The sequence below is a fragment of the Oscillospiraceae bacterium genome, assembly GCA_035380125.1.
GTDB lineage: Bacteria > Bacillota > Clostridia > Oscillospirales > JAKOTC01 > DAOPZJ01.
In genome coordinates this window covers 57,672-108,780 of sequence record DAOSWV010000011.1, presented here as the reverse complement: position 1 = coordinate 108,780, position 51,109 = coordinate 57,672, and the positions used below count along the sequence as shown (strand labels likewise).

Here is a 51,109-nt window from a genome sequence, read left to right as displayed (position 1 = left end):
AAAGCGCCCCGATGTTTTTCGACGGCGGCGGCGTGACCCTGACCGGCGGCGAACCCACGCAACAGTTTGAGGCGGTTAAAGAGTTGCTCACCCGCTTGAAATCAGAGGGCATTCACACGGCCATTGAAACCAACGGCACCCATCCGCGTCTGCCGGAACTGTTCCCTGTGATCGGCCAGCTGATGATTGACTTCAAGCACCCCGACGACGACATCCACCGAACCGTGACGGGTGTCGGCAATCAAATCATCAAAGAAAATATGAAAAAAGCGACCGCTCAAAAAAAGCGCATCGAACTCCGAATCCCGCTGATCGGCAGTTTCAATACCTCTGACGAGGCCTTACAAGGCATGATCGATTTTTTCAAGACATTGAATCCCGATTTTTTCACCGTCGAACTGCTGCGCTACCACGAATACGGAAAGCCCAAATGGCAGGCCTGCGGCATGGACTATACGATGGACGAAACCGCAAATATTGATTCCCAAACCCTGAACCGTTTCCGCGATGCATTTCAATCCTCCGGTTTTCGTGTTATCAGTACCTAATATTGTAGGGGCGGATATCATCCGCCCGCACCGGCATGATGCCGGTTTCATGTCACCGCCCGCATACATAAAAAGAACCCATGGATGATTGTCATTCTGAGCGAAGTCGAAGAATCTCGGACTGATAAAGGTTTAAATGACTACTCATGCACAAAGGAGCCGATTCTATGAACGCCGCCGTCTTGTCACCCGAAAAACTCACCCAAAAGGCAAAACTGCTTTTCAAAGAAGAACGCCATACCAACCGCCTCGACGGCTGGTTTTATATCAATGAAATCCGACGGGACTGCGACGCCAAATTCGACGGTCAGCCCGCCGAACTCAAAGCCGCGAACACGCTCAAGGCCATCGCCGAAAAATTGCCGATTTCCCTCAGCGAAAACGCCATTTTCGCCGGAACTCAGCGCGACGCCTTTGCGCGCAGTTATGCGCTGATCAATCCGACCTTCACAGTCGAGTCCTTTTCGGGCTACTGCGACCCGACCGCCGTGTTCAATGACATCGAACCCGAGGGCGATCTCACACAAAAGCGCATCGACGAATTGCGTGCCTACAATTCCGACAGCGCCTATGTCCAAGCGCTTGCTGAGACCTACCGACAGGTCACCGAATACACCGGCGAGGTCTGTTTCTTCGTCGAGCAGGTGACCGGCCATGTCATTCCCGACATGAGGGTGATTCTGGCGCAGGGCATTGAGGCCGTAACCAAACAAATCGATCAAAAGCTTTCCGTTGAAACCGACCCCGAGCGCAAAATCAACCTCACAGCGATGAAAATCTCATTGGAAGCGATACTAATATTGGCCGCCCGATATGCCCAACTCGCCCGAAAACAAGCCGAGACCGCAGACGATGTGCGTAAATCCGAACTTTTATTATTAGCCGAAACGCTTGAAAAAGTCCCCGCGAAGGGCGCGGTCCATTTATACGAAGCCATACAAAGTTTTATTCTGTTGTGGCAGGTGATGTGCATCGAGCAGTCCCCGAACCCGTTTGCTTTCTCGGTCGGCAACGCAGACCGGATTTTCGAACCCTACCGCAAAGTCGGCAATACAGATCGTGAGACCGCCGCCGCATTGTTCCGCCACTTATTGGTGTTTTTCAACATCGGCGACCGCAGCTGGGCCATCTCCCAAAACGTCCTGATCGGCGGCAAAGACACCGCGGGTAATGACCTGACCAACGACTGCACCTATGCGCTGCTCGACGCCTATTACGACATGAACCTTCCGCAGCCGATTCTCTCGGTCAAACTGCACCAAAACACGCCCGACGCACTCTATCAGGCACTCGGCAAGTTCTTTTTTACCCCCGGTTGCCTCACGCCTTCCCTGTTCAACGACGACGCTCTGTTCCCGATCCTTGCCTCCGCCGGCGTCGAACAAGCTGACCTTCCGGATTATTCGGTCGCGGGCTGTCAGGAGCCGCTCGTCATGGGCAAGGACAACGGCAACACCACCAACAGTTGGCTCAACCTCGGTAAAATCCTCGAACTGACCCTGCTCGACGGCACCTCCGCGATCTCCGGCAAACCCATCGGCCCCAAAACCGGAACCACCAATGCTTTGGAACGCCTAAAAAATATCCGAACACTCTTTTATCAAAACGTCGGATTTTACACCGCTGAGATGCGCAAAGCGGCCAATAACGCCACCAAAGCGCTGTCTTTATTACCGGTTCCGTTCATCAGCACCTTGATGGGCGGCATCGAGACCGGTTACGACATGCGCGACGTCGAACATCAAGGCACCAAATATAACGGCAGCGGCTGTTTGATCCACGGCCTGACCGTCGTCGCCGATTCCTTCATCGCCATCGACACCTTGCTGCGCGAACGCCCGCAGGACGCCGACCGCCTGATCGAAGCCCTGCGCACCGATTTTGAACATGACGAGGAACTCCGGCAGTACCTGACCGCCTGCCCGAAATTCGGCAATAACCTCGATCTGCCCGACCGAGAGGCCAAACAAGTCACCGAAACCGTCGCGGATATCGTCGCGTCCCAGAAAAACCTGTTGGGCAACCCGTTCCGCCCCGATTTCAGCACGCCTTCCACCCATCTGCTCTACGGCTACTGGGTCGGTGCGACGCCGGACGGACGCAAAGCCCGCGACATGCTCAACTACGGCACCGATCCGCTCTACGGCGACGCCCAGAACGGGCTCGGCTTTCGGATGCTCTCGGGATTTTGCCTGCCCTATTGCAAAATGTGCGGCGGTTATGCCTCTCACTTCGGCATCGACCCGAAATATTTCAAAGGCGAGACCTATGAGGATAAGGGAATTGAATTTAAAACCCGGGTCATCACGCCGCTGTTTTTCAACCCGAAAAACGCGGAACATTCCCCGTTTTATCTCTATGTCAACGTCACGACCGCCGAAATTCTGCGCAAAGTGCTTTCCAACCCGAAAAAATACGCCCCGAGCGGTGTCTACATCATGCGCATCCACGGCACTTTCGTCAATTTCCTCGACCTCTCCCCGGCCATCCAAAACGACATCATCACCCGCCTCGATCCGCAGTCGACTTCAATATAGGGGCAGTAGGGGCGGATATCATCCGCCCGCCGTCATGATGACGGTTTCATACGCGTTGTAAAATCTTCATTCCATTGGGCCTGATAGTGCATGCTTCCACGCTTGGTGCTTTCACAAGAACCGTCTTTGCGAGGAAAAGCGCGAGGTGAAGCCTCACGCTTTGACGAAGCAATCCAGAAATGAAGCCTTCAAATACGCATCGGTCCGGATTGTCGCGAGATTGAATCCCCTCATAATGTCGATTGACTTTTCGGGCACAGCTCTCTGCACTCACCCGCAAAACGCAATATAAAAGGAGCAGCAACATGAACGTCATCGGTCTGGATATCGGCACGACCTCCATTTGCGCCACGGTTGTTGACGCGAAAACAGGAAAGGTTTTTGAAGCGGTCAATGTCGCCAATGACTCGTTTCTGCCATCCCAACCTTGGGAAAAGATTCAGGATCCCGCCAAAATTTTATCCAAAGCGAAAACGCTGATCTCTCAACTCACCCAAAAATACGCGCTCATCGGCGCCATCGGCGTGACGGGTCAGATGCACGGCATCGTCTACCTCGGTCAAAACGGCAGCGCGGTCAGCCCGCTCTATATCTGGCAGGACGGCCGCGGCGATCTCCCTTATCAAAACGATCAGACCTACGCGCAAACTCTTTCTGCGTTTACCGGCTGTCACCTTGCGACCGGGTTCGGCGCGGTGACGCATTTTTATAACCTCAAAAACGGCCTCATCCCCAAAGAAGCCGTGACTTTCTGCACCATTCATGACTATGTCACCATGAAACTCTCAAACCGAAACCGCCCGCTGACCCACGCTTCCGACGCGGCAAGTTTCGGCCTGTTCGATCTGCAAAAATCCGTATTTGATCGGAAAGCCCTCGAAAAAGCGGGCATAGACCCCTCGTTTTTTCCTGCGGTCACGGGTCAATTCGATATTATCGGTAAAACCGAAAGCGGTATTCCCATCACGGTGGCCATCGGCGATAATCAAGCCAGTTTTCTCGGCTCGGTAAAAGACCCGCAGCAAAGCATTCTGGTCAACATCGGCACCGGCAGTCAGATTTCGCTGTTTTCCGACGGTTTCGTGCGGGAAAGATCGATGGAGACCCGTCCTCTTTTCGAAAATAATTTTTTATTGGTCGGGGCATCGCTCTGCGGCGGTCGTGCCTACGCGATTTTGGAACACTTTTTCCGTTCGGTCGTCGAAATGGCGGGCGTGTCTTCGGACCGCCTGTATCCCGCCATGGACAAGCTCTCCGAGGGCTTTGAAACCCTTGAAAATAAACTCCGCATCTCCACACAGTTCAGCGGCACCCGCGAAAACCCCGCTTTACGCGGCTCTGTTCAAAATCTCGGCATCGAAAATTTCACGCCGCAGCACTTTGTCGTCGGTGTTTTGGAGGGCATCGCCGACGAACTTTATCAGATGTACGCGCAATTAAAAATCCAAACCGATCAACACACCGTTTTAATCGGTTCGGGCAACGGCATCCGCAGCAGCGCGGTCATGCGAAAAATGTTCTCGCAAAAGTTCGGCCTGCCGATCCGTGTTCCGCTCTATAAAGAGGAAGCCGCCTACGGCGCGGCGCTGACCGCCATGACCGCCGCCGGATTTTATACCGATATCCATCAAGCCCAACAGATCATCCGATACGAAGAAGTCCTGTAGGGAACGGTCTTGACCGTTCCGAATGAAAAAGCAAAGCGGGAGGTCTTTCATGCGTAAATTTTCTGCGTTTGTTTTATTGGCTATTTCTGTGGGTATGATCGTTGCATGCGCAAATCCAACGAATAGCTCAAACAAAACCGGTCTGTATGACTATCAGGCGCTCTATACTTATCACAGCGATACTCCCACAATAGAAACCCTTGAATCCGTCGGACAATACTTGCAAGCGAAAGACATATTGGATTTAATAAGCGTACAGTTCGCTCAGGAACCGGACGACGCTCATGATGACTCCGTCATATTCAATTATGCCCTGCAGCTCACCCCGGGAAATCCGGAATATACGATAGACCATCAAGCCATCATGCAGGACGTGATTTTAATTTTTGTGCTGTTTCCGAATATCAACACGGTGGAAATCGACTTCACCCAAGCCGATTACAGCTTTGGCTGCCGCTACACAAAAGAAGAAGCCACCGAGGTTTTCGGCCAAGATATCGCCATTTTCGGCGAAAGCGAAAAGAATTTTACCGAATTGTTTCCGCCTTTACTGGAATCGGTTGATTATCATCCTGATGTGATGGATACCGTGAATTATTACCACGCCATGGGTTTGGATGAGCCCGGATAATGGTTATTTTAATGAATCTTATATTTTTATAACGCAATAATCTTCGTATGAACATCTTCTCATTCCAACTCGGCCAGCCATAACCCGTCGGTTCGATCCTGTTTTTGCGCGATATCCTCCGGCGGTCTCGAACAGGACGAGATGACCTATTTCCCGTTTGAGGAAAAGATCTCGCTCGCATAGCACAGTCCAAGATAAAACCTGCTGAAGAACGGGATGCCGAAAAAATGCGATCAAGTCCTGTAGGGAACGGTCTTGACCGTTCCGAATATACGATAAAATTCAAATCGATAGAAGGTGTATTATGTTTCAATGGATTCGCAATATCCGTGCGCGAAAACGCGCCGCAAAACTGGAACGGGAACAGGACGCCGAAAGGATGCGTCTCTGGCGCGAAGAGCAGCTGAAAAAATGCGACAAGGGCGAACATGATTGGGAATATCAATACGAGGTTCAGGGCGACGGCGATCCCAATGTCGAGGGGTATATCGAGATCACCCGTTCCACCTGCCGTATCTGCGGCGAATCGCGCGTAGACATTGAACCCTACGACCCCGAAGAACGGAACCCGTAAACCCTATAAACTTATAATCCTCGGAGAACGTCTTCCCACTTAAATGGTGCCGTTTGCGACGCCTTAGGGCTGCCCGAAGTACCGGGTGGTCTCTTTTATCGATCCAAGCACGATTTATTCTTTTCCATAAATGCCTCAATGGCATTGATTCTGTCCGCCCGTTTCCGCCCAATCTCAACCTGATATCGATCCTGCAAGGGTTCAACCCACAGTTCTATACCGTTCCACATGGCTTTCTCATATCGGTGCTGACCGCTCTCCAAGTTCATTTTCTCATCCGCCGCAATATCGACAATCGCCCCATCCACGCACAGGCGGCCGAAATACCGTACCAACCAAGTTCCGTGATTATCGACAAACGGCTCGACGACATTTTCGGGGAATAGAGTTTTCACCTTGAAAAAATCCTTCGTGTTTACGATGATATCCAAATCATGCGGTTTGATCTGCACCCCGCGCACGGCCTCGCTGACACTGCCGATGATATACCATTCGATGCCGTTCTCCGCAAACTTCTCGGCAAGAAGCAACAAAATGCTTTTCCAATCGAAATCCCCGTCAAACATCGACGGCCCCAACCGGGCGAAATTTCGTTTGATCGCTTCTTTTTCCTCCGCGTTATGGTACCACGCAGAATGAACCGTATCGATAATCGGGTAAATCTTTAAAAACCGGTCTCCGTTTTTCTTCCACCAAGCGTCTTTTAACCCCTCTTCCTGCTTTTCGTTCGCGCCCTCCGCGCAAAAAACAAATTCGGTTTCGGTCTCATAACAATAGCATTTCATAATATAATATCCCTTCGCAGTGAATTATCCATCATATTAACATAGAAAAGGAGCGTTTTCTTGACCGAAATTACACTATTTTATTCATAAAAACAAAAAAGCCCGCAATACTGCGGGTTTTTTGGAGCTGATAACCGGATTTGAACCGGTGACCTCGTCCTTACCAAGGACGCGCTCTACCGACTGAGCTATATCAGCATGTGGCGACTCGGAAGGGGGTCGAACCCTCGACCTCTAGCGTGACAGGCTAGCGTTCTAACCAACTGAACTACCGAGCCACATGGGTATCAAGGATACGGCATACCACTGTGTCGTAAAAGCGGCAGAGCCGCTGGCAGGGGCAGAAGGAATCGAACCCTCGGCACGCGGTTTTGGAGACCGCTGCTCTACCTGCTGAGCTATGCCCCTATGCCGATGTTTGCAGGAAGATGTTTTGCGTTTCAGCCGTAAAAACGACCATTTACAAAACGAACGCTTTCAAAGCGCCCCGTCATTATACACAATTTGCGCCCCGATGTCAACATTCCCTTGAACAATTTTTCATAATTGCCAAAAAAAATTCCATGCAGTATAATGTTTTTAATACATCAGGGAAGGTTGACGCATGTATAATACCGTTGAAAATATATTAATATCTTCCGGTGTCTCCAATTTCGGATTCTGCGCCGCCGAACCGGCGGTTTTCCGCAGCCCGCCCAAAACCCCGTTCGGCTTCACGCCCGCCTCGGTGATCACGGCGGCGTTTCCCTATCGGACACCCTCTTCCGGCAATGAAAATCTGTGCCTGTATGCCCGTGTACCGGATTATCACGAGGTGATCGGTGCACGCTTGAAAACCGCCTGCGACGCGCTTTTAGCCGCATACCCGAATCATCATTTTCTGCCATTTGTCGATTCGGCGGTCATTTCCGAAGTCGCGGCGGCATTGCGCTGCAACCTCGGTGTTCTCGGCAAAAACCGCCTGCTGATTACGCCGAAGTACGGTTCCTATGTCTTTATCGGTGCGATTTTGACCGATCTCAAACTCGATCCCTGCGAAAAACCCGTCTCTTTTTGTCCCGATTGTGGGCGCTGCATCGACGCCTGCCCGACGGGCGCATTGTCCGGAAAAGGCGACTGCCTGTCCCGCATCACCCAGAAAAAAGGCGAACTGGCAGAAGAAGAATCTGAACTCATCCTCAAAGGCGGTCTTGTCTGGGGCTGTGATGTCTGCCAAACTGTTTGCCCGCTCAACGACAACGCGGCGCTCACCGATCTGCCCGAATTTACAAGCGGCATAAAGGGCCGTATCGGCGCCGAAGATTTGGACGATCTGACCGGACGCGCTTACGGTTGGCGCGGCCGCGAAGTGCTATTACGCAACTTGAAAATTCTCGGGCAATATGATAAAATTTTACCATAAAGTTATGGAGTGATATTTTGACCGACAGAGAGATTGAAAATTTTATAAAGACCAGCCCGAAGGGGCATTTTTGCCAAAGCGAAAAGTGGGCCGCCGTCAAGCATGACTGGACCCGCAAAACCGTTGCTGTCACCGGCGAAGACGGCCAAATCAAGGGTGCGATCTCATTTTTGCTGCGCAAGACCCCCGTGCTGCCTTTTCATTTGATGTACGCCCCGCGCGGCCCGGTCTGCGACCCCGACGACGCCGAGACCCTCAAGGCGTTAATCGAAAAATCCAAGGAACTGGCCAAAAAGTGCCACGGATATATCATCAAAATCGACCCCGACGTGCCGGTGCAAAATTCCGGTTTTATCAAAACCCTCGAAGACGCGGGATTTTCGCGTGTCGCCGGCAAGAATTTCGACGCCGTCCAGCCCAATTTCGTCTTCCGGCTCGACATCAAGGGCAAAACCGAAGACGAGATTTTCGCCGCTTTTGCCGCCAAGACCCGTTATAATATCCGTGTCGCCGAGAAAAACGGCGTTACCGTGCGCGTCGGCGGCCTGCCCGACCTCACCGAGTTTGCGCGCATCATGAAAATCACCGGCGAGCGCGACGGTTTTCCCACACGCCCCAAAAGCTACTTTGAGGGCTTACTGACCGCGATGGGTGAAAACGCCCGCTTATATGTCGCCGAGCTCGACGGCAAGATGATCGCGGCGACCATCCCGATCCAATACGGCAATAAAACTTGGTACCTCTACGGCGCGTCGGATAACGAATACCGCAACGCCATGCCGAATTATCTGCTCCAGTGGGAGATGATCCGCTGGGCGATCCAGAGCGGCTGTGAGATTTACGATTTTCGCGGCGTCTCGGGCGATCTGACCCCCGAAAATCCCCTCTACGGACTCTACCGCTTCAAAAAGGGCTTCGGCGGCGAACTGACCGAGTTCTGCGGTGAATTCAACCTCGTCACCAACCCCGCCGTCGAAAAGCTGGTCAACAACGGCCTCGAATTTCTGAAAAAAATTCGGCGATAACACACGTAGGGGCGCACCTATGTGTGCGCCCGTTTCACGCGGACAACCATCCCCTGCATGACATTCAATGCCGTTTTATATGAACCACGGGCGCACACGCAGGTGCGCCCCTACACAATTTCACTTCTCCCACACGGAGCGCCGAGGTCGTCGCTCCCTACCGAAAGGAAACGTTATGGCCATCATCACAGCCAAAGCTTCCGCACTGGCACAAAATTTCGAAAAATTGACCGCTCTCATTGCTCCGGCCAAGGTCTTTCCGTTCATCAAGGCGGACGGTTACGGCTTGGGGTTGGACTTTGTCGTGCGTACGCTGGCCGAACACGGCGCGGACACCTTCTGCACCGCCCGTTATGAAGACGCTTCCGCCATCCGCCAAATGCTGCCCGAGGCCCAAATCCTCCTCTGCTCGGTCTATGAAAAACCCGACACGGTCAAAGCCATCCTCGCCGAAAACATCATCGCGACCGTCGGCAGCGTTGAGGGTCTAAAACTCTGCGCCGCTCTGCGCGAAGGCGAACTTGCGGTCAATGTCGCAATCGACACCGGCATGGGACGCTTCGGCCTGCGAAAAGATGAATTATCCGAATTTGCCGAACTGTATAAATCGATCAGCAATATACATATCGTATCTGCATTTACCCATTTTGCCAACTGTTTCGGCGGCAAAAAGGGCGACAAGGCCACCCTGATTCAACTCGAACGTTTTAACGAAACCGTTCAGGAAATGCGCAATCTCGGTTTGAATCCCGGTATATTGCATGCGGCCAATTCCGCGGCGGCGCTGCTGCTGCCCGAGAGCCGCCTTGACGCGGTGCGCTGCGGTTCCGCACTGCTCGGCCGGAGCGCGGGCTCTTCTGCGGCCGGATTGGAGAAAGTCGGAAGGCTTTACGGCGAGGTGCTGTGCCTGCGCACGCTCAGAAAAGGCGAAACCATCGGTTACGGCAGCATTTTCAAGGCAAAGCGCGATATGACCATCGCCATTATCGACTGCGGCCACGCCGACGGCGTGTTTTTGACCCGCGAACACGACGGCTTCCGTTTTTCCGACCGCCTGCGTTATATCAAGCGCGACCTGACCCAAAACCGCCTGTGCGGCACTTTCAACGGTCAAAAACTTCCGGTCGTCGGACGGGTCGGTCTGACCAACCTTGCCGTTTCAGTCGTAAATTCCGACTTAAAAGCCGGAGACCTAATTGAGTTTGATTTTAATCCGGTCTTCTGCGGCGCCAAAGAGATCCGCTATGAGTAGAATCCTCCGCGTCGATATCCCCGACGGCAGCCGTGTTTTGGTCACTTCCGATGTCCATGGCTATCCCGACCTGCTGAAAACCCTGTTAAAAAAGGCCGAATACCGCTCGGGCGAGGACTTTTTATTCATTTTGGGCGACACACTCGAAAAAGGCCCCGATAACATCGGCGCGATGGAATACGTCTATACCCTCTCCAAAAACCCTCGCGTCTATGTGACCCTCGGCAATGTCGATTGGTGGCTGTGGCGTCTTTTCGAGGGCGACCTGCAAAAAGCGCTCGACTACACCGTTTTCCGCCCCGACAACACCCTCTCTCAGGCGGCGAAAAAGCTCGGTTCAGCGCAAATCGACGATACTTTCCGTATATTATTTATAAATAAATACAAAGAGGAAATTTCTTTTTATAAAAACCTGCCCTGCTGCATCGAAACCGAACAGTACGTTTTTTCTCATGCCGGCCTGCCGGAGAGCGGTACACTCGACGACTCACCCGCAGTTCCGGATGCGGACTTTGTCGCAAATTACAATTTCTATCTCTCGCGTAAAAACCACACCGGCAAAACCGTGATCTGCGGCCATATCCCGACCTATTACCTCAATCCCGGCCCGAATTTCAATCCGTTTTTCGACTGCGAAAACGATGTGATTTTTATCGACGGCGGCACGATCACCTATGCCCGCCAGCTGAACATGCTGATCATCACCGACAAAATCGATTTCATCACCGCCGATGCCCTGCCCAAAGCCCGCGTGACCAAGGACGTTTCCGGCGATATGAGCGGCTGCATTAAAATCACCGCCGACCGCCACCGCAAGCAGCTCGACAACACCGAAGTCGAAGTATTAGAGGATGCGGGCGATTTTCTGCGGGTGCGCTGCGTCAACACCGGAGAAGAGGGGCTGGCCAAAAACGAGATGCTCGACGGCGACCTCTATTGGGGCGAACTCTCGGCTTTCCTGTCCGCCAAAAAGGGCGACATCGTCGGCATCGCCAAAGACGGCATGAGCGGCTACACCTATGTCAAGAACGCCGCCGGAGACATGGGCTTTCTGCCCAACGAGGCGATTGAAAAGTTATGAACAAACCGATTTACGATGCGCTTTTCAAACACCTCGGCGCGGATTTCGCGCGTTTCTGCATGCCCGGCCACAAAGGCCAGATTGTTGCCGATGCTAAATTCGACCTGACCGAGACCGCCCGCACCGGCGACCTCTACGAAGAAAGCGGCTTTTTCGCCGACTCGATGAAACAAGCGGCGGCTGTCTACGGCGTACCCGCATTGCTCTATTCGGCGGGCGGCAGCACGTTGGGCATACAAGCGCTCTGTGCTGCATATTTTAAAGCCGGAGACAAGATTCTTTTGCTGCGCGACAGCCATCGGGCACTCATCAACGCGCTCGTTCTGCTCGGGCTTGTCCCGATCTGGGCGGCCGATCCCGGCGATGCGCTCTCAAAACTCCGTCAGGCCGACGGGGTCTTTCTGACCTCGCCCGATTATTTCGGCAATCTTTTAAATTATAAAAAACTTGCTTCGGCCTGCCATAAAAAGCATATCCCGCTGTTGGTCGATTCGGCGCACGGCGCGCATTTTCCTGCGCTTGGCCTGCCTTCCGCGATCGCACAGGGTGCGGATGCCTGCGTGGTCGGCCTGCATAAGACCCTGCCCGCATTGACCGGAGCCGCAGCCGTTTTGCTCTCGTACGCAGGCATGACCGGCAAAGTCCGCGAAGCCATGCGTCTGTTCGGCAGCACCAGCCCGTCTTATTTAATCGCCCTTTCCGCCGAAAACGCTGTTGCCTCACTTGAGGCCGACCGCGACCGCTGGCAGGCACTTGCTACGCTCTGCAACACCTTCCGCGCCCAGTTTCCCGCCCTGTTCTTGAAAAACGACGACCCGACCCGTCTGGTTTTATCCTGCGAAAACGCCGCCGAAGCCCTAGACGAAGCCGGCATTTCTCCCGAATATGCCGACGAGGCCTGCGCCGTTTTGCTGTGTTCGCCTTATAACCGCGAGATCGATTTCGAACGGTTGAATGCCGTCTGCCGTACCCTGCGCCCGAAAAAGTCGAGTTTTTCTCCACCCGATTTACCGAAAATCAAACGCATGCCGCGAGAAGCATACTTTGCCCCGGCAATCTCCGTCCCTGTTGATAACGCAATGGGCAAAATTGCCGCCGAAAGCGTCTGCATCTGCCCGCCCTGCCGCACGATTTTATGCTGCGGAGAGGTAATCGGGGGCAAAACAGCCAAAATTTTAAAAACCTATGGAAAAACAACGGTAAATGTGCTAAAATAATAATGTAACCTATCCTGCGCGGTCATTTGCATACAGAAAACCGTAAAATTGCCGCGGCAGTTTCTGATAAGGAACGCATATCCCATATCTGAAAGGAGAAACTCCATGAAGCTGTTGCTCTGTATCGTTTCCAACGACGACAGTTCCGCTGTCCAGGCGGCGCTGACCTCCGAGGGCTATTTCACCACGAAATTATCCTCCACCGGCGGTTTTTTAAAAGCCGGCAATACCACCTTCCTGATCGGCGCAGACAATGCCGACGTCGATAAAATCATTTCCATCATCGGAAAATACAGCAAACGCCGTAAGACCGTTCTGCCCAGCTCCATGCCCACGACTGTCTATTCCGGCGCTCCGATGAACACCGGTTCGGCCCCGATCGAGGTCTCCATCGGCGGCGCAACCGTCTTTGTGCTCAATATCGAACGCTTCGAAAAAATGTAATGCTTTCCGATTATTTTGCCGGTAACAACGCGGTCGTCACCCGACTCGAACATCTGATCGCCTCGGGCAGAATGCCGCACGCTGTTTTGCTTGCCGGCGAAAGCGGAACCGGTAAATCCGCACTGGCCCGTCTGTTGGCCGAAGCCGCCTGCTGTAAAAGTCAGAACAAACCCTGCGGTGTCTGCGGGGGATGCAAAAAAGCGCAGTCCGGGTCACACCCGGACGTTCGCGTTTTTAACGGAGACGGCGGCTTTAAGAAAAAGGACATCGCCGAATTCAAATACGAACTCTATCTGATCCCGAACGAGGCAGACACCAAGGTCTATATTTTCGAAAACGCCTGGGACGTCAGTCCCGAGGTCTCAAATGCTTTGTTAAAGGCGCTTGAGGATCCGCCCCAGCGAACGCTGTTCATTCTGACCTCGCCGTCGCGCACCAAACTGCTGCCCACCATCCGTTCCCGCCTGACCGAATTTCTGCTTGCACCGGTCGATGCGAAAACAGCAGCTCCGATTGTCGCAAAAGCCGCAAACTGCGAACTTGAGCAAGCCGAAGAAACCGTAAAAGCATTCAACGGAAACATCGGCAGAGCAATCAAGTATCTCACCGATACGCATTTTGCCGCCGACATTGACCTTGTCAAATCGATTCTCGAGGCGACCATCGCCCCGAGTTCTTATCAGTTAAATTTATTACTGCAATCGTTATGCAGCCGCAAACGCCCTGAAATTATCGAATTTTTAGATTTGCTTTTTGACCGCACCTGTTCTGCGCTATCTGCCAAAACATCCAAAACCGAGCGCAGACAAGCAGGCATACCGGAGGGGTTTGAACTCAAAATTTCCACCGACCGGCTCGTCAAAATCTGCGACTCGATCAGTGACAGCAAGACCTATTTTGCCGCCAATTGCAGTTCCTCAGCGCTGATGCTGACGCTTGCGGCTCAAATACGAGCTTAGCTTTTTATCATATCGGACATTATTATGTCCGTCCCACTTGAAAGGATGAATGATATATGCCCAAATATGCAGGTGTACGCTTTCAAAACGGCGGAAAGGTCTATCACTTTCTGGCGGGCGACTTGCCGGTCAAAAGCGGCGACCATGTGATCGTCGAGACCGCGCACGGTCCCGAATACGGCGAAGCTGCCACCGACGCGCTCGATTTCGAACCCGGCGGTAATATCGAACCCACCAAGGAGATCGTACGCATCGCCACCGACGCCGACGCCAAACAGGACGCTTTCAATCGCAAAAAAGAAGCTGATGCCTTCAAAATCTGCGAGCAGAAGATCGCCAACCACAAGCTGGAGATGAAATTAATTGAGGTCAACTACAATTTCGACGGCAGCAAGGTCATCTTCTTTTTCACCGCCGACGGCAGGGTCGACTTCCGCGAACTGGTCAAAGACCTCGCCTCGACCTTCCGCACCCGCATCGAACTGCGCCAAATCGGTGTACGCGATGAAGCCAAGATGCTGGGCGGCTTCGGAGTCTGCGGCAAACCGTTCTGCTGCGCCACGTTTTTAAACGACTTCCAGCCGGTCTCAATTAAAATGGCAAAAGAACAAGGGCTCTCGATGAATCCCGCCAAAATCTCCGGCGCCTGCGGACGGTTGATGTGCTGCCTGAAATACGAGCAAAACGCCTATGAAGAACTGCAGAGAATCACGCCGCGCGTCGGCTCGACCGTCGATACCCCCGAAGGCAGGGGTACCGTCTGCGAATCCTCGCTGCTGAAAGGCATCGTAAAGGTTCAGATCGAACGCTCGTCTGACGTATTGCCCAAACAATTCAATGTCTCGGAGGTTAAAATTCTGCGTTCCGCCCGCGCCCAGCGCGAAGAAGTTCCGAAGGAACTCCAAGACCTCTCGGATAATTAATTTTCGATTTAATACCCGAATAATAAAAACCGTCCCCAAATCAATTTCATGAAGGACGGTTTTAAATTTTCAGGACCTGCAATTTAAATTCATTCACCGCAAAATTATAAACTTTCGACACTACCTGATTATTGTGTCATTACAAATTATATTGCCACACGGGACGACGAAGATAATATTATCACCCACCTTTTCGGGTTATCGCTGCTACCGTGCAGCTTTGAATGATCTAGGCGGCTGGTATGAGGGTATGAGCACGGAAATTATATTGAAGTAACGTGATAAATTTTAAATTTGCATCTATTTTCTCTGAATTGTAAGAAGTTATATCTTGCATTTTCCGAAAAACGTGTTAGAATACCAATGTTGGGATCCGCCCAATGAGCATGACGGTAAAAGACCTTCAGCTCAAAACATTTACACGGAGGAATATTATTATGCCTTACAAAATCGGTGACGAATGCATCAAGTGCGGCGCCTGCGAGAGCGAATGCCCGGTCAGCGCCATCAAAGAGGGCGACACCAAGTACGTCATCAATGAAGACGAATGCATCTCCTGCGGCGCATGTGCCGGCGTCTGCCCGGTTGACGCACCCAAGGAACAGTAAGATAAACCCTTACGGAAAAGGGTGCAGCATAATGCGTAAATCGCGTTTTGCTGCGCCTTTTTGGTATTTGTCATGAGAACTGAAAATCTCTCGGATACGATTATCGCCTGCTCGGACAAATGGATGGGCTACGGTGTGGATGCTTTTTTACTGGCGCGCTTTTCAATTCCCGATAAAGATGAAAACGCGCTTGATCTGTGCGCCGGCTGCGGCATCGTCTCGCTGCTCTGGGCGCGGGACAGCGATTGCCGAACTATCACCGCGCTCGAATTACAGCCCGAGGCTGTCGAATTGGCACATAAAAGCATCCGTCTTTCCAAACTTAAAGACCGTGTTTCGGTTATTAACGCCGACCTGCGCAATTTTAAAACGCTGTTTTCCGCCTCAACCTTCGATCTGATCGCGGTCAATCCGCCTTTTTATCAAACCGAAGCCGGAACCGCCAGTCCGAACCCCGAACGGGCGCTTGCCCGCCGCGAACAAGCCGCAACGCTTGATGATATCTGTATTGCGACTTCTTATTTACTCAAACCCGACGGCCGCCTGACCGTCTGCATCCGTCCGGAACGCGCCGAAGAACTCAAAACCATTTTGAAAAAATCCGGAATCCCCCCGACCCGTCAACAATCCGTACGCCACAATCCCGAAAAAGCACCCTTTCTTGTGTTAATTGAAGGCAAAAAGAGCAGCAGCAAATTTGAAGCATTACCGGATTTTTATCTCTATCAAAACAGAAAACCGACCGCAGGTTATCTGAGTTTATATAAAAGGAAGTGAGAGCATGTCCGGAATTTTAACTATCACCGCGACGCCGATCGGAAACCTCGGCGACATCGGCGAACGCGCCCTGAAAACGCTGTCCGAGGCCGATTTCATCGCCGCCGAAGATACCCGCGTCACGCTGAAACTGCTCTCGCATTTCGGCATCTCCAAGCCGGTCGTCAGTTATCACGAACATAATAAATTCTCCGCCGGACAGCAGATTCTTTCGCGCCTGCAAAGCGGCGAATCCTGCGCGCTGGTCACCGATGCGGGCATGCCCGCCGTCAGCGATCCCGGCTGCGAACTCGTCGCCGCCTGCCGCGCCGAAAACATTTCCGTCACGGTCATCCCCGGCGCTTCCGCCGTCGTCTGTGCCGTCGCCCTGTCCGGTTTCACGAAGAAGCGCTTTTCGTTTGAGGGCTTTCTGCCGGTCTCGGGCAAAGAACGTACCGAAACGCTTTCCCGCGCTGCCGCTTACGACGGTCTCGTCATTTTTTACGAGGCGCCGCACCGCCTCCAAAAAACCCTCTGCGACTTATTTACCGCTTTCGGTGATATGCCCGCCGTAGTCATCAAAGAAATCTCAAAAATCCACGAGACGGTTATTCCGGGCAAACTCTCCGAATTTGTCACAGGATATGAGGAAGTACGCGGTGAATTTGTGATCATCATTGAGAATACACCGGTTGTTCAAACCGAAGACCCGGTTGCGTTTGCACTCGAACTGACCGAACTCGGTGTCTCCGCCTCCGACGCCGCCAAATACACGGCCAAAAAACTCGACGCAAAAAAGAACGATATTTACGCTGAAATCCTGAACAAAAAAACAAAATAGCGGAATAAAATTCCCCAAATGTTCGCAAAATACAAGTACACCATTTTGCGGAGGTATGAGGATGAATCACAAAGTAGCAAAAGTGCTTGGCACGATGGCAATCGGCGCGGCCGTGACCGGAATCGCAACCGCAGTTTTCTATCGCCCCGCACCGAAGGCAATGAACATGTTCTGTCAGTTTAAAAAGAAGATGGCCAAAACGCTCCGCTCCATGGGCGGAATCGCAGACGCAGTCGGGTACATGCTCAAATAGCTGTCCCCGATACATATCGTTACAATGTAGGAACGGTCTTTGACCGTTCCGATGTCTTAGTTAAAAGTTTACAGTTCAAAGTGCACAGTGACAGATCAGAAAATTCTCCTCTGTGGTGAGGTGACAACGATGCGGTCGTTTTACCTTGCAAAACACCTCCGCTCTGTATTTTACACTTAATTTGATTTATCGCCGCTTTTACGATATAATATTCCAAAACCTCAACCGGAGGTTTTAGTTCAATTGTAAACAGTGAAAGGAATGTTCCCTATGGCACAAAAAAGAGCCGTCACCATTCAGGATATCTCCTGTTTCGGCAAATGTTCGCTGACCGTCGCCCTTCCGATTATCTCGGCGGCCGGCATTGAGACCTGCGCAATCCCGACCGCAGTGCTTTCCACCCACACCGGCGGATTCACGGGCTATACCTACCGCGACCTCACCGATGATATCACCCCGATCGCCGCCCATTGGAAGACCCTTGATCTCAAATTCGACGCGATTTATACCGGTTATCTGGGCAGTTTCGAACAACTGCGCCTGATGGGCGAGTTCTTCGACGCCTTCAAGGGCGACGGCATGGTGATGATCGACCCCGTCATGGCCGACAACGGCATTCTATACGGTGGTTTTTCCGCTGACTTTCCCGCCGGAATGGCTAAGCTCTGCGGCAAGGCCGATCTGATCGTCCCCAACCTCACCGAAGCGGCGCTGATGCTCGGTGAACAGTTCGTCGGCGATACCTACGACAGCGCATATGTTGAGTCGCTCCTGAAAAAACTCTCCGGCCTCGGCCCAAAACAGGTCGTCTTGACCGGCATCAGCTTCGCCCCGGATAAAATCGGCGCGGCCTGCTACGACGCCAACACCGGAAAGATCGATTATTATTTCAACGAGCGCGTACCCGGCTATTTCCACGGCACCGGTGACGTATTCGCCTCGGCGCTGCTCTCGGCGGTGATTCGCGGCAAAACCCTGCCCGCCGCCATCAAAATCGCCACCGATTTTACACTCGAGAGCATCAAGCGCACTGCCGCCGCCAAAACCGAACCCCGCAACGGCGTCAACTTCGAACAATCGCTTCCGAACTTCATCAAATCTCTCGACTAATAATATTTTGTCATTCTGAGCTTAGAAAACGATGCATCGTTTTCGAAGCCGAAGAATCTCGGGCAGATGATGCCTCCGGTATTTCACAAACGAACACAGTTCGCCCCAACATTTTCACGAAAGGAACCGGCGGTGTATCAGATTTTTATCGTCGAAGACGACCCGACAATTGCAAAGCTGATGGGCAGAGTCCTTGAAAAATGGGGCTTTTCTGTTTGTTGTGTTTCGGACTTCTCGGCGGTATTGACCGAATTCCGAACCGCATCTCCCCACCTGGTCGTGATGGACGTCTCCCTGCCGTATTACGACGGCTATTATTGGTGCGAACAAATCAGACGCGAGTCCAAGGTGCCGATCCTGTTCGTCTCATCCCACACCGACAACATGGACGCGATCATGGCGGTAAACATGGGCGGCGACGACTACATAACCAAACCCTTCGCTCCCGAATTGCTGACCGCCAAAATCAACGCATTACTGCGCAGAGCATACAGTTATACCGCCGAACCACCCGTGCTTGAAGCCCGCGGCGCATTGCTTGCCGCCGACGGCACGTTGTCTTATGACGGTCAGAAAATCGAACTCTCCAAAAACGAATTCCGCATTTTAAAAATCCTGATAGAGCATAAAAATCAAATTGTCACCCGTGAAACGCTGATCAAAGCCCTCTGGGAATCCGAGGATTTCATCGATGACAACACCCTGACGGTCAATGTCAACCGGATGCGTAAAAAGCTCTCCGATAACGGCCTTGACGACCTGATCACGACGCGCAAGGGCGAGGGGTATCTGATCCATGATTAGAAAATATCTGCGTTATCGCGGATTTGCCCTGCTGCTGTGGCTCGTCGCCGAGATGTTGATTTCAGCTGTCGCACTGCTGGCCGGATTGGCGTCCGAATATGTTTTATACACCGTTCTGATCTCCTCATTCACCATTCTGTGCATCTGTACCGTCGACTTTTTTACCTTTCACCGCAAGCTCAAAACCCTGTGCGACATCCGCGAAAATCTCTCCGATACCCTGCACCATCTGCCCGACCCGGGAAACGCCGTCTCCGCCGAGTATACCGAGATCATCAAATCTCTTTACGAGCTTTTACGCCGTGAACACGACGCGCACAGCGAAAACCTGAACGCGCAGATTGATTATTATACCGCCTGGCTGCACCAGATCAAAACCCCGATCGCCGCCATCCGGTTGGCTGTTGACACGCAAAACGCCGATCCGATTTTAACCGCCGAGTTGTTCAAAATCGAGCGTTATGTCGATATGGCGCTGCAATACGCCAAATTCGGGCGGCTTGAAAGCGATCTGGTGCTTGCGCCCTGCAATCTCGACGCGCTGGTGCTCTCCTGTATCAAAAAATACTCTACTCTGTTTATTCAAAAAAACCTGACGGTCGTTTTCGAAAAAACCGGCTTGACCGTCGTGACCGACGAAAAATGGCTGGCCTTTATTTTGGAACAGATTTTATCAAACGCCGTCAAATACACCGAAGAAGGCGGTGTGCGTATCTGCACCGAGCACCGCGCCCTGATCGTCGAGGACACCGGCATCGGCATCCGAAGCGACGACATCGATCGTATTTTTGAAAAGGGCTACACCGGTTACAACGGCCGATATGATCGGCGCGCCAGCGGTCTCGGCCTGTTTATGGCAAAGACCATCGCAAACGAATTGAATCTCACCTTATCCGCTGAGCGATTTCGCGAAAACGGCGCTAAGCTGATGATCGGGTTGGAAAAAGTGCTGAAAGAGGATTAAAGTGACAAAATTGTAAGATTGCGGCGGAGAAATGTAAGCCAAATCTATGGCAGCCGTTTCTCCTTTTTCGTATCATTTATATCGGAGCGTCAAAATCGCTCGGACATAAATAAGGAGAAAAGAGAAGAGAGAAATGGAACTACTTGAAGTCAAACATCTGAAAAAGGTCTATAACACCCGCCTCGGCGGAAAACAATGCGTCGCCCTCCGGGACGTCAGTTTTTCGGTCGGCAACGGCGAATTCACGGCCATCATGGGTGCGTCCGGATCGGGCAAAACCACGTTACTGAACCTCATCGCCTCGCTCGATAAGCCCACCGAGGGTGAAATCCTGCTCGACGGTCTGAATTTCAACACCATCAGCGATAAAGCCATCTCGGCTTTCCGGCGCAACAACCTCGGCTTTGTGTTTCAGGATTTTAATCTGCTGGACACCTTTTCCGTCAAAGACAACATATTATTGCCGCTCGTGCTCTCCAACATGCCCGTCAAAGAGATGGAGTCACGCTTAATGCCGCTGGCGCAGGATTTGGGAATCGCCGGGTTGTTGGATAAATTCCCGTTCGAGATTTCGGGCGGTGAAAAACAGCGCACCGCGTTTGCGCGGGCTGTCATCACCAATCCAAAACTCATTTTGGCCGACGAACCGACCGGCTCACTCGATTCCAAAGCCTCCGCGGCATTACTCGAACAGTTTTATGACCTCAACGCAGGCGGCCGCACTTTATTGATGGTTACCCACAGCTCCGTTGCGGCCAGTTATGCAGGCCGAGTGCTGTTTATCCGCGACGGCGAACTGTTCAACCAGATCTATCGCGGCTCTCTTTCCCGCCGGGAATTTCTCGACAAGATCGTGTCGACCCTCACGGTGCTCAACGACGGAGGTGTAGACGTTGAATAATCGGCTTTTCCTGCGGCTCGCCAGGACGAATCTGGCACGCAATCGGCGGATGTACCTGCCTTATGCGATCGCGACCGCTATCATGTCGGCGATGTTTTTCATCATCATAAACACCGTGTTCAGCAAGAGTATTTCGAATATGAGCTACGGCCCCACGATGATGGCGATGCTCCAATTCGGCATCATCGTCATGGCGCTGTTCACCTTCGGCTATATGCTCTATCTTAACAGCTTTCTGATCAAGCGCCGCAAAAAAGAATTCGGCCTATACGGTATTTTAGGACTGGAAAAGCGCCACGTAAGCAGAATCATCCTGACCGAGAATACCATCCTCAATTTCTCATCGCTTGGGACCGGCCTGTTGTTGGGTACGGTCTTCGGAAAATTGATCTTCATGTTGCTCATGGTCATTGTGCACTCGGCACCCGCCAGTAAATTCGAACTCTCTCCGACTGCCTACCTGATCACAATCCTGTTTTTCGGCCTCATCTTTTTTGTCACTTCGATCTACAACCAGTTCCGCGTACGGCTGGCCAACCCGATCGACCTGATCAACGGCGACAAAAAAGGAGAAAAAAAGCTGCGCGGCGTTATCCCGCTGTCGCTTCTCGGTCTTGCCTGCACCGGTGTGGGATATTATGTCTCGTTCGTAGTCAAAGGTTCTGGCGCAGCTCTGGGATTTTTTTGGCCCGCGGTCATTCTGGTCATCATCGGCACCAATCTGTTGTTCGTCTCGGGCAGCCAATTCGTCCTCAGAGCCATCAAAAAGAATCCCCGATTGTATTATAAACCTCGCAACTTCGTGTCGGTCTCGGGCCTTGTGCACCGTATGAAGCAAAACGCCCTGGGTTTGGCCAATATCTGTATTCTCTCCACAATGGTACTCGTGACGGTGTCGTCCGTCTGTGCGCTGTTCTTCGGACAGGAGGGCATCCTCGATGTCCAGCACCCGGTCGATTATCAAGTGAATATCTCCTACAACGCTTCCGAACCGATGCCGGACATGTCATCTGTTCCAGAGACAATACAGGCTCTCGCTGAGAAAAAAGGCGTCCAAATCGAGTCAATTTATATCTACAACGCCATTCAGAACTATATCATCCTCTCCGACGGTGAATTGACCATGAAGTCCTCAGACGGCACATTCACATTCAACGATCTGATTGACTCCGATAATCAATATAAACTCTATCTGATTCCGCTTTCGGATTATAATACCGTCACTGGAGAAAATGCTGCCCTCGACGACAATGAAATCCTTGTTTTAAGCGAAAACCCGGTGAATTCAAACGTGGTTACAGCACCGAGCGGAGACGTTTTCTCAATCAAATCCGTGCGCTCCGGAACAGTGTTTACCGATTGTAAAAACAGTGTGCGTACCAATGTCATCTATATCATCGCGAAGGACATGACGACTTGTGCAAAGCTCGATTACACAGGTACGGATGATACCGTAGACCGCAGGCGCATCATCACTGATGTCAACCTCGTAGGCAGCGATTTTCAAGCCTATATCAACTTCACCGATGCTACGGGTGAAAAAGTATACCAAATTGCCCGTGATCAACTCTCTGAAGCCACTTACAGCACCAGCAGCATCGACCGCAACCGCGCCCAAAACTACGCCACCTACGGCGGTCTGCTGTTCATCGGTATCTTCTTTGTCATCCTGTTTCTGGTCAATACGGTGTTAATTATGTATTTCAAGCAGGTCTCAGAGGGTTATGAGGACCGAGAACGGTATGAGATCATGCGAAAGGTCGGTATGAGTGATGAAGAAGTCCGCGCCACCATCAATCGTCAAGTGCTAATCGTCTTCTTTCTGCCTTTGGCGATGGCGCTCGCGCATATCTTTGCCGCGACGAATATTATTACCCAAATTGTAAACGCTTTCGTCATGCTCAACAATGCCTTAACCCTGATCTGCATCGGTGTCTCCGTTGTGGTCTATATACTCGTCTACATCTTCGCTTTCCGCGCCACAGCCAAGACTTATTATAAGATTGTCAAGTAGCAAAAAGACAGATAACCTACTGGGCATAATTATAAAAAGCTCCTCTTCCCAAAACAGGTTGGGAAGAGGGAGCTTTTTATATAATATACAATCCTCGAAGGTAAGACGATGGAAATAATCCGAAAACAACAAATGATTGATATAAAAACAACTGATTGACAATTGTTTTTAAGCGAAATATTTATATAATTAAGTGGCAGGCCTGTAGATTATGTTAAGGAGAAGTGCGTAATGATAATTAAAATCGGAACCAAGATTAAAACTTTAAGAAAAAAGGTTGATGTTACACAAGACCGTTTAGCTGAATATTTAGGGGTAACGGCGCAAGCAATATCACGTTGGGAAAGTGAAATATGTTATCCTGATATTGAAGTTCTTCCTGCAATCGCGGATTTTTTTAATATCTCTCTTGACGAATTAATCGGTGTGGATCAAAAGCGAAAAGAAAACAAGATTAATGAGTATATTGAGAGAGCAAAAAAAGAACAGTGTGCCGGAAATTTCAAAGAGGCAGTCTCTGTTTATAGAGAAGCGATAAGCCAATTCCCATCAAGCTATAAATTACAAGCTTCTTTGGCATGTGCAATCGGGTGCATAGATAATGGTGAAAAAATACCTCTTGAATCAGCGAATGAATCAATCAATATTTGTCGGCGTATTTTAGAGGATTGTATGGATGATTCAATTCGCTACTGGGCTTTAAATATCTTATGTTGGGTTTATTACAGGCAGCTGGAAGATTTTAATAAAGCAATCCAAATGACAGATCGGCTTCCAAAAATTTTCGGATGCCAAGAATTCATACAAGCAGAAACTCTAAAAATCCGTATGCCTTCTGAAAAAGCAGAAGAGTTCATCTATTCATACATTTCTGCAATGCTGATAACATTTAACAGACAGCAGTTTGCTTATTGCAATGATAAAAAGGTCATGTTGGAAGTGTTGATTGGTGAGTTAAAAAATCTGTTGACAGGATTATCATCGTAATATGCTATTTTAGATATATGAAAAAATCTGGTTATACCTAGTGGACTATAAATAATAGCCACTAGGTATAATCTTTTTATCTCTTTAATACCTGGTTCTGTAATGTAATTTCAACGCCCTGCTGACCAGCTCGACAAACGCTGTTGCACCAAGAAACGTGAAAAATACCGTGATTTACTCATTCGACGGATGATATCCGCCCATACATTCCCGTAAATCAAACCGCGCCCGCATGCAATCGCATACGGGTGCGGTTTGATGGCAAAATTTATACTTTTTCGACCGGGTATGCCTCGATATATCCTCTGCTGCCGATCGGTGCCAACTGAAAGCGCGGCGCAGCCTCGGGTGTCCATTTGTACCCATACAGTTCCGGGTTAAAAGTCTTGACATGCTCCCAGACCTCGCCGATTGCTTCACAGAACTTTTCGTCTTCATACGATTCGCTCTGAAACACCATCATCGTGCAGGGCGGGAGCGAGATCAATTCAAAATCCGCCGGAATCGGCTTGTCGTAATTGAGCGGTAGTTCGACTCCCTGTACATATTTCGAAGTGCCCGCCGGGATCAGGTGCTTGGGCAGCCACATGCCGATCGGTTCATACAACGCCTCTTTAACGCTCAGCAGTACGTTCCAAACGTCGCATCCGACCTCCTCGCAGTACTTGAAATATTCGTCCGCCGTTTTTGCGCGCTTCAATAAGCATTTCCTTGCAGGGCGTTCGATCACCTGTGCAAAAATCGTTTTTGTATCAGACATAAGATCCTCCTTGTCATCGTCGTCAGGATGAAGTGCCCGGTAACTCTGATACGCTTTTACCGGCAAAAACAACCGGATTGCCGGTGTATTCCGCTTATAGTCCCCGGGCCGAATTCCGAATTCCTTTGAAAAGGCGCGCGTAAAGCCCTCGTGGCTGTCAAACAGAAAGTCCAGCGCAACGTCAAGCACCCGCTGATCGCCGTCACGCAGTGCCAAAGCCGCGGCCGTCAGCCGGCGCGCGCGGACGTAATCATAAGGGCTTCTTCCGACCGTCTCTCGAAACATCTGCGTGACATATCCGGGCGAATACCCGGCGACGTCGGAGAGCTGTTTCAGCGTGATCGGGCGGTCGATGTGCAGGTCAATATACTCCTGCAGCTTCTCGACGACAAACGCTTTTTCTTCCTGTTGCATTTCACACACTCCTTTCGGGGAATTCCGAAAACGATTATACCGAATACAGAGACCGTTTTCTCGACCGATCTTACAATCATTGTAGGAGCGAACTGTGTTCGCCCGCCCATGGACGAATTTCGACAATTCCCCTCTGTGGAGGGGTGGCATGGACATCCAAAGGGTGTTCATGACGGGGTGGTTTTTTAGGCCTTTATACTTTTGAAATATTGGTTCGAAATTAAATCCATATTTTCCGAAATCGGTTTCGTAGTGTCCACCTGCATAACGGGACATGCAAGGGTTTTTGCCCATTGCTCGATTCTTTCCAAAGGGCGTTTTGCCGCGAATTCCAGAAACACCGCTTGCCGTTCAACCATGTCGCCGCCCTCCCGAACGCGGTACCATACCGTTCAATGGCACGCTGCTCAATGCGCTGCATGCGAATATCCTGCGGTGCCGACAGATATACGGCAAAATCGTACATCGACGTAATCTCATCGCAAAAGTCCCGGTGACGGCACAGAGGACAAACGAACGATATTGATTGATATCGGCGAGCATCAACCGCAGACACTCTTCGCGTGAACGCTCGGCGGTGTACGGGATTTCCGACTTTTCAAAAGCATAATCCTCATGATCTATAAACTTATAATTCAAAACGCGTGCCAGCTCCCGCCCGAGAGTCGACTTTCCGCTGCCGTTTGCACCAAATACAATAATTCCGTTTGGCATTTTTAATCCTCCGTAGTTTTGTAGGGAACGGTCTTGACCGTTCCGTCCCTATTAGATCGGATAGCCGCAGCACATAACGCTTGCAAAACCTATTTTGAAGCGAGGCATACTATCCGGAACGGTCAAGACCGTTCCCTACAGTGTCAATAAAAAAGGGCCGCATAAAGGCACAGTCCCATAGGGACAAAATAGGAAACACAAACTGAATACGAAAAAAAGAATGATATAAAAGACGAACAGACAGCAGGTAAAACAGCTGCCTGTTCGTCTTAACTATTATGCCACATTTTAAAATTCTTCTGTATTATTCAAAGATGTCTCATAGTCTATTGCCGCACTTACCGCAAAACCGTGCGCCCGGAGTGACGGGGTTTCCGCACTTGGAACAGAAGTTGACCTGTGGGGCGGCGGTGTAGGCTTCGGGTCGGGTTTCGCCAGCGTCCGGGTTGGGAAGAAACAGCCAGTCGATGTCCTCGCCGTCCTCGCATAAGCCGATAGCTCCAGCAGGCGATACCACATAAAAGCTGTCCTCGTCGATGGGGTCTTCACTGTCGCTTGTTTCGGCAAGCACCAGCAAGCTGTTTACATCGTATCTATCCTTGGCAGTGGCAAAGCTCCAGCTTGTACAGCGTGTTGCCGAAAACTCCGCAGCCTCCATCAGCGTGTTAAATCTCTCCATTATAAAATCCTCCTCATTTGAATAACAGGTTATTACACCGCTTGCAACGGTCATTTTGTATGGGGTTCATCATAGAGCAGACATTGCAATAGATGATGCGGTCTTTGGATTTATCGTACTTCTCGTATGTGCCGAATTTGGGATGAAACCGCACCCTGTCACCAATAGAGAGATAATCATACATATGCCGCCCGCTGTCCTTTTCAACGATGGTCTTTTTCTTGCCCGCATCGGTGTTGATGATCGTGGTGTATTCCGTATAAGTTCTGTAATTATCGTCCTCGCCGCCTCGATGCTCACTTTTTTCCTTACTGTACTTATTGACGACCACGCCCTCCCACATGGGCTGCTTGGTTCTTCGCAGTGCCAGCAGATTAACGGTCAGCATGACAAGAGCGATGCCTATGCCAATGAGAAGGGATTCTCCAAAGGGGAAATCGTCCATTAGCAGACCGGCGATGGGAAAGCCAATGAGCGGCACAAAAACCAATATCCACATACAGCCAATGGAGGATTTCTTATTTTTCTGCGCAGCGGCCAGTATCTCAGGGCAGTTATACCTGTCGGAAAAGCCGACCAGCCCCGTACCGCCCTGTGATCGTGCGGGAGCTGCCGCACGGCTCGGCTCCATCGGCTGCGGCACTGCCAGATTCACTGCCGCTCCACAACCTATGCAAAATTCAGCTCCCTCCGGCAACTCTGCGCCGCAAGCCGTACACACACCGGGGGCGTTTGCTTGTATTTTTGTGCCGCAGCTCGAACAGAAAGTCATGCCCTCCGTAATCTTGTTTCCGCAGTTATAACAAAACATATCCGTATCACTCCTTGTCTCAATTATTTGAGGTGCGGCGGGTTTCCTCGCCGCCCTTTTCCTCTGCTTCGTTTGTTTCTTTTGTGTGCGGATCACTAAAAGCAGCAGGAGCAGGCAACCGACGGGCGATAGTATGTGATAGATGATGGCAACCTCTCCCATGCTTCTCAACTCACAGAGGGCAGAGGGCTTATTGATATAGGGGAGGAACGAAAGGTAGCTGATGCGCTCGGAACGTGTTTCGCTCTCGTCCAGATTCGGCCACGCCTCGTCGCTCGAATACATCACATAGCCCCGGTATTCCTTGCCGTTTGCCATGAACCAATAGCCCTTTGATATGGTGCGGGAGCGGTTTTCCTGCGCTGTCATGTCCTCTCGGCGGCTGTCATAGCTGTCCACCGTACCCATGACGCTCTCGCCCCAAATCGCCAGCGTCAGCGTACTGAGGCTTATGTACATGACGAACACCAGTACGGCGCAAATGAGGATAAATATGGGAAGTGGGATTTTGTTGTTCTTTTTCTTTGCCATACGCCGCGCTCCCACTTTACGAATGCCACTCGTATTCATAGGCGGTCTTGATTAAATTGTTTCCGCCGGTGAAAATTATCAGGATATACACCTTGTCGCCGTCCTCGTAGCCCATGGGCATTGTGGCGCCGGATGTGACGCTTTCTCCGATGTAGCCTGTGTTGGTGTCATTCTTATAAGTCCGTACATCGCCTTTCGCGCTCTCATCATCAATGTTTTGCAGGTACGTTTCCGTTCCGTAGCTGATGAAGGGGTCGTTATGGTTGACGGGAGTGATGCAGGAGGTCAGATGCGCTCCAAGATTGAAGCAGATATTGCTCGACGTGGCAGCACTTACGGTTAGTGTTATCTTCACCTGCTCGCCGCCGGCGTAACGGCTGTTCGGAGCGCTTGCCGTTCCCGTGTTGTTGACAAATTCACCTCTGCAAGTATTATGTGTACTGCCGGTATAATGGTGATCGAAGGTGGTCTTGCAGTTGTAAGTATAGCTGCCACCGCCGCTCCATGATTCGGTGTAAGCGTCGTCGGCTTTGCTTTTTTCATAGTCGTTCTCAAAGCTGCGCACAAGCTGCCAGTAGCCGCCCTCTGCCGGCTTGCCCAAGCTTTCAAGATATCCTTTTTCGCGCATCCAGTCGTAAAACTTACCCCTGTCCTTACCACATTCCAGCCACTTATAAATAGCTTCTGCCAAATTGCCTTCAATCACTTCATCACTTGAGCCAAACACCAAGCGGTCGTCACCCACAATATCAAGTATATTCTCGCGTATCTTCATCAGCGAATCTATCCTTGTTGCAAGCTCCATCTCATACGGAAAACTGAGCAGCTTATTCCATGACAATAGACCGTATTGGTCAAAGGTTGTAAGCATTTCTTTTATGCGAGCTTTTTCCGAGGAAATCTCGCTCGTATTTGTATACCTTTTCATGAAGCTGCTTTTGATTTCATTCATTACCTGATTATTAAGCCTGTCACGAAGTTCCGTGTCCTTGTCGAGCTCTTTCAGCGCTTTACCGTTTGCGTTAGCGTATGCTGTGCGGTAGTCACGCTGCATATAGTCAAGACCACTGCCCATATTGAAGAAAATAGTCTCCCAGCTATCAGCGGAAATATTGCCATCAGATGCGATATTTTGCTTGAGATATACATTGTATGCGCTCTCAAAGGAATAATCCTGCCACATTTGCGATCCGGCTTTAGTCGCCTCAACAGCAGCCTTGGCGAACTTCGCCGTAGGAATAACATCCATTGCAGCATAGACAAACTCCTTGTAAGCGTCCATACCGCTGCCGCCGTCATATAAACTCAATGCTGCCGCGGCAGCGCCCGAAGCCGCACTTCCTGCGTATGCTTGCATTTTCTTGACAAATGCTTCATCATGTGCTGATTTCAGAAGTGCTCCCGCAATAAGCTCCGCGCCCTGTCCTGCGATACCACTGGCATCTCCGTTTTTCGCATTGGTAATAAATGCGGAGGAGCTGTGCAGCTCCTTTGCAATGTTTTGCATAATAATGCCCTGCACAGTCTCGTTCGTGAAGCCCATTTTATCAAGGGCCTCGGTGAAGCAGTCGTTAAGTTCCTGACTCGGCTTCGAACCCGTAACATTCTGTGTTGCAAGTGTTTCAGCGTATTTGTCGAGAGCCTTTTCCTTCTCAAGCTTCAATGCAGCATAACGGGAAAAATGTGGCGTTCCGAACTGTAAATATCCATTTTGAAGTGCCTCGGCATCGGGAAGTATGTACTCCCAGCTCTCGCCGTTGTAATATGCGCCCATAACCGAAAGATAATCGTCTTCGGTAACGGATTTAGGCAGTTTTATTTTTACCGTTACCGTTTCACCGAGCGTATGCTCACCGCCGTCAGAGACAAGCTCTATCGGAGAGAAAATATAACTCGCACCGTCCTCGGTCATTATCTCTTTTTCGTCGGCTATACCGATGCTCACATTTACGGCTTTTTCAAATGTGCCGGTGGGAATTACCAACTCGACGCCGTTTTTCTCGGTATTTCCAATGATCTCCTCGGAATCAGGTTTTACTTTTCCTGAAATCGAACCATCGCCAGACGAGCAGCCTGCAAATCCCATCATAACCGACAGCAGCATTACGGCAGTCAAAACAAGTGATAGTAATCTTTGTTTCATTGTGAAATTCCTCCTTATTCAACCGCAAATCTGAACCGCAAATCCGGTGCTACGTTGACATAGCCAGAGTAATAGTGCATGGTGATCTCGCTTTTATCGGTCTGCCTCTGATAGACCATCCAGCCGCTGACGGATTCGCCGGGGGCAAGCTCTATCTCGTCCTCCATATACCGCTGGTTCCTGTCGGCCACATCCGGCAACACCTGTGAATTTTCCTCCGAGGTCATGTCGCTGTCATCCCCAGTGGGGCCTTCCTCATAGACAATGTAGAGATCCTTCTTGTCGGGGGATTCCACCGGTTCGTTGGATGCGTTTGTAAATGTAAACCAGACCTTCACATATTTAAAACCGTCCTTCGGTCTTGAAAGCATACCTGTATAATCGAAAGGCTCCGCCCCGTCAATGGTGATGGAAAGCCCGTTTGCCTCGGCCGCTTCACCGATGCCGTAATACTTGATTTCATTCGTTTCCGCTTCACCGGAAGGGGTGCTTCCCGATTCAGCAGGGGCGGGACTTGCTGAAGGAGCCTCACCGCCTCCACCTCCACCGCAGGCGGCGAGCGACAATACTAACGTCAGTGACAACATAATAATCAATATTTTTTTCATAAGAAAACCTCCGTATTTATCATTTTTATTTCTGACTATCTGTCATTCTTTTGTGTAGGTAAAAGCATCAGTGTCATTGGGTCTGAATGTCAATATTCCGCTCTGCGTATCAATGCTGTATTTGCCAAGGCTGTTCCCGCTCATGCTGACGCTGATTCCGGTAAGCTCCCCCGGAGAATAGAACAAATCGCAGATGAGTTCACCCGAGGCTTCATATGTCATCTTGATGCTGGTTGTGCTGAGTACTTCCATTTCAAACGGGCCGTCATGCGGGTTCTCGTTTATCCATGTTCCGTCGTATAACTCTTTCAGCTGCGCCAAATCCGCATCCTCGGCGGCGATCTCGCCGGATGTTGCCGATGTGTCACTTTCGGACGGTGCTTTACCGCCCCCGCCGCCGCAGGCGGTGAGGGAGAGTATCAGCGCCAATGATAAGATAATAGTCAATGCTTTTTTCATAATATTTCCTCCTGTCTGTCTCCCGGCGTGGTGGGTTGCCGTCAGTCTGTTTTGGTTCCTTCAATATATAGTGTGGCTGCGCCGCTTTCACTTGCTAAAACCATAGTGCCGGTACAATGGATCACGCCATTCTCAGAGGTAAATACGACCGTATATGTGCATCTAATGCCATTATCACTATAATTATATATTGCCATGCCGGTGGCAGGGTCATAGTCAAGGGGCAAATCTGGTTTCTCACTAAACGCAAGTTGACCATTTTCGTTTTTGATGAGACTCATTAAACCGTCGTTGTTATCACCATCATCATTTGACATAACAAGAGGATAATTCCCAACGATTTCATCTAAGGGTAGCCCGCCAATCTTCACTTCTGTTACCGGCGCAGAGAGCTTAAAGCCGAGGCTTATCTCCGGCTCATCGTTATCAGGGTCGGCATCTGGCGGGAACAGTTGCAGCTCCTTGGGACAACCGGCCTGCACATAGCCAAGCAGGGTAAACTTGGTGGAAGCCCCGCCAGTTCCTTTGAGGGTTCCGCTCCAGCTCTCCTTCACCGCATTTTCGGAAAGCGGGGCGAAGCGCAGGGCGTAGCCGTCATACTGCGATTTCTCGCCATCGGGGACATCCTCTACGATGTTAAAGGTAATGCTTTGGTTAAAGAACACTTTGACCTCGTTCAGTGCGGCCAGATACGCGGCTTCGGCCTTGCGCTGCATATACACGCCGACGGACTGCGTTACCGGGTAGAGGCGTTCATAAAGCTGTGCCTTATAACCGTCCACTAAGGTTTTCATCTCCGCCTCGGTGGGGGTGGGGATGGTGACAGAGCTTTTACTGTTTTTCTCCTTCATTTCCGAAACGACAACTCCCATATCGGCACTGTTAAGCGTCCAGAATACGCGGGCATAGCGCTCTATCTCCGCTTCGACGGCAGCCTTGGCGTCGGCTTCGTTGGGGTTGGCTTCGGCTATGTCAATCAGCACCTGCCGCCAATCCTTTAAGCTGCGGGCCGTCCATTGAAAGCCCTGTCTGTCTTTACTGATGTATTCGTCGTTAAAATAAACATAGACCTCATCTATCTTATCCATTTTCATCGCCATGCCCTGCTCAAACAGACTGGTTATGGTGTAATCAAAAATGAACAGTCCGCTGGCGGCAAGTCCCCACGCGGCGGATTCGGCATAGGAGAGCGCCAGCATCGCCGTGTCCTTGTATAAGCCGAGGGTATCGGCGTCTGTCTTTTCCGTACTCAACATCACCGCGCCAATCTTTACCGCCGCCGCTACTTTGCCAAGCTTGTTCATCTTTTTGTAGGCGGAATCAGCCAGCGCAGTGTCAAAGGTCGGGCTGCCGACGGAGGCCATGTTCAAAATCGTACCTGTGAGGTCAGTGGCGAAGCCCATTTCACCGGCTGCTCCGGCCACACCGCCCAAAAATCCGTTATAGCCTGTGAGAAGCCGCGCTGCGAGACCTGCCGCTTCCTCTCCGTCCGCGCCGCCGCCCGCTACGTATTCGCGGAGCGTTTCCATGGCTTCCTGCTGTTCAAGACCCGCAAAGTCCGCATAAATGCTGATGATTTTGGCGCTGCGTTGCCCCTCGTTTTTGACATGGAATGCGCCAAAGGTGGAGAGATGGTCGGTGTAGATGACAAGCTCATTAGTAGCCGTGTCCACCTCGAACAGCACATCTTCCCACTCACCAGTGGTTTCGTTTCTGTACTTTGCACCCACGCATTTTGCAGGGTCCTGCCCATCCTCGCAATATGCCGTATCATAGGGGATACGCAAGGTAATGAAGTCCGAAAGCTCGGTCATTTCGCCCAGCCTGAAGTCATAGGCTTCTATCTTATAGCCTTCCTCCTTGTTTTCTTCCACAGGCTCCTTAGTGACGGTCAATTCTTCTTCCCTGTCCAGCACATAACCGCCCAGTTCCACACTGACGCCATTTTCCAGTTTGGTGCCGGTGGTCTCTGGCGAAAGTGTCGCCGCATAGCTTTTGCCACCGCCCCCACCGCATCCGGTGAGACTGCTTAAAAGTAGCGCCATCGCAAGTAAAATGGATAATATCTTTTTCATTTTGAATTCCTCCCTTTCGTTACCAATTTCTTATTTCTGCCCGTACCCTTGTTTCGCGCCATATCTTCTGTGCGATCTCCATGACGCTTTGCCTGTCGCTTAGACCGTGCAGTAACTTAACTCGCAACATTTTGCCATCGTCCCCAAAGGACAAGCAGATATGCTCTTTATTGATTTGTACCTCTCGCAGCCGGACACCGTACACACCTTCACAGCCCCATTGATAGACACGGTTTCCAAGCAGCAGTCCGAAGGTGGACACGATGGTTTCCTCTGCCTGTGTTTGGTTCGGTCGAGTTTCGGAAGTGACAATGCACGAAGGTACGGTTAGAATCCGGCTATCGCAGATCACCATCGCTGCATTAAGCAACCGACTTTGCCGATACAGCAGGAGCAGTACCACAGCGCTCACGCTACCGCAGGCAATGACCATTGCAAGCTTTTGTATCACAATGAACAGCACGGTCAAAAGTATGGCAGTCACAGAAATCACTACATAGATGTTTCGCCTGTCTTTTATCGCTTTCACCCTTGGATTCACCTCCTTGTGATACCCTAATCATAGAGATAGTGGGGGAAAAAGTCCCCCGCCAAAAGTATAATTTAACGCAAAAAACCACCTATACTTTAGTATAGGTGGCCTTGAAAACCGCTTATTTACAGGCTTTTGGACTATTCCTTAATCTGAGCCTTGAGTAAGGTGCTGATGAGTTCCGCCCGGCTGCTCACACCGTACTTGGAGAGAATATTTCCTACATGATACTTGACTGTACTCTCACCAACACACATGGCGGCAGCAATTTCCTTGTTCGTTTTTCCATCAAGGATCAGTGCAAGTACTTCATTTTCTCGTTCTGTCAAAGGGTCAATCAGCTTTAGCTGACAAACAACCGCCGACTGCTGGTTCTCAGTCATTTTTGCATAGGCAGAGAGGTAGGCGTGGCTTTTCAGCAGCAGGGTGAGCTGCCTGTTCAGCGGCGGCAGAATAACGAGCGTAATACATACTACCGTTAGTGCAATCACGGCTATCTCCGCCTCGGGAAGTTGTATGGAGGTTATCATCACTCCCAGCACATCGCCACAGAGTACGCCTAACACGTTGGCAGAAAGACCGATGCCAAACATTTTGGCGGGGTTCTCGGAATAATCCAGTGTTTCTCCAATGATGCTCCACCAGAACAAATCGAAAATACCGCAGGCGCCCAGCATCAGCGTGTCAACAATCAGATAGTCCACTGTGCCTCTTGAAAGAAGCATAAAGGTGATAAAGGCAGCGGCAATCATACCCATGCCAATATAGAGAAACTGTGAACGCTGTGCTTTATTCTTGGGCGAGAGGTTTCGCATGAAAACAAGAGCAACAATGTACGGCACAGCCCAATACCAGCTCACAAGACCGGTCAAATGTTCAAACGCCGGATTGATAACCTGATACATCAGTCCCGAAGTTACAGTAATAACAGCAACGAACAGAAACAGCACCAGCATGGGCTTTTTAATATCACCGAGAGATTTTTGATCCCCTGTCGGTGCTGCTGTTGTGATTGTAACATCACCAACAGGGAGCATTGTGGTAAATACCCCGCCGAGTATCAGGCACAGCATAGAAAGAAGCAGTCCAATAACGTGTGATAGGTTGACGGCAATCACGTTAATTGCAATCATAATGATGTTGGAGAAAATCAATACATCAGCACAGGATTTTATCCGTTCGTCCTTGGGCGTGAACTTTTTGAGGAAAAATCCCCACGCTGCCACGGCACAACCACCGGCATAGCCTGCCACCACCAGACCCACAAGCCAGAGAGTGGAGGGGGCAAAGAAAAACGGAACTGTCGCAATTAGGCAGATTACCATTCCGATTACCATGGTTGATTTTGCTTTGTTCGGCGTTTTGATAAAGAAACCGCAGGAAAACAATCCAACAAAATGGGCAACAATGGCTGCAAGTATGAATGTGTTGGTCTGTGTGCCAAAGGCATCTATCGTACTGTAAAGCACCTGCCCCTCAAATACGAAGGAGAGCAGATAGGCAAAGAGGCAGGAGAAAGCTGCCACAGACATCACTCTATGATTTCTGATATTTTTCACTTTGGCACCCCCTGTTCATCGGAGGCTCCGCCACTTCTGACCCACTCATCAATCTCGGCAGTTTTGAAGCGCCATAGCTTGCCAACCTTTGATGCCGGCATACCACGCTGTTCAATCCAGCGCATAATTGTGTGTCGTTTTACACCGAGGTAATCGCAGACTTCCTGCAGGGAAATCCATCTATCCTGAATGTTGTTTTCTGGCATGGCAAACACCTCGCTTTCAAAGGACATGACTAATTATATGATACTCCAAGCAAGGCAAATAAGCAATCTATATTGTAGTTTTATGTAGTATTTAGTTGTTTAACGAATATGCTTTCTAATAATTGCCCTGCAAACTTTAGCGAATTATTATTCCAACTTAATTTTAGCCAGCATTTCCTCTCCGGTAATTTTCCCATCAAGATAATCACTCCTCGCTTGCCGTGCCAGCTTTGCCCAGCTTGCATATTCCTCCGCCGACATATCCTTGCCGCTGAGCTCTGTTTCATTTTTATCGACAGCACGATAACGGCGAGAATACACCTTGTTGTATTCCGTCAGAAAAGCAAGCAGTGTGGTGCTGCCTGCGACACCCTTATCATAAAACAGCTTCGCCCCAACCTGCTTGCAGGTGCGACCGCCGTTATAAGGGCGATCACAAAAATCACGCTTGCGCTTATCGGTCAGCACGAAATAGCGGTTGCATAGCTTGCAACGCTTCACAAATCGTCCGTTTTTCAGCATATCGGTAAATTCAAAATAGAGCATCTCATCCAAATACTCAATGAGATAGTAGGGCATTAGGCTGACACCCTCGCCGTCCTGGTGCATAATCTCCAGTAGCTCATCCGTTTCACACAAATCCCAATCGTGAATGTCTTTCATGGTTTCCATATCCACCTTGCCGTTTTTCTTTGGCAGCAGCTCATATTTTATTTTTACCGTAGCTTCTGCAAATCCAGGATACTCCGATACAAACTCGCAAAGTCGCTGGGACATGATTGTGTCCGAGCGATTTTCTTTGTCCAAACAGGTGGTGACAGCCTTTGTGCATACCTCTTGCAAATCCAAGATGTGATCCAGTTCTTCAAGACAGGTTGCAAACGGGTGAAGCAAAGCGTTTTCAAACTCATTTTGTGCATGGATAGGCTCTTTCAAAATATTGTTCAGCAGACCCACCAAGAAAAAATAGACATAGCGGTGGTTGCCGGAAATTGTCTGTGCAACATCAAATATTTTGTTTCTGATGGTCTGGTAGTTTTCCATCGTCAGCGGAATGGATTTTGTTTCGATGAGCAAGTTTCTGTATTCTTCAAAATCCATCTCAACAAATTCAATCAGCCCATTGCCGATAAATTTCTGTGCGTACTGCGTGACCTTGTTGGGGTAAGCGTAGGCCATGGAGTAAATCAGCTTATCGCTGCCCTCGAAAATTTTGATGCACGGATATTGTTCCATCGCAACTCCTTTTGCAAATAATCGATTTATCACAGAATAGCTTATTTGCTATTCACTGTGTATTTTTAGTTTTATTTATAGGACAATGGTAACATAAGGAACTGAAAAATACAATATTTCATTCATTGCAAAATTGAATAGTCGGCGAAAGAGGATATACCTGCCACGACCTTGGAAAAGCGAGCGAGCAATACGATGGGGTGAGAGTCCCGGTCAGGAACGGCTTTCGATGTACCGACAGTAACGCAAAAAATTTGAGGAGGAAGAAAAATGCCAAAGAAATTAGAAACCATGGATGCCGAAACCTTAATGACCACACCCATGCAGCCGCTAAAATTTATTGTGCAGGGGCTGATACCGCAAGGACTTCATGTTCTTGCCGGATCACCGAAAATCGGCAAGAGCTGGCTTGCCCTGTGGATTTGTTTGCAGGTGTCAAAGGGTGAAAAGGTTTGGGATTTTGAAACCACCCAAAGCGAGGTGCTGTATCTCTGCTTAGAAGATAGCTTTGCTCGCATCCAAAGCAGGCTATTTGAAATTACCGATGAAGCACCACCCACACTGCACTTCGCAATTATGAGCAATGCCATCGGCAGCGGACTGGAAAAACAGATTGAAAACTTTATTAGCGAACACCCCGACACAGGACTGATTGTCATTGACACTCTGCAAAAGATTCGCAAAACCGTCTCCGCAAATGTGAACCCCTATGCCGCCGACTACGACGATATCAATGCCCTCAAGCAAATCGCAGACAAATACAAAATCGCAATTGTGCTGGTGCATCACCTTAGAAAAACCGGTGACAGCGATCCGCTGAATATGATTTCGGGCACCAGTGGAATTGCAGGCGGTGCGGACACCAATTTTATCTTACAGAAAGATAAGAGAACAGAAAACACAGCATCCCTCATCTGCACAGGCAGAGATATTGAGGGGCGAGAATTGTTCTTGGAGTTTAATCGCTGCACCTTTGTTTGGGAACTGGTTTCCCCCATCATCATCGATGCTCTGATTATCCCCGATGAAATTATTCTTCTCTGTGATTTTGTGAAATCAGTTGGCGGCTTCACAGGCACGGCAACAGAATTGGCAGAGGTTCTGAAATTGGAATTGCGACCGGCAGTGCTGAAGAAAAAAATCATCAAGCACATGGAACATCTCAATAAAAACGGTATTCGCTATTCTGAAAACCGCACCTTTGACCGCAGAGAATTTTCTCTCTGTTATGACGGCAATGACGATATGACGGTAAATCTAAGCCCCTTAAATTTGCCGTCTTTGCCGTCAGCATCGTCAGCGGAGAGTAATTTAGCCAGCATTGCCCCCTGTCCGCCCCTGTGTGCCGAGATTGACGATGGCGTCGCATAACGCTACCCCATCTGCGGAAAACCGCAAATTGAGCCACCGTTGCCAAGACCTTGGATTTACACCGATTTCAGATTGAGCGTAGAAGTTTCGGCTACGCTTTTTCCCACCTCGGGTGGGGGCGAGCAGAGCAGGCGTGTATACGCCCGCAACTCGCCACCTTTCGGGCAGAAGCCCGTACCCACTTTACGAGAGTTAAAATCCCAAAATAGTAAGGAGATGCAATAATCAATGAAAGACAAATTTGAAACCTTTAGAGCCTCCGAAAAGGAGCAACAGGAGCTAAAACGCATGGCGAAGAAAGCCAATATGAGCAAATCTGATTACATTCGCCACTGTGTTTTTAATAAGGAAATAACTGTTATTGATGGCTTAGATGATTTTGCTAAACAGCTGAAAGCCATCGGAAACAACTTAAATCAGCTGACCACTCGTGCTAATATGGGGCATTTTGAAGCAGTCAATTTAGCAGAAACCAAGGAGCAGTTAGGAAAAATATACGATTTATTAACAAGCCTTTGCAAGGGTGAAACAGCCACAGAAACCGCTGTTGCTACTGAAGAACCCTCCGTTACTGAATTACAAATTGAAACTGATACAGGAGATTTACCACTCAAAAAACAACTTGAAAAAGAACGCAATGGGTTTTTATCGTTCTTGAACAGGAGATTTTGATGGCAACAGTCAACTACATTCCTTACAAAAAACAGTCGGCATTCACCCTGCGTGGTGTGATGATGTATGTCTGTCTCAAAGAAAAAACGTTCTTACAAGACCAAGGCTATCAGTTAATCACAGGGCAAAACTGCTGTGCCGAAACTGCATTTTCTGAATTTACTGCCACAAAAGTACGCTACAAAAAGAACAACCAAGTGCAATTCTATCACTACACGCAAAGCTTCAAAGTTGGTTTGGATATAACTCCGCAGAAAGCTCACGAAATTGCACTTGAGTTTGCACACAAAAACTATCCCGACTATGAAGTTTTAATTGCCACTCACATCGATGCACCGCACATTCACTCCCACTTTATTATCAATTCGGTCAGCTTTGAACACGGAAAAAAGCTACATCAGACACCGCATACCTTGCGTGAATTGAGATTATCCTCCGATGAAATTTGCATGGCACATGGCTTTGAAGTCCTCCCAACCTACACCTTTGGCAGAAGTAAAACCCCCAGCCGTGCTCAGCGTAAGGCTCAGCAGCGAGGTGATAGTTGGAAAAATCAGCTTCAACAAGCCATTGAGTTTGCCATGACACGAAGCTCTGATAAGGAAGATTTTATTTTCAATATGGAACGACAAGGCTACTTTGTAAAATGGACAGATGCACGCAAAACCATCACCTACACCTGTCCCAACGGTAAGTCCTGCCGTGACGATAGGCTCTTTGGTGCTAAGTTTTGCAAGGTCAATATGGAGCTTGAGTTTGATTACAGACAGCAGAAAAAAGAGATTGATGAGGAAAGTGGTTGGGAGTATGAGCGTAAGCAATTTGATAATCAACACCACAGACAGGTACAACAGGAGATTTACAAGCCGAGAAATACAAGCAAAAAGCTAACCAATGAGATTTTGCACAATCTAAGATTTCTCGAAAAAGGTGTCAGTGAAGATGATGAACTGGAAACCATTGCTCACCTTGCAACCCTCACCGCCTTGTCCTTTGCCGGGGTATATATTTTGCTTGAAGCAATGTCCAACAGCCACTCACAAGACGAACTGGATGACCAAGATGTAACTGATTATATAGAAAAGCTACAACAGGAGCCTGAAAATTGTATCGACTATGAGGAAGAACAGGAGCAGGGCTTCACTATGACAATGATGTAAGGGAGAGCACTATATGAAGAAAACAGAAAATTTGAACACAGGATTTTACGGAGAATCCATGCCGCTTGTCTACAACGACGGCAACACGGCACGAACAGTTTATCGTGATACAGCAGTTACTATGAATGATGCAGAGTGTTTTACCGAGCGAAAAATGGTGGTGGATGGAAAGAACTTTTATGTGAAATCTATCTTTCCTATGATGCCAAAATCTACTCCAACCAGAGAGCTACTTGCCTTGGTAGACAGCGAAAAAGAATAAAAAACAATAGACTTGTGGCACTGAATAGGGTATGTTGGTGTTACCGTATTCAGTTTGTCGGAAAGGAGCTTATATGAAACAGACAACTGAAAAATATACAATTTTATACGCAAGACTCAGTCAAGACGATGGCAGCCAAGGAGAATCCAACAGTATCAGCAATCAGAGACTCATCTTGGAGAAGCACGCAAAGGACAATGGCTTTGAAAATCTCAAATTTCTATTCGATGACGGATACTCAGGTACTAATTTCAATCGACCTGCATTCAAAGAACTAATGGAGCTTGTAGAAAATGATGAGGTAGCAACAATCATAGTGAAAGATATGAGCCGATTTGGCAGAGAGTATTTGGAGGTAGGCAGATACACCGAAATTATATTTCCAAACTATGATGTGAGATTTATTGCAATCGGTGACAACATTGATAGCCGATATGGAGTTGATGATTTTGCCCCGTTCAAAAATATAATTAACGAACTTTATGCAAAAGATTGTAGTCGTAAAATTCGTGCAGCCAACAGGGCAAAAGCTGAAACCGGTGCAAGGGTTGGCACAAGGGCACCCTATGGTTATATGAAAGACCCTGATGATCCAAAACGTAAAATCGTTGTTGATCCCGAATCTGCTGAAGTAGTCAAGTACATCTTCAAGCTCTGTGTTGAGGGAAATGGTCCCAGCCAAATCGCCAAAAGACTCTCAGAAGAAAAGATTTTTATGCCGAATTATTATTGGTACACAAAGGGTATGTCATACACCTCAACTACTGACATGAGTAATCCCTACCGATGGGAACAGACAACGATCCGCCATATTCTTGAAAATGAAGTTTATTTGGGCCATACGATCAACCTCAAAACAACAACTAAGTCCTTTAAAAACAAGAAGAAAATTGAAGTGCCAAAGGAAGAACAGCTTCGCTTTGAGAATACGCACCCTGCTATTATCTCTCAAAAGGTATGGGATATCGTTCAAGATATTCGTCAGCACAAACGCAGACGAACCAATATGGATGAGCAGGATATGTTTTCCGGTATGGTTTACTGTAAGGACTGCGGAGCAAAAATGGTACTGCATCGTGCCTCAACAATGAAGAAAAGTGATTACAATTTTGCCTGCCGAACCTACAAGAAAAAAGGCAAAGAGGTCTGCACCGCACATTTTATAAAAGAGGATCAGCTTGCGAAAATTGTGCTTGATGATTTAAGGCGAGTAACCCATTATGCAAGACAGCACGAATTGATGTTTGCAGAGGTTGTGGCGAAGAAAAACAGCAAGGAAACTGGGAAAGAAATTACCTTGCTGACCAAAGAAATTGCTACTTTAAAACGACGTGATGAGGAACTGACCAAGCTGTTCAAAAGGCTGTATGAGGACAATGTCCTCGGTAAAATTCCCAATGAGGTGTTCCGAAAATTAAGCGATGACTACCTTGCAGAGCAAAAAGAAATCAAGTCCACCATTCCCATAAAGGAAAGTAAACTGGAAAAACTTAAGGATTCGGTTGCAAATGTCACTGCATTCATCGAGGAAGCAAAGGAGATCACCGAAATCAATGAGATAACGGCAACCATTCTCCACAGGTTCATTGACAGGATTGTTGTGGGCGAGCGTACCGAGAAATATTCGAGAACAGCACTGCAAGAAATTCAAATCCATTACCGCTACATCGGGCTGCTTGACGATGTCATTGAACAACCTGCCACAAGAGAACAGCAAGAAGTCGCTTAGAAACAGCAAAGGGCAGACAGCGAAAACTCACTGTCTGCCCAATACCACACCGCTTAGCCGTAGTTTAGGAAAATGTCCCTATGGGACTACGGCTAAACGACCCTTTCTTTTTATGTTCTTACAGCTCTTTCCTCCGCGAGGTCAAGATACAACTTGATGGCCTCACCGGGGATGTCCCACGGAATGTGGTTACCGATACACATCACATACCCACCGGTCAGCTTGGAGGTCTCGACCATCCGATCGACCATGTCCGAAATCTCATCGGGGTTATTGCGCTTCAAAATCCGGTTGTCACCCTCTCCCGCCAAAAAGCAGTCCTTATGATTTTTCGCGATGGTTTTATAATCCGTATACGGCTCGGAGATGATTCCGCTGGCCCCGCAGGCAAACACGTCGTCGGCGTATTGATCCATGCAGCCGTCGGCCATAAAGATGACCCGCTTCCCGGCGGCTTTCAGCATGCCCCAATATTCCTCATAGCGTGGGAAAACGTATTTGTGCATCCATTCGGGCGAACACACCGGCCCGCGCGTGGTCACGATGTCGTCGTGGCAGGTGACGAATTTGACCGGCAGTTTGGCGAAAACCGAGAAGACCCGCCGGTTGATCTCGGCAAACTCGTCCATCACGCGTTCAAAACGCTCGTCGAGGCAGCACTCCAAAAACAGTTCCCACCCGAATGTCAGCATCGGCCACATAAATGTGGTGTTGTAAAATCCGACGCCGCGCGTCGAAAACGGCTCCGGTTCGCCCCAAGGTTTCGGAAAGGCCTGTTCGTAGTGTTTTTCTATGCTCTCAACCGACGTAAAATCACTGTGCTCGACCACAAAACCCCAGTCGGTCATGTCGGCATGCTCCAGCGGGCTGAAATTGAACACGTCCTCGGCGGTCTTAAAAATTTGTTCGCCGTGGATAAACGTCCCGGTCTGCCCCGTTCCCCAGCGCACCGTGCCGTGACAGGTGTCGTCACCGGTCGGACGCGTGATCGGCGCATCGTCTTTCGGAACCGGAAGATCCAGCCGCGGATACATCTCCAACAGCCGCTCCCGGCATTTTTTCGGGTGTGCATAAGCATCAATGCCCGTAATCCAGGTCTCGGCGTCGGGATTGGACCAGTGCTCCCAATGCGGCAGATGTTTGGGCGCAAGCCCCATGAACGCGTCGTATTTCTCACGCCGGTACGTTGTAAAGTCCATTATGTTTTCCTCTCGCTAATCCAAATGGAACAACAAATTTAAATCTTTTGCGACCGGGCTGTTGTCGGGATTGGTCTCCATGATGTCAGCCATAAAATCCCACCATTTGCGGTTGATGGCGGTGTCAGCGCTTTTGCTCCATTTTGTCTCGTCCTCGATCTCGATGTAGCCGAACAGAATCAGCGTCTCGGGGTCGAGATAGATCGAATAATTTTTCCCGCCGTGCGCATGAATCATGTCGATCATTTCCGGCCAGAGTTCGTTGTGTCGTTTTTCGTATTCGGCCTCCATACCCGGGTAAAGTTTCATTTTAAAACCTTTGTAAATCATTTGCTCTTTTCGCCCTTTCACATCAAATTATGCATAATATTGACCGACCAACCGATTCAGCAGACGAACCGGCAGCAGTTTCTGGAGAGTGACGAAGACTTTATATTGAAAACCGATCGCCTTCAGCGGCTTCGGATGCTTTTGCAGTGCGGTTTTATAAAACACCTTTGCGATGACCGCCGGATCCATACCGTTCTGCTCTTCATGTTCCATCTGAGTCACCTGCCGTTCGATAACACCACCGTACAACGTGTTCTCAATCGGCGCTTTTTCACGTTTTTCCGTGAAGCCGGTCTTGGCGTCACCGAGCATCAGCGCACTCACCCGAATGCCGAACGGCCGCAGTTCGTTGGCCAGCGCACAGGCATAGGCATTGATGGCCGCCTTGCTGGCCGAATAAATGGTCTGGAACGGAATCGATAAGGTTCCGGCAACCGAACTTGTAAACAACAGCGTTCCGCCGCTTTCCCGCAGTTTCGGAATCGCGGCCTTCACACAATTATGTGCGCCGATAAAGTTGACCGAAAGTTGTTTTTCAACCGCATCCGTCCCGGTGAATTCAACTGCGCCTGAGATGCCGAACCCGGCATTGGCAATTAAAACGTCGATATGTTCAATCTGTGCCAAAGCTGCTCGAACCGCTTCCGGATCGGTGACGTCCGTTGTGATATGCAAGACGCCGTCATGGTTGTTGCCGTGCCGCGACAGATCATAAACCTGCCATCCGTTTTTAACGAACTCCAGTGCGCACGCAAGGCCGATCCCGTTGGATGCGCCGCTGATAACAACTGTTTTCACAATATTCATCCTCTTATGTTTGCGGGTTTCGGCTCCGCCGAAACCCGCATTTAATTTTTAATTCTTTTCTTCCGTTTCGATAACCTTTTTCATAATGTCCATCGCCTCGTCGAGCAGCGCGTCGGTGTGCGTGGCCATATAGCTGGTGCGCAGCAGGCAATCGGTCGGACCGGTCGCCGGCGGCAGCACCGGATTGACGTAGACACCCGCTTCATACAGATCTTTGGCGCGGGTCAGCGTCTTGAGTGCGTCACCGGTCGGCAGCGGAACAATCGGCGTCAGGTCGGTGCAGCGGTATTCGATGCCGCGTTTATCCATCCCCGCCCGGACATATCCCGCAATTTCACGCAGACGCGCCACCCGTTCGGGATGCTCACGCAGAATTTCAAGCGCTTTCAGTGCCGTGGCACAGTTGGCCGGCGGAATCGAAGCGCAGAAAATAAACGGTCTGGAACAGTGCCGCGTATGCTCGATCACGGCGGCATCGGCGGCCATATACCCGCCCAGCGATGCCAGCGATTTGCTGAATGTGCCCATAATAATGTCGACCTTGTCGGTCAGTCCGAAATGTTCGGCGGTGCCGCCCCCGCGTTCGCCCAAAACGCCGAGTCCGTGGGCGTCATCGACCATCACACGCGCGCCGTATTTTTCGGCCAGCGCCACGATCTCGGGCAGCTTGCAAATGTCGCCGCCCATGCTGAATACGCCGTCGGTGACAATCAGTTTTCCGTATTTTTCATCGATCTCCGAGAGTTTTTTCTCCAGGTCGGCCATATCGCTGTGGCGGTAACGCACCATCTGCGCATACGAAAGCCGGCACCCGTCGTAAATGCTGGCATGATTTTCGCGATCGCATAAGATATAGTCCTCACGGCCGGCAATGGCACTGATAATGCCCAGATTGGTCTGGAAACCGGTCGAAAAGGTCATCACGGCCTCTTTGCCCAGAAACGCAGCCAGTTCTTTTTCCAACTGTATATGCAGCGCCAGTGTCCCGTTCAGAAACCGGGAACCGGAACAACCGCTGCCATATTGTTCAAGCGCTTTCACGCCCGCTTCAATCACTTCGGGATGCACCGTCAGACCCAGATAGTTGTTGGAACCGAGCATAATCCGGCGTTTCCCCTCCATGACGACTTCAACGTCCTGCCGGGTCTGCAGCTCGTGGAAATACGGGTAAAGCCCCATCTCCTTGGCCTGACTCGCCATTGTTTTATCGTGATAGCATTTTTCAAGAATATCCATTCAAGCACTCCCTTAAAAGAAATACACATGTAAGCCGGAATTCATTTTACCACCTGCAAAAAAACCTGTCAACACATCACACAAATGCCCGCCTCTCATATAATGAGGTTGAGCGGCTATGTATAGCCGCAACCTGAAACGGAGGACATAATTATTATGAACGAGCGAAACGGATGCAATCCGTCGACCGGCTCTTTCCGGGAGGTTGTGAATTGCAGCGTTGACAGGATATACGATTCCTGCTATGACAAGGATTGTCTGGAAGATCTTCCGGTTTGTTTCACAAACTGCAGCCAGAATATCATCGACAATGCCATCGCCTGCAAGTTCAAGAAGTGCGAGATCGTCAACGTCATTGTGAACGTCGAGCCGATTCCGTATAACTGCGGATTCTACGCCGTCGACATCACCTTCTTCTTCCATTGCTGGTTCGAATGCTTCACCTGCATGGGCGACCACGGCCAGTGTGTTGAAGGCCTGGCCATCTACAACAAAAAAGTCATCCTTTACGGCTCAGAGGGTGACTCCATGATCTTTACATCCCAGTATTCCGGCTGCTGCAACGACTGCACGACCTTCAGCACCAATATGCCCAAGGCCACGGTCGAAACGGTACAGCCGATCGCGCTCTCAGCGCGTTTGCTGGACATCTGCGACTGCCCCCATCATCTCAACCGCTTCGGTGCCAATATTCCGGCTCCCATCGCCGAAAGATTTGAAGGTAACTTCAATGTCTGCGACCCACGCAGAGTCGTGCTTGCCACCATCGGTTTGTTCTCAATCGTCAGCATTTCCCGTAAAGTCTCCCTGGTCGTTCCGGCCTGCGGCTTCGGCGTCCCGCTGAAGGAATGCGTCGGCTCCGATGAAGACCCCTGCGAACTGTTCTACAAGATCCAGTTCCCGACCGATCAATTCTTCCCCCCGCGCATGAGCGAAAACAACAACAATGTAGCCCCGACCGGCTGCAGCTGCAACAGGTAGGCTCCGACACGATTTCCCCGGCGTGAAACGACGGGGTTATAACGACTGATTCTGTCAGCCGTTAAAGAAAATCTGTCAGACATATTCTCTCCCAAAACAAACACGGACGGTGCGCACCGTCCGTGTTTTGTCTTCTCTATACTTATAAAACTACTTTATCAATTCGCCGATCTTTTTTCGGAATTCGTCCACCTGTGACGGCATACGTTTGCCGAACGCGCACTCGTTTGAAAAATCCTCGCAGTTGTTTTTCAACGCGTCGTATCCGCCTTCTCCGAGACGCGCAAGCGCCGTTTTAACGATCTCCTCCGGTTTTCTGCGCTGTCGTTTCTCGGCAAGCGAATATTCCCGGACCTCCAAAAAACCGCCCAGCAAAAACTGCGGCAACCCGGTTTTTCGGACTTTCACCGACATTGGGTCGTTCACCCCATCACCGTTTTCGGCACAGAAGTGTACAACCTCAGCGTTGCCGACATAAATCCCGTGATGAAAATAATATTGTCGCCCCACCCGAATCTGATCACCGATTTCGGGTTGTTTTGCTTTCCAAACGCTCATTTTTCCGCCAGCTTTTCCTCGATAAAATTGCACACGTCACCGACCGTGACAAATGCATTTCCCTCCATTTGTGTGATTTCGATGTCGAATTCCTGTTCCATAGCGATGGCCATAATCAGCATCATAATCGATGAGAATCCCAAATCGCCGCCGAGAGTCGTCTCGTATGTAACGGCGTCAAGGTCGATCGAGTGATCCTTCATCACCTTTCCGATCAACTGCTTCAAGCGTGCAAAAACCATAGTTTCAGTTGTTCCCTTTCAAAATTTACGCTTTTCTCTTTTCTTTCTACAGAGACTCCAAAATCCGATCGACGACCAGCTGCCGAAACTCCGGCGACAACATCATAAAATAGGCGGTAAAGCCGGTCACGCGCACGACCAAATCGGGGTATTTTTCGGGATTTTTGTGCGCATCCAAAATCTTTTCCTTGTTCAGGATGTTGACGTTGATCAGCGTGCCGCCCTGATCGACATGCCCTTTCAGCAGCGCCATGACTTTCTCAACGCCGCCTTCTTCGGCTTTCAGGCCGGGGTCGAGTTCCAGCTGCCAGGGCGCGGTGTTGCCGTAACCCGGCTGAATCGCGGCGATGCCGTTCGCAACAGCGGTTGCGGCGCCGTCGCGGCGGAAATTGGTGTTGGGGTTTGCCCCGTGCGTGATCGCGGCATGAGATTTTCTGCCGTCGGGTGTCGCGCCGACCTTTGCGCCGAATTCCAGCGTGTTGGCCCAGGAAAACCACCCCGGGATCAAAATACGGTCATCGGGCATCGGGTAATGATGCACCGCTTCCGAGAAAGTCCGGCTGATCTTGTTCGCCCATTGATCACCCCGGCTGTTGCCTTGGCAGTACCGGTCTGACGATTTCAAAATCAGCTGAATCCGGTCATACGGCGCACCCTCGAAGTCGTGTTCCATTGCCTCCGTCACCTGCTGCCAGGTCAGCACTTTTTCGTCTTCCACACGCTGCTGCAGCGCGGCAAACGAGTCGGCGACTGTCGCAAGGCCCGCACCGTCGATGCACAGGTTAAAATACTCGGCGCATTGAGTCATATCCAGCCCCTGTTCGACGGTGTTATGCGAAATCAGATTCAGCACCAGTTCGGGCATATATTCATGCATATGTTCGAGTTGAAAATTAATGCCCTTTGCCGTGACGTCAATGGCCTTATTCAGATGGAATTCAAACCGCTCCCACAGCTTTTCAACGGTGGGTTCGGGTTCCGCCGAAATCTCTTTAAAAGCCACCTCAAAGACCTTTGCGACGTTGATTTTTACGGTGTCGTTCAGCGTATATTCCAGTCCGGGCAGCGAATTCCAGTGGCAGCCGACGGCCACGCGGTCACGCGCCATCGCAGCGGTCATTTTTCGGTTTTTCGTAAAATTCATCAGACCCTTGTCACCCGAAAACCGCGGCCAGCCGTTGCCGTCCTCAAACAGGTATTCAACGCCCTTGCGGAACAAATCCTGATTGATGCCGTCAAACAGCCGAATCGTGACGTTGAGTGTGATGTTGAGCCAGTGTCCGGCCTCAAGCACCAAAAACGAGAGTTCGTTGGTCTTGTCTTTTCCCTCGGCGTCGGGTCCGCCGATCTGATAATAATGCGGGTTGAGCAGCATCAGATTGGCGAGAATAAAGGTCGCTTTGTCGTCATCCAAAAGACCGGCGGCCTTGTCGCGCAGATAAAACGGATACAAAAACTGATCCAGCTGCATACCCGCACCCTCACGGTTATAGGTCCAAGAAGCGTTTTGAAACCACCCCATCCATTGGCACATCTCCAAAAAGGTGCGCGGCTCCCGCTGCATCAAATTGACGTTGCACTCATACATCTCCGCCAGCGTCTGCCGGAGATTCGGATCTTTTTCATCCTCCATCAGCTGTTTGATCACGGGCAGATGCCGTCCGATATAACGGATGATCGCCTCGACCACGCGGATTTCGGCGTCATAAAATTCATATTTCGACGGATCGTTCATTTCCCGGTAGTGTTTGAGCTTTTCCAACAGGCCCGAAAAGCCCAACTGCGCACCGATCTGATAGTCGGGCGCAAAATGCTGATTGGCGCCGATGCCGGTGATGATGTGATATTTCTCCTGATCTTCTTTCATCTCGTCGAAAGAAGCGACAAAATCGGGCCAATATTTCTCCCACTTAATACCCGCTATGTCCTGCAGCAGATAGGTATGCCGTCCGGCTAAAATTTCGACGGGGTCAACATAAAGCGGACACTCGTCATAATATTTTGCCAGATTAATCGAAAACTCTTCCGCGCCGCAGATAACGCCCGGGCGTTTGGTCACCGGTTCAAAATGAAACCCCTCCGGCAGCGGAATACCGCCGTTGTCATCGCAGTCGATATAACCTCTCTGTGCTTTTTTGGCGAGCGTCTGTTGGATTTTGGTCTGGTGCAGCAGCGCAGCCCTCTCCCGATACGTCAACATGTTTTGTGCCTCCGAAATTTTAAATAAAATCAACTCATTTTGATATTTGCGAAGCGGAAAGGAATCTGATATTTTTCAACGATCGGCCCCAGCATCGCTTTCAGCGCAGGTTTATCGGGCGTCTCGAATTTTTTGATAAAATCGGTGTCCTCCACCTGTTTGCTCAGCCCGAGCGGGTGATAGGGCAGAACCTCGTAATACGCCAGATTTTTCAGACCCGCGGCGAATTTCACGATTTTCTCCAGTTCGTCCGCCGCATCGTTGACGCCCGGAACCACCGGTGTTCGCAGAATGATCTTTGCCCCGTGCCGGTCGAGTTCCCTCAGGTTTTTCATAATCGTCCCGTTCGAAATCCCGGTGAAATCTTTGTGAATTTCGTCGTCAAACGCCTTCAGGTCGATCATCCACACATCGACGAACGGCAGCGCCTGTTCCATCCGTTCAAACGGCATGGAGCCGTTGGTCTCAACCCCGCAGTGAATGCCCCGCGCTTTGGCGGATTTGAGCAATTCGAGCAGAAACGGTGTCTGCATAAACGGCTCGCCGCCCGAGACGGTCAAACCGCCGGTCTCACCGTAATAGGGCTGATCGGCGGAGACCTCCGCCATCACCTCTTCAACGGCCGTCTCCTTGCCGCACAAAATCCTTGCGCCCGAATAACACCCTTCCGCGCAGTGTCCGCAGTGCAGGCAGAGCTTCGGATTGAAGACATATTCGGGATAGGTGTGGATGGCCTCGGGATTATGGCACCACGCGCAGCGCATATTGCAGCCCTTCAAAAAAACCGTCGTGCGGATTCCCGGCCCGTCGTGCACCGACATCCGCTGAATACTGGAAATCAGACCCGTTATACCCATCGTTCGCTTATTTTGCCTTTCTGATGATCTTCATACTGCCGGACCGCTGAAAATCGGTCGTGCGGATCGTAAATTTGTCGATCTGCATATAGCGCGGCAGATTGCGGTTGATTTCAACCAAAGCCGCCTTAAACGCCGTTTCCATGTCGGCAATTCCGTCGGCCGTGCCGATGTTCTCATGCGGCAGAACCTCGACCGCGATCACCTGTGCGCCGAAGTCGTTTTTATCCTCATACACCAGACAGTCGCGCACGAACGGAATCGCGTTGACCAGCGCTTCCAGTTCTTCGGGCGAGACGTTTTCGCCGTTGTCGAGGATGATCAGATTCTTGGTGCGCCCGATGATGTAAAGTCGGCCGTCCTCGTCGAATTTCGCCAGATCGCCGGTCTTGAACCAGCCGTCGCCGAACGCCGCCGCAGTCGCTTCCGGATCGTTGTAATAACCGTCGAACAGATTGTCGCCCTTGAGCCACAGTTCGCCGTCAACCAGTTTCA

Annotated in this window: 52 protein-coding genes and 3 tRNA genes (1 of these 55 running past the window's edge); 29 read left to right on the top strand and 26 right to left on the bottom strand. The window is 50.2% G+C overall.

The features are described 5' to 3' along the window. From PK629_06040 to PK629_06020, 5 genes are all read left to right on the top strand, one after another. On the top strand, positions 1-548 hold a 548-nt coding region (locus PK629_06040), incomplete at its 5' end, for a radical SAM protein (GenBank protein HOP11031.1). A 167-nt stretch (positions 549-715) separates the two neighbouring features. Beyond that, the gene (locus PK629_06035; protein ID HOP11030.1) at positions 716-3,085 is read left to right on the top strand and encodes a pyruvate formate lyase family protein; all 2,370 of its coding nucleotides are present in this window, start codon (positions 716-718) and stop codon (positions 3,083-3,085) included. 305 nt (positions 3,086-3,390) lie between these two features. After that, positions 3,391-4,752 carry an FGGY family carbohydrate kinase gene (locus PK629_06030; protein HOP11029.1) on the top strand — a complete coding sequence of 454 codons (1,362 nt, stop codon included), beginning with the start codon at positions 3,391-3,393 and terminating at the stop codon, positions 4,750-4,752. A gap of 49 nt (positions 4,753-4,801) precedes the next feature. Continuing rightward, on the top strand, positions 4,802-5,383 hold the full coding sequence (locus PK629_06025) for a hypothetical protein (protein ID HOP11028.1): 582 nt from the start codon (positions 4,802-4,804) through the stop codon (positions 5,381-5,383). A 304-nt stretch (positions 5,384-5,687) separates the two neighbouring features. Beyond that, entirely contained in the window at positions 5,688-5,957 is a 270-nt protein-coding gene (locus tag PK629_06020) for a hypothetical protein (protein ID HOP11027.1), read from the top strand. Between the two features lie 95 nt (positions 5,958-6,052). Here PK629_06020 and PK629_06015 read toward each other — a convergent pair whose 3' ends face one another. The 4 genes from PK629_06015 to PK629_06000 all read right to left on the bottom strand — a co-directional run bounded on the left by PK629_06015 (position 6,053) and on the right by PK629_06000 (position 7,150). Next, positions 6,053-6,742: a hypothetical protein gene (locus PK629_06015; protein HOP11026.1), complete on the bottom strand. Its 690-nt coding sequence runs from the start codon at positions 6,740-6,742 to the stop codon at positions 6,053-6,055. Between the two features lie 122 nt (positions 6,743-6,864). After that, positions 6,865-6,940: transfer RNA gene (locus PK629_06010), tRNA-Thr, on the bottom strand. A gap of 3 nt (positions 6,941-6,943) precedes the next feature. Next, positions 6,944-7,020, bottom strand: a tRNA-Asp gene (locus PK629_06005). A 54-nt stretch (positions 7,021-7,074) separates the two neighbouring features. Continuing rightward, positions 7,075-7,150: transfer RNA gene (locus PK629_06000), tRNA-Trp, on the bottom strand. A 196-nt stretch (positions 7,151-7,346) separates the two neighbouring features. Here PK629_06000 and PK629_05995 point away from each other — a divergent pair. The 18 genes from PK629_05995 (at position 7,347) to PK629_05910 (ending at position 24,283) form a co-directional block, all read left to right on the top strand. After that, on the top strand, positions 7,347-8,144 hold the full coding sequence (locus tag PK629_05995) for a DUF1730 domain-containing protein (protein HOP11025.1): 798 nt from the start codon (positions 7,347-7,349) through the stop codon (positions 8,142-8,144). 17 nt (positions 8,145-8,161) lie between these two features. Continuing rightward, positions 8,162-9,169 carry a peptidoglycan bridge formation glycyltransferase FemA/FemB family protein gene (locus tag PK629_05990; GenBank protein HOP11024.1) on the top strand — a complete coding sequence of 336 codons (1,008 nt, stop codon included), beginning with the start codon at positions 8,162-8,164 and terminating at the stop codon, positions 9,167-9,169. Positions 9,170-9,344: 175 nt separating this feature from the next. Next, on the top strand, positions 9,345-10,421 hold the full coding sequence (gene alr, locus PK629_05985) for an alanine racemase (protein ID HOP11023.1): 1,077 nt from the start codon (positions 9,345-9,347) through the stop codon (positions 10,419-10,421). Beyond that, positions 10,414-11,502 carry a metallophosphoesterase gene (locus PK629_05980; protein ID HOP11022.1) on the top strand — a complete coding sequence of 363 codons (1,089 nt, stop codon included), beginning with the start codon at positions 10,414-10,416 and terminating at the stop codon, positions 11,500-11,502. The genes alr and PK629_05980 overlap by 8 nt, the downstream gene beginning before the upstream one ends. Beyond that, on the top strand, positions 11,499-12,719 hold the full coding sequence (locus tag PK629_05975; protein HOP11021.1) for a hypothetical protein: 1,221 nt from the start codon (positions 11,499-11,501) through the stop codon (positions 12,717-12,719). Before PK629_05980 ends, PK629_05975 begins: the two co-directional genes overlap by 4 nt. Before the next feature lie 105 nt (positions 12,720-12,824). Further along, complete coding sequence (locus PK629_05970) at positions 12,825-13,163, top strand: cyclic-di-AMP receptor (GenBank protein ID HOP11020.1); 339 nt, start codon at positions 12,825-12,827, stop codon at positions 13,161-13,163. Then, entirely contained in the window at positions 13,163-14,122 is a 960-nt protein-coding gene (locus PK629_05965) for a hypothetical protein (GenBank protein ID HOP11019.1), read from the top strand. Before PK629_05970 ends, PK629_05965 begins: the two co-directional genes overlap by 1 nt. A 56-nt stretch (positions 14,123-14,178) precedes the next feature. After that, the gene (locus PK629_05960) at positions 14,179-15,045 is read left to right on the top strand and encodes a stage 0 sporulation family protein (GenBank protein HOP11018.1); all 867 of its coding nucleotides are present in this window, start codon (positions 14,179-14,181) and stop codon (positions 15,043-15,045) included. A 437-nt stretch (positions 15,046-15,482) separates the two neighbouring features. Then, positions 15,483-15,653, top strand: coding sequence for a 4Fe-4S binding protein (locus tag PK629_05955; protein ID HOP11017.1), 171 nt, complete (start codon positions 15,483-15,485; stop codon positions 15,651-15,653). 72 nt (positions 15,654-15,725) lie between these two features. After that, positions 15,726-16,430, top strand: a complete 705-nt coding sequence (locus tag PK629_05950; GenBank protein HOP11016.1) for a methyltransferase — start codon at positions 15,726-15,728, stop codon at positions 16,428-16,430. Between the two features lie 4 nt (positions 16,431-16,434). After that, complete coding sequence (gene rsmI / locus PK629_05945) at positions 16,435-17,250, top strand: 16S rRNA (cytidine(1402)-2'-O)-methyltransferase (GenBank protein HOP11015.1); 816 nt, start codon at positions 16,435-16,437, stop codon at positions 17,248-17,250. Positions 17,251-17,311: 61 nt separating this feature from the next. Then, positions 17,312-17,503, top strand: coding sequence for a hypothetical protein (locus PK629_05940; protein HOP11014.1), 192 nt, complete (start codon positions 17,312-17,314; stop codon positions 17,501-17,503). Between the two features lie 270 nt (positions 17,504-17,773). Beyond that, a complete protein-coding gene (locus tag PK629_05935; protein ID HOP11013.1) occupies positions 17,774-18,613 on the top strand; it encodes a pyridoxamine kinase in 840 nt (279 codons plus the stop codon). 132 nt (positions 18,614-18,745) lie between these two features. Beyond that, positions 18,746-19,417, top strand: coding sequence for a response regulator transcription factor (locus PK629_05930; protein HOP11012.1), 672 nt, complete (start codon positions 18,746-18,748; stop codon positions 19,415-19,417). Next, a complete protein-coding gene (locus PK629_05925; protein ID HOP11011.1) occupies positions 19,410-20,381 on the top strand; it encodes a sensor histidine kinase in 972 nt (323 codons plus the stop codon). The genes PK629_05930 and PK629_05925 overlap by 8 nt, the downstream gene beginning before the upstream one ends. A 133-nt stretch (positions 20,382-20,514) precedes the next feature. Further along, positions 20,515-21,282 carry an ABC transporter ATP-binding protein gene (locus PK629_05920; GenBank protein HOP11010.1) on the top strand — a complete coding sequence of 256 codons (768 nt, stop codon included), beginning with the start codon at positions 20,515-20,517 and terminating at the stop codon, positions 21,280-21,282. Further along, entirely contained in the window at positions 21,275-23,296 is a 2,022-nt protein-coding gene (locus tag PK629_05915) for an ABC transporter permease (GenBank protein ID HOP11009.1), read from the top strand. Before PK629_05920 ends, PK629_05915 begins: the two co-directional genes overlap by 8 nt. Positions 23,297-23,527: 231 nt before the next feature. Continuing rightward, positions 23,528-24,283: a helix-turn-helix transcriptional regulator gene (locus tag PK629_05910; protein HOP11008.1), complete on the top strand. Its 756-nt coding sequence runs from the start codon at positions 23,528-23,530 to the stop codon at positions 24,281-24,283. Positions 24,284-24,551: 268 nt separating this feature from the next. Here PK629_05910 and PK629_05905 read toward each other — a convergent pair whose 3' ends face one another. The 13 genes from PK629_05905 to PK629_05845 form a co-directional block, all read right to left on the bottom strand. After that, entirely contained in the window at positions 24,552-25,457 is a 906-nt protein-coding gene (locus PK629_05905; protein ID HOP11007.1) for an AraC family transcriptional regulator, read from the bottom strand. A gap of 185 nt (positions 25,458-25,642) precedes the next feature. Further along, positions 25,643-25,816, bottom strand: a complete 174-nt coding sequence (locus PK629_05900) for a hypothetical protein (GenBank protein HOP11006.1) — start codon at positions 25,814-25,816, stop codon at positions 25,643-25,645. After that, positions 25,809-26,171 carry a shikimate kinase gene (locus PK629_05895; protein HOP11005.1) on the bottom strand — a complete coding sequence of 121 codons (363 nt, stop codon included), beginning with the start codon at positions 26,169-26,171 and terminating at the stop codon, positions 25,809-25,811. The genes PK629_05900 and PK629_05895 overlap by 8 nt, the downstream gene beginning before the upstream one ends. A 319-nt stretch (positions 26,172-26,490) precedes the next feature. After that, a complete protein-coding gene (locus PK629_05890; GenBank protein HOP11004.1) occupies positions 26,491-26,850 on the bottom strand; it encodes a zinc ribbon domain-containing protein in 360 nt (119 codons plus the stop codon). Positions 26,851-26,863: 13 nt separating this feature from the next. Next, positions 26,864-28,192 (bottom strand): zinc ribbon domain-containing protein, encoded by a 1,329-nt coding sequence (locus PK629_05885; protein HOP11003.1) that lies wholly within the window; start codon positions 28,190-28,192, stop codon positions 26,864-26,866. Positions 28,193-28,208: 16 nt separating this feature from the next. Further along, the gene (locus PK629_05880; GenBank protein ID HOP11002.1) at positions 28,209-30,335 is read right to left on the bottom strand and encodes a hypothetical protein; all 2,127 of its coding nucleotides are present in this window, start codon (positions 30,333-30,335) and stop codon (positions 28,209-28,211) included. Positions 30,336-30,349: 14 nt separating this feature from the next. Further along, entirely contained in the window at positions 30,350-30,943 is a 594-nt protein-coding gene (locus PK629_05875) for a DUF4352 domain-containing protein (GenBank protein HOP11001.1), read from the bottom strand. Positions 30,944-30,985: 42 nt separating this feature from the next. Further along, a complete protein-coding gene (locus PK629_05870) occupies positions 30,986-31,402 on the bottom strand; it encodes a hypothetical protein (GenBank protein HOP11000.1) in 417 nt (138 codons plus the stop codon). A 41-nt stretch (positions 31,403-31,443) separates the two neighbouring features. Next, positions 31,444-33,477 (bottom strand): hypothetical protein, encoded by a 2,034-nt coding sequence (locus tag PK629_05865; GenBank protein ID HOP10999.1) that lies wholly within the window; start codon positions 33,475-33,477, stop codon positions 31,444-31,446. 19 nt (positions 33,478-33,496) lie between these two features. Beyond that, complete coding sequence (locus PK629_05860) at positions 33,497-34,006, bottom strand: hypothetical protein (protein ID HOP10998.1); 510 nt, start codon at positions 34,004-34,006, stop codon at positions 33,497-33,499. Positions 34,007-34,149: 143 nt separating this feature from the next. Then, positions 34,150-35,568 (bottom strand): LuxR C-terminal-related transcriptional regulator, encoded by a 1,419-nt coding sequence (locus tag PK629_05855; protein ID HOP10997.1) that lies wholly within the window; start codon positions 35,566-35,568, stop codon positions 34,150-34,152. Further along, positions 35,565-35,774, bottom strand: coding sequence for a helix-turn-helix domain-containing protein (locus tag PK629_05850; protein HOP10996.1), 210 nt, complete (start codon positions 35,772-35,774; stop codon positions 35,565-35,567). Before PK629_05850 ends, PK629_05855 begins: the two co-directional genes overlap by 4 nt. A 147-nt stretch (positions 35,775-35,921) precedes the next feature. Further along, positions 35,922-37,010 carry a DUF6076 domain-containing protein gene (locus tag PK629_05845; protein ID HOP10995.1) on the bottom strand — a complete coding sequence of 363 codons (1,089 nt, stop codon included), beginning with the start codon at positions 37,008-37,010 and terminating at the stop codon, positions 35,922-35,924. Positions 37,011-37,280: 270 nt separating this feature from the next. On the opposite strand from PK629_05845, the gene PK629_05840 reads away from it, so the two are divergent. From PK629_05840 to PK629_05820, 5 genes are all read left to right on the top strand, one after another. Then, complete coding sequence (locus tag PK629_05840) at positions 37,281-38,381, top strand: AAA family ATPase (GenBank protein ID HOP10994.1); 1,101 nt, start codon at positions 37,281-37,283, stop codon at positions 38,379-38,381. Between the two features lie 228 nt (positions 38,382-38,609). Beyond that, entirely contained in the window at positions 38,610-39,053 is a 444-nt protein-coding gene (gene mobC, locus PK629_05835) for a plasmid mobilization relaxosome protein MobC (GenBank protein HOP10993.1), read from the top strand. Next, positions 39,053-40,213, top strand: coding sequence for a relaxase/mobilization nuclease domain-containing protein (locus PK629_05830; protein ID HOP10992.1), 1,161 nt, complete (start codon positions 39,053-39,055; stop codon positions 40,211-40,213). Before mobC ends, PK629_05830 begins: the two co-directional genes overlap by 1 nt. Positions 40,214-40,226: 13 nt before the next feature. Then, positions 40,227-40,475 (top strand): hypothetical protein, encoded by a 249-nt coding sequence (locus tag PK629_05825; protein ID HOP10991.1) that lies wholly within the window; start codon positions 40,227-40,229, stop codon positions 40,473-40,475. 73 nt (positions 40,476-40,548) lie between these two features. Further along, positions 40,549-42,204: a recombinase family protein gene (locus PK629_05820; protein ID HOP10990.1), complete on the top strand. Its 1,656-nt coding sequence runs from the start codon at positions 40,549-40,551 to the stop codon at positions 42,202-42,204. Between the two features lie 110 nt (positions 42,205-42,314). Here the strand turns inward: PK629_05820 and PK629_05815 are convergent, their stop codons facing one another. From PK629_05815 to PK629_05800, 4 genes are read right to left on the bottom strand one after another with little or no spacing between them, the layout of a single operon-like run. Further along, complete coding sequence (locus PK629_05815; protein ID HOP10989.1) at positions 42,315-43,403, bottom strand: uroporphyrinogen decarboxylase family protein; 1,089 nt, start codon at positions 43,401-43,403, stop codon at positions 42,315-42,317. Positions 43,404-43,418: 15 nt separating this feature from the next. Next, a complete protein-coding gene (rhaM, locus tag PK629_05810) occupies positions 43,419-43,733 on the bottom strand; it encodes an L-rhamnose mutarotase (protein ID HOP10988.1) in 315 nt (104 codons plus the stop codon). Positions 43,734-43,760: 27 nt separating this feature from the next. After that, positions 43,761-44,531: an SDR family NAD(P)-dependent oxidoreductase gene (locus tag PK629_05805; protein HOP10987.1), complete on the bottom strand. Its 771-nt coding sequence runs from the start codon at positions 44,529-44,531 to the stop codon at positions 43,761-43,763. Between the two features lie 57 nt (positions 44,532-44,588). Continuing rightward, positions 44,589-45,776: an aminotransferase class I/II-fold pyridoxal phosphate-dependent enzyme gene (locus tag PK629_05800; protein ID HOP10986.1), complete on the bottom strand. Its 1,188-nt coding sequence runs from the start codon at positions 45,774-45,776 to the stop codon at positions 44,589-44,591. Between the two features lie 156 nt (positions 45,777-45,932). Here PK629_05800 and PK629_05795 point away from each other — a divergent pair, with 156 nt between their 5' ends. Next, on the top strand, positions 45,933-46,757 hold the full coding sequence (locus tag PK629_05795; GenBank protein ID HOP10985.1) for a hypothetical protein: 825 nt from the start codon (positions 45,933-45,935) through the stop codon (positions 46,755-46,757). A 150-nt stretch (positions 46,758-46,907) separates the two neighbouring features. Here PK629_05795 and PK629_05790 read toward each other — a convergent pair whose 3' ends face one another. The 5 genes in view from PK629_05790 to PK629_05770 are tightly spaced (at most 46 nt apart) and all read right to left on the bottom strand, a layout consistent with a single transcriptional unit that may run on beyond the window. Further along, the gene (locus PK629_05790; GenBank protein ID HOP10984.1) at positions 46,908-47,315 is read right to left on the bottom strand and encodes a lecithin retinol acyltransferase family protein; all 408 of its coding nucleotides are present in this window, start codon (positions 47,313-47,315) and stop codon (positions 46,908-46,910) included. Continuing rightward, positions 47,312-47,557, bottom strand: a complete 246-nt coding sequence (locus PK629_05785) for a phosphopantetheine-binding protein (GenBank protein HOP10983.1) — start codon at positions 47,555-47,557, stop codon at positions 47,312-47,314. The genes PK629_05790 and PK629_05785 overlap by 4 nt, the downstream gene beginning before the upstream one ends. Positions 47,558-47,603: 46 nt before the next feature. Next, complete coding sequence (locus PK629_05780) at positions 47,604-49,757, bottom strand: pyruvate formate lyase family protein (GenBank protein HOP10982.1); 2,154 nt, start codon at positions 49,755-49,757, stop codon at positions 47,604-47,606. A 29-nt stretch (positions 49,758-49,786) separates the two neighbouring features. Continuing rightward, entirely contained in the window at positions 49,787-50,614 is an 828-nt protein-coding gene (locus PK629_05775; protein ID HOP10981.1) for a glycyl-radical enzyme activating protein, read from the bottom strand. A gap of 7 nt (positions 50,615-50,621) precedes the next feature. Continuing rightward, positions 50,622-51,109, bottom strand: the final stretch of a protein-coding gene (locus PK629_05770) for a class I adenylate-forming enzyme family protein (GenBank protein HOP10980.1). Its footprint extends 1,042 nt past the window's final position; the window shows 488 of its 1,530 coding nt (coding positions 1,043-1,530); its start codon lies beyond the right edge, outside the window; its stop codon occupies positions 50,622-50,624.

Excerpts from the sequence above, each read along its gene's own strand:
- PK629_05925 (HOP11011.1), top strand. The coding sequence starts at position 19,410 with ATGATTAGAAAATATCTGCGTTATCGCGGATTTGCCCTGCTGCTGTGG.
- PK629_06020 (HOP11027.1), top strand. The coding sequence starts at position 5,688 with ATGTTTCAATGGATTCGCAATATCCGTGCGCGAAAACGCGCCGCAAAA.
- PK629_05980 (HOP11022.1), top strand. The coding sequence starts at position 10,414 with ATGAGTAGAATCCTCCGCGTCGATATCCCCGACGGCAGCCGTGTTTTG.
- rsmI (HOP11015.1), top strand. The coding sequence starts at position 16,435 with ATGTCCGGAATTTTAACTATCACCGCGACGCCGATCGGAAACCTCGGC.
- PK629_05920 (HOP11010.1), top strand. The coding sequence starts at position 20,515 with ATGGAACTACTTGAAGTCAAACATCTGAAAAAGGTCTATAACACCCGC.
- PK629_06035 (HOP11030.1), top strand. The coding sequence starts at position 716 with ATGAACGCCGCCGTCTTGTCACCCGAAAAACTCACCCAAAAGGCAAAA.
- PK629_06015 (HOP11026.1), bottom strand. The coding sequence starts at position 6,742 with ATGAAATGCTATTGTTATGAGACCGAAACCGAATTTGTTTTTTGCGCG.
- PK629_05975 (HOP11021.1), top strand. The coding sequence starts at position 11,499 with ATGAACAAACCGATTTACGATGCGCTTTTCAAACACCTCGGCGCGGAT.
- PK629_05850 (HOP10996.1), bottom strand. The coding sequence starts at position 35,774 with ATGCCAGAAAACAACATTCAGGATAGATGGATTTCCCTGCAGGAAGTC.
- PK629_05865 (HOP10999.1), bottom strand. The coding sequence starts at position 33,477 with ATGAAAAAGATATTATCCATTTTACTTGCGATGGCGCTACTTTTAAGC.
- alr (HOP11023.1), top strand. The coding sequence starts at position 9,345 with ATGGCCATCATCACAGCCAAAGCTTCCGCACTGGCACAAAATTTCGAA.
- PK629_05815 (HOP10989.1), bottom strand. The coding sequence starts at position 43,403 with ATGGACTTTACAACGTACCGGCGTGAGAAATACGACGCGTTCATGGGG.
- PK629_05785 (HOP10983.1), bottom strand. The coding sequence starts at position 47,557 with ATGGTTTTTGCACGCTTGAAGCAGTTGATCGGAAAGGTGATGAAGGAT.
- PK629_05845 (HOP10995.1), bottom strand. The coding sequence starts at position 37,010 with ATGGAACAATATCCGTGCATCAAAATTTTCGAGGGCAGCGATAAGCTG.
- PK629_06025 (HOP11028.1), top strand. The coding sequence starts at position 4,802 with ATGCGTAAATTTTCTGCGTTTGTTTTATTGGCTATTTCTGTGGGTATG.
- PK629_05790 (HOP10984.1), bottom strand. The coding sequence starts at position 47,315 with ATGAGCGTTTGGAAAGCAAAACAACCCGAAATCGGTGATCAGATTCGG.
- rhaM (HOP10988.1), bottom strand. The coding sequence starts at position 43,733 with ATGATTTACAAAGGTTTTAAAATGAAACTTTACCCGGGTATGGAGGCC.
- PK629_05875 (HOP11001.1), bottom strand. The coding sequence starts at position 30,943 with ATGAAAAAAATATTGATTATTATGTTGTCACTGACGTTAGTATTGTCG.
- PK629_05895 (HOP11005.1), bottom strand. The coding sequence starts at position 26,171 with ATGCCAAACGGAATTATTGTATTTGGTGCAAACGGCAGCGGAAAGTCG.
- PK629_05995 (HOP11025.1), top strand. The coding sequence starts at position 7,347 with ATGTATAATACCGTTGAAAATATATTAATATCTTCCGGTGTCTCCAAT.
- PK629_06030 (HOP11029.1), top strand. The coding sequence starts at position 3,391 with ATGAACGTCATCGGTCTGGATATCGGCACGACCTCCATTTGCGCCACG.
- PK629_05840 (HOP10994.1), top strand. The coding sequence starts at position 37,281 with ATGCCAAAGAAATTAGAAACCATGGATGCCGAAACCTTAATGACCACA.
- PK629_05910 (HOP11008.1), top strand. The coding sequence starts at position 23,528 with ATGATAATTAAAATCGGAACCAAGATTAAAACTTTAAGAAAAAAGGTT.
- PK629_05870 (HOP11000.1), bottom strand. The coding sequence starts at position 31,402 with ATGAAAAAAGCATTGACTATTATCTTATCATTGGCGCTGATACTCTCC.
- PK629_05950 (HOP11016.1), top strand. The coding sequence starts at position 15,726 with ATGAGAACTGAAAATCTCTCGGATACGATTATCGCCTGCTCGGACAAA.
- PK629_05970 (HOP11020.1), top strand. The coding sequence starts at position 12,825 with ATGAAGCTGTTGCTCTGTATCGTTTCCAACGACGACAGTTCCGCTGTC.
- PK629_05965 (HOP11019.1), top strand. The coding sequence starts at position 13,163 with ATGCTTTCCGATTATTTTGCCGGTAACAACGCGGTCGTCACCCGACTC.
- PK629_05905 (HOP11007.1), bottom strand. The coding sequence starts at position 25,457 with ATGCAACAGGAAGAAAAAGCGTTTGTCGTCGAGAAGCTGCAGGAGTAT.
- PK629_05885 (HOP11003.1), bottom strand. The coding sequence starts at position 28,192 with ATGGCAAAGAAAAAGAACAACAAAATCCCACTTCCCATATTTATCCTC.
- PK629_05820 (HOP10990.1), top strand. The coding sequence starts at position 40,549 with ATGAAACAGACAACTGAAAAATATACAATTTTATACGCAAGACTCAGT.
- PK629_05830 (HOP10992.1), top strand. The coding sequence starts at position 39,053 with ATGGCAACAGTCAACTACATTCCTTACAAAAAACAGTCGGCATTCACC.
- PK629_05780 (HOP10982.1), bottom strand. The coding sequence starts at position 49,757 with ATGTTGACGTATCGGGAGAGGGCTGCGCTGCTGCACCAGACCAAAATC.
- PK629_05935 (HOP11013.1), top strand. The coding sequence starts at position 17,774 with ATGGCACAAAAAAGAGCCGTCACCATTCAGGATATCTCCTGTTTCGGC.
- PK629_05960 (HOP11018.1), top strand. The coding sequence starts at position 14,179 with ATGCCCAAATATGCAGGTGTACGCTTTCAAAACGGCGGAAAGGTCTAT.
- PK629_05955 (HOP11017.1), top strand. The coding sequence starts at position 15,483 with ATGCCTTACAAAATCGGTGACGAATGCATCAAGTGCGGCGCCTGCGAG.
- PK629_05825 (HOP10991.1), top strand. The coding sequence starts at position 40,227 with ATGAAGAAAACAGAAAATTTGAACACAGGATTTTACGGAGAATCCATG.
- mobC (HOP10993.1), top strand. The coding sequence starts at position 38,610 with ATGAAAGACAAATTTGAAACCTTTAGAGCCTCCGAAAAGGAGCAACAG.
- PK629_05800 (HOP10986.1), bottom strand. The coding sequence starts at position 45,776 with ATGGATATTCTTGAAAAATGCTATCACGATAAAACAATGGCGAGTCAG.
- PK629_05940 (HOP11014.1), top strand. The coding sequence starts at position 17,312 with ATGAATCACAAAGTAGCAAAAGTGCTTGGCACGATGGCAATCGGCGCG.
- PK629_05880 (HOP11002.1), bottom strand. The coding sequence starts at position 30,335 with ATGAAACAAAGATTACTATCACTTGTTTTGACTGCCGTAATGCTGCTG.
- PK629_05900 (HOP11006.1), bottom strand. The coding sequence starts at position 25,816 with ATGGTTGAACGGCAAGCGGTGTTTCTGGAATTCGCGGCAAAACGCCCT.
- PK629_05775 (HOP10981.1), bottom strand. The coding sequence starts at position 50,614 with ATGGGTATAACGGGTCTGATTTCCAGTATTCAGCGGATGTCGGTGCAC.
- PK629_05890 (HOP11004.1), bottom strand. The coding sequence starts at position 26,850 with ATGGAGAGATTTAACACGCTGATGGAGGCTGCGGAGTTTTCGGCAACA.
- PK629_05795 (HOP10985.1), top strand. The coding sequence starts at position 45,933 with ATGAACGAGCGAAACGGATGCAATCCGTCGACCGGCTCTTTCCGGGAG.